Source organism: Streptomyces kronopolitis, from assembly GCF_014646275.1.
In the GTDB taxonomy this organism is placed as follows: Bacteria; Actinomycetota; Actinomycetes; order Streptomycetales; family Streptomycetaceae; genus Streptomyces; species Streptomyces kronopolitis.
The window spans coordinates 1-44,426 of sequence record NZ_BMND01000043.1; the positions used below are offsets into that span (position 1 = coordinate 1).

Annotated in this window: 36 protein-coding genes and 1 pseudogene; 13 read left to right on the top strand and 24 right to left on the bottom strand. The window is 69.9% G+C overall.

All coding sequences use genetic code 11. The annotated features are described in order from the left end of the window. Positions 1-321: 321 nt before the first annotated feature. The 3 genes from IEY78_RS29765 to thyX all read right to left on the bottom strand — a co-directional run bounded on the left by IEY78_RS29765 (position 322) and on the right by thyX (position 3,985). Positions 322-2,007, bottom strand: a complete 1,686-nt coding sequence (locus IEY78_RS29765) for a ribonuclease J (protein WP_189103542.1) — start codon at positions 2,005-2,007, stop codon at positions 322-324. A 113-nt stretch (positions 2,008-2,120) separates the two neighbouring features. Next, positions 2,121-3,020: a 4-hydroxy-tetrahydrodipicolinate synthase gene (gene dapA, locus IEY78_RS29770; protein ID WP_189103544.1), complete on the bottom strand. Its 900-nt coding sequence runs from the start codon at positions 3,018-3,020 to the stop codon at positions 2,121-2,123. Positions 3,021-3,217: 197 nt separating this feature from the next. Next, complete coding sequence (thyX, locus tag IEY78_RS29775) at positions 3,218-3,985, bottom strand: FAD-dependent thymidylate synthase (RefSeq protein ID WP_189103546.1); 768 nt, start codon at positions 3,983-3,985, stop codon at positions 3,218-3,220. A 233-nt stretch (positions 3,986-4,218) separates the two neighbouring features. Here thyX and IEY78_RS29780 point away from each other — a divergent pair, with 233 nt between their 5' ends. Both IEY78_RS29780 and IEY78_RS29785 read left to right on the top strand, forming a co-directional pair. Beyond that, complete coding sequence (locus IEY78_RS29780) at positions 4,219-4,458, top strand: hypothetical protein (protein ID WP_189103548.1); 240 nt, start codon at positions 4,219-4,221, stop codon at positions 4,456-4,458. 100 nt (positions 4,459-4,558) lie between these two features. After that, the gene (locus IEY78_RS29785) at positions 4,559-5,110 is read left to right on the top strand and encodes an SCO5741 family PH domain-containing membrane protein (RefSeq protein WP_189103550.1); all 552 of its coding nucleotides are present in this window, start codon (positions 4,559-4,561) and stop codon (positions 5,108-5,110) included. Positions 5,111-5,230: 120 nt separating this feature from the next. On the opposite strand, the gene IEY78_RS29790 is transcribed toward IEY78_RS29785, so the two are convergent. From IEY78_RS29790 to eccD, 6 genes are all read right to left on the bottom strand, one after another. Next, complete coding sequence (locus tag IEY78_RS29790; protein ID WP_189103552.1) at positions 5,231-5,686, bottom strand: hypothetical protein; 456 nt, start codon at positions 5,684-5,686, stop codon at positions 5,231-5,233. Between the two features lie 4 nt (positions 5,687-5,690). Then, complete coding sequence (gene dapB, locus IEY78_RS29795; RefSeq protein WP_189103554.1) at positions 5,691-6,443, bottom strand: 4-hydroxy-tetrahydrodipicolinate reductase; 753 nt, start codon at positions 6,441-6,443, stop codon at positions 5,691-5,693. Positions 6,444-6,469: 26 nt separating this feature from the next. After that, positions 6,470-7,849: a M16 family metallopeptidase gene (locus IEY78_RS29800; RefSeq protein WP_189103556.1), complete on the bottom strand. Its 1,380-nt coding sequence runs from the start codon at positions 7,847-7,849 to the stop codon at positions 6,470-6,472. Next, complete coding sequence (locus IEY78_RS29805) at positions 7,846-10,077, bottom strand: polyribonucleotide nucleotidyltransferase (RefSeq protein ID WP_189103558.1); 2,232 nt, start codon at positions 10,075-10,077, stop codon at positions 7,846-7,848. The genes IEY78_RS29800 and IEY78_RS29805 overlap by 4 nt, the downstream gene beginning before the upstream one ends. A gap of 294 nt (positions 10,078-10,371) precedes the next feature. Beyond that, the gene (gene rpsO, locus IEY78_RS29810) at positions 10,372-10,659 is read right to left on the bottom strand and encodes a 30S ribosomal protein S15 (RefSeq protein WP_189103560.1); all 288 of its coding nucleotides are present in this window, start codon (positions 10,657-10,659) and stop codon (positions 10,372-10,374) included. A 147-nt stretch (positions 10,660-10,806) separates the two neighbouring features. Further along, on the bottom strand, positions 10,807-12,270 hold the full coding sequence (gene eccD / locus IEY78_RS29815; protein WP_189103562.1) for a type VII secretion integral membrane protein EccD: 1,464 nt from the start codon (positions 12,268-12,270) through the stop codon (positions 10,807-10,809). A 258-nt stretch (positions 12,271-12,528) separates the two neighbouring features. On the opposite strand from eccD, the gene eccCa reads away from it, so the two are divergent. Next, positions 12,529-16,488 carry a type VII secretion protein EccCa gene (gene eccCa / locus IEY78_RS29820; protein WP_189103564.1) on the top strand — a complete coding sequence of 1,320 codons (3,960 nt, stop codon included), beginning with the start codon at positions 12,529-12,531 and terminating at the stop codon, positions 16,486-16,488. 65 nt (positions 16,489-16,553) lie between these two features. Here eccCa and IEY78_RS29825 read toward each other — a convergent pair whose 3' ends face one another. Continuing rightward, positions 16,554-17,264 (bottom strand): WXG100 family type VII secretion target, encoded by a 711-nt coding sequence (locus tag IEY78_RS29825; RefSeq protein WP_189103566.1) that lies wholly within the window; start codon positions 17,262-17,264, stop codon positions 16,554-16,556. Then, a complete protein-coding gene (locus IEY78_RS29830; protein ID WP_189103568.1) occupies positions 17,261-17,569 on the bottom strand; it encodes a hypothetical protein in 309 nt (102 codons plus the stop codon). The genes IEY78_RS29825 and IEY78_RS29830 overlap by 4 nt, the downstream gene beginning before the upstream one ends. Before the next feature lie 239 nt (positions 17,570-17,808). On the opposite strand from IEY78_RS29830, the gene IEY78_RS29835 reads away from it, so the two are divergent. From IEY78_RS29835 to IEY78_RS29845, 3 genes are all read left to right on the top strand, one after another. Then, on the top strand, positions 17,809-18,216 hold the full coding sequence (locus IEY78_RS29835; protein WP_189103571.1) for a hypothetical protein: 408 nt from the start codon (positions 17,809-17,811) through the stop codon (positions 18,214-18,216). Positions 18,217-18,636: 420 nt separating this feature from the next. Further along, positions 18,637-20,784, top strand: a complete 2,148-nt coding sequence (locus IEY78_RS29840; RefSeq protein WP_229700252.1) for an ATP-binding protein — start codon at positions 18,637-18,639, stop codon at positions 20,782-20,784. Beyond that, positions 20,784-22,130 carry an SUKH-4 family immunity protein gene (locus IEY78_RS29845; RefSeq protein WP_189103575.1) on the top strand — a complete coding sequence of 449 codons (1,347 nt, stop codon included), beginning with the start codon at positions 20,784-20,786 and terminating at the stop codon, positions 22,128-22,130. The genes IEY78_RS29840 and IEY78_RS29845 overlap by 1 nt, the downstream gene beginning before the upstream one ends. A gap of 390 nt (positions 22,131-22,520) precedes the next feature. Here the strand turns inward: IEY78_RS29845 and IEY78_RS29850 are convergent, their stop codons facing one another. Further along, on the bottom strand, positions 22,521-22,820 hold the full coding sequence (locus IEY78_RS29850; protein WP_189103577.1) for a hypothetical protein: 300 nt from the start codon (positions 22,818-22,820) through the stop codon (positions 22,521-22,523). A 252-nt stretch (positions 22,821-23,072) separates the two neighbouring features. On the opposite strand from IEY78_RS29850, the gene IEY78_RS29855 reads away from it, so the two are divergent. Together IEY78_RS29855 and IEY78_RS29860 are read left to right on the top strand one after the other, a co-directional pair. Further along, positions 23,073-23,402 carry a WXG100 family type VII secretion target gene (locus IEY78_RS29855; protein WP_189103579.1) on the top strand — a complete coding sequence of 110 codons (330 nt, stop codon included), beginning with the start codon at positions 23,073-23,075 and terminating at the stop codon, positions 23,400-23,402. A 140-nt stretch (positions 23,403-23,542) separates the two neighbouring features. Next, positions 23,543-24,547, top strand: coding sequence for a WXG100-like domain-containing protein (locus tag IEY78_RS29860; protein ID WP_229700253.1), 1,005 nt, complete (start codon positions 23,543-23,545; stop codon positions 24,545-24,547). Positions 24,548-24,702: 155 nt separating this feature from the next. Here IEY78_RS29860 and IEY78_RS29865 read toward each other — a convergent pair whose 3' ends face one another. From IEY78_RS29865 to IEY78_RS29900, 8 genes are all read right to left on the bottom strand, one after another. Then, positions 24,703-26,229 carry a S8 family serine peptidase gene (locus tag IEY78_RS29865; RefSeq protein ID WP_308426948.1) on the bottom strand — a complete coding sequence of 509 codons (1,527 nt, stop codon included), beginning with the start codon at positions 26,227-26,229 and terminating at the stop codon, positions 24,703-24,705. A 144-nt stretch (positions 26,230-26,373) separates the two neighbouring features. Next, on the bottom strand, positions 26,374-27,732 hold the full coding sequence (locus tag IEY78_RS29870) for a S8 family serine peptidase (RefSeq protein WP_189103583.1): 1,359 nt from the start codon (positions 27,730-27,732) through the stop codon (positions 26,374-26,376). 97 nt (positions 27,733-27,829) lie between these two features. Next, on the bottom strand, positions 27,830-29,506 hold the full coding sequence (locus IEY78_RS34925) for a WXG100 family type VII secretion target (protein WP_268240355.1): 1,677 nt from the start codon (positions 29,504-29,506) through the stop codon (positions 27,830-27,832). A 62-nt stretch (positions 29,507-29,568) separates the two neighbouring features. Next, entirely contained in the window at positions 29,569-29,880 is a 312-nt protein-coding gene (locus tag IEY78_RS29880; protein ID WP_189103585.1) for a hypothetical protein, read from the bottom strand. Between the two features lie 2 nt (positions 29,881-29,882). Further along, a complete protein-coding gene (mycP, locus tag IEY78_RS29885; protein WP_189103587.1) occupies positions 29,883-31,139 on the bottom strand; it encodes a type VII secretion-associated serine protease mycosin in 1,257 nt (418 codons plus the stop codon). 211 nt (positions 31,140-31,350) lie between these two features. Further along, on the bottom strand, positions 31,351-31,644 hold the full coding sequence (locus tag IEY78_RS29890) for a WXG100 family type VII secretion target (RefSeq protein WP_006602760.1): 294 nt from the start codon (positions 31,642-31,644) through the stop codon (positions 31,351-31,353). A gap of 122 nt (positions 31,645-31,766) precedes the next feature. Beyond that, complete coding sequence (locus IEY78_RS29895; RefSeq protein WP_189103604.1) at positions 31,767-32,090, bottom strand: WXG100 family type VII secretion target; 324 nt, start codon at positions 32,088-32,090, stop codon at positions 31,767-31,769. Between the two features lie 326 nt (positions 32,091-32,416). After that, positions 32,417-34,063 carry a type VII secretion protein EccB gene (locus tag IEY78_RS29900; RefSeq protein WP_189103588.1) on the bottom strand — a complete coding sequence of 549 codons (1,647 nt, stop codon included), beginning with the start codon at positions 34,061-34,063 and terminating at the stop codon, positions 32,417-32,419. Between the two features lie 341 nt (positions 34,064-34,404). Between IEY78_RS29900 and eccE the strand changes: the two genes are divergently transcribed. The 3 genes from eccE (at position 34,405) to IEY78_RS29915 (ending at position 39,586) form a co-directional block, all read left to right on the top strand. Then, a complete protein-coding gene (gene eccE / locus IEY78_RS29905) occupies positions 34,405-35,631 on the top strand; it encodes a type VII secretion protein EccE (protein WP_189103591.1) in 1,227 nt (408 codons plus the stop codon). Then, positions 35,631-36,470, top strand: coding sequence for a hypothetical protein (locus tag IEY78_RS29910; protein ID WP_189103593.1), 840 nt, complete (start codon positions 35,631-35,633; stop codon positions 36,468-36,470). Before eccE ends, IEY78_RS29910 begins: the two co-directional genes overlap by 1 nt. Positions 36,471-36,817: 347 nt before the next feature. After that, positions 36,818-39,586, top strand: coding sequence for an SCO5717 family growth-regulating ATPase (locus tag IEY78_RS29915; RefSeq protein WP_189103595.1), 2,769 nt, complete (start codon positions 36,818-36,820; stop codon positions 39,584-39,586). 93 nt (positions 39,587-39,679) lie between these two features. Here IEY78_RS29915 and IEY78_RS29920 read toward each other — a convergent pair whose 3' ends face one another. After that, positions 39,680-40,084, bottom strand: a complete 405-nt coding sequence (locus IEY78_RS29920) for a hypothetical protein (RefSeq protein WP_189103597.1) — start codon at positions 40,082-40,084, stop codon at positions 39,680-39,682. Between the two features lie 91 nt (positions 40,085-40,175). Here IEY78_RS29920 and IEY78_RS29925 point away from each other — a divergent pair, with 91 nt between their 5' ends. Next, complete coding sequence (locus IEY78_RS29925; RefSeq protein WP_189103599.1) at positions 40,176-40,493, top strand: hypothetical protein; 318 nt, start codon at positions 40,176-40,178, stop codon at positions 40,491-40,493. Positions 40,494-40,513: 20 nt separating this feature from the next. After that, entirely contained in the window at positions 40,514-41,254 is a 741-nt protein-coding gene (locus tag IEY78_RS29930) for a hypothetical protein (RefSeq protein WP_189103600.1), read from the top strand. Positions 41,255-41,307: 53 nt separating this feature from the next. Here IEY78_RS29930 and IEY78_RS29935 read toward each other — a convergent pair whose 3' ends face one another. The 3 genes and pseudogenes from IEY78_RS29935 to IEY78_RS29945 form a co-directional block, all read right to left on the bottom strand. After that, positions 41,308-41,898 (bottom strand): hypothetical protein, encoded by a 591-nt coding sequence (locus IEY78_RS29935; RefSeq protein WP_189103601.1) that lies wholly within the window; start codon positions 41,896-41,898, stop codon positions 41,308-41,310. Between the two features lie 25 nt (positions 41,899-41,923). Then, the gene (locus IEY78_RS29940) at positions 41,924-42,871 is read right to left on the bottom strand and encodes a bifunctional riboflavin kinase/FAD synthetase (protein ID WP_189103602.1); all 948 of its coding nucleotides are present in this window, start codon (positions 42,869-42,871) and stop codon (positions 41,924-41,926) included. A gap of 196 nt (positions 42,872-43,067) precedes the next feature. Further along, positions 43,068-44,426, bottom strand: a pseudogene (locus IEY78_RS29945) (hypothetical protein); the annotation flags it as partial.

Sequence of the window (44,426 nt, forward strand, 5' to 3'; positions counted from 1 at the left end):
TCCGTGTCCGGCGCCCTGTTGGAGCGGGCTCGGCCGTTCGGCTTTCGCTTTTCGGCCTTTCCGACTCTATCAGACTCGATTTCGTTCCGTTGCCGGTTCGAATTCGGTCCGAGTTTTCATCGGAGGGGGTTTGCCTTTCGGCTGATCCGACTTTATCAGATTGCTCTGGGTCGGAATTCCGCCCGGCTTGGTGAGGCGTCGTACGCACAGGCGTCCGGCGCTTCCCGTTCAGGCGGAGCCGTAAACGTACTGGAGCGGGGCGCCCGGATGCAAATCCGGGCGCCCCGCTCCCACTTGGGCACGTTTGTACGACCCTGTGTGTCAGACCTCGACGACCACGGGGAGGATCATCGGGCGCCGGCGGTAGTTGTCCGACACCCACTTGCCGACCGAGCGGCGGACCAGCTGCTGGAGCTGATGGGGCTCCGCGACGCCGTCCTGGGCCGCCTTGGCCAGCGCCTCATCGATCTTGGGGACTACGGCCGCGAAGGTCGCGTCGTCGATGCCGGAGCCGCGGGCCTGCAGATGCGGGCCGCCGACGATCTTGCCGGTGCTGCTGTCCACCACCACGAAGACCGAGATGATGCCCTCGTCGCCGAGGATGCGGCGGTCCTTCAGATGGGTCTCGGTGACATCGCCGACCGAGAGGCCGTCGACGTACACATAGCCCGCCTGGACCTTGCCGGTGATCTTGGCGACGCCCTTGACCAGATCGACCACGACGCCGTCCTCGGCGATGACGATCCGGTCCTTGGGTACGCCGGTCAGGGCGCCCAGCTCGGCGTTGGCGCGCAGATGGCGCCATTCGCCGTGCACCGGCATGAGGTTCTTCGGCTTGCAGATGTTGTAGAAGTACAGCAGCTCGCCGGCCGAGGCGTGGCCCGAGACGTGGACCTTGGCGTTGCCCTTGTGGACCACGTCCGCACCCCACCTGGTGAGGCCGTTGATCACGCGGTAGACCGCGTTCTCGTTGCCCGGGATGAGGGAGGACGCCAGGATCACGGTGTCGCCGGGGACGATCCGGATCTGGTGGTCGCGGTTGGCCATCCGGGAGAGGGCGGCCATCGGCTCGCCCTGGGAACCCGTGCAGACCAGCACGACCTCGTCATCGGGGAGGTCGTCGAGGGTCTTGACGTCGACGACCAGGCCGGCGGGGACCTTGAGGTAGCCCAGCTCCCGGGCGATGCCCATGTTGCGGACCATCGAGCGGCCGACGAAGGCGACCCGGCGGCCGTACTCGTGCGCCGCGTCGAGGATCTGCTGGATGCGGTGCACATGGCTGGCGAAGCTGGCGACGATGATGCGCTTCTGGGCGTTCGCGAACACCGTGCGCAGCACGTTGGAGATGTCCCGCTCGGGCGGGACGAAGCCCGGGACCTCGGCGTTCGTGGAGTCGGAGAGGAGCAGGTCGATGCCCTCCTCGCCGAGCCGCGCGAAGGCGGGGAGGTCGGTCAGGCGGCGGTCCAGCGGCAGCTGGTCCATCTTGAAGTCGCCGGTGTGCACGACCATGCCCGCGGGCGTGCGGATGGCGACGGCCAGGGCGTCCGGGATGGAGTGGTTGACCGCGACGAATTCGCAGTCGAAGGAGCCGATCCGCTCGGTGTGGCCTTCCTTCACCTCAAGGGTGTAGGGGCGGATGCGGTGCTCCTGGAGCTTGGCCTCGATCAGGGCGAGGGTCAGCTTGGAGCCGATGAGGGGGATGTCCGGCTTCTCCCGGAGGAGGTAGGGGACACCGCCGATGTGGTCCTCGTGGCCGTGCGTGAGCACGATGCCGTCGATGTCGTCGAGGCGATCCCTGATGGACGTGAAGTCCGGCAGGATCAGGTCGATTCCGGGCTGCTCCTCCTCGGGGAAGAGCACTCCGCAGTCGACGATCAGCAGCCGGCCGTCGTATTCGAAGACCGTCATGTTGCGGCCGATCTCGCCGAGGCCGCCGAGGGGCGTGACGCGCAGCCCGCCCTTGGGAAGCTTGGGCGGGGCGCCGAGCTCAGGATGCGGATGACTCAAAAGACTCTCCTCACCACACGCGCCACGCTGCCGTAGGGGCACGTGGCGCGCATGACATTCGTGCACTTGCTATAAGGCGGTTGTTGGTCCGTATTCAGTTGTGAAGTCTGTGATCAGAGCTGTACCCCGCCGGCGGCGAGATCGCGCGTGAGCTGTTCGGTCTCCTCCGGGGAGAGCTCGACGAGCGGCAGCCGCAGCGGGCCGGCGGGCAGGCCCTGCCGGGTGAGCGCCGCCTTCGTCGTGATGACGCCCTGGGTGCGGAACATGCCGGTGAAGACGGGGAGCAGCGCCTGGTGGATCTCGGTGGCCTTGGTGACGTCGCCGTTGAGGTGGGCGTCCAGGAGGGCGCGCAGCTCGGGGGTGACGACATGGCCGACCACGGAGACGAAGCCGATGGCGCCGACCGAGAGCAGCGGGAGGTTGAGCATGTCGTCGCCGCTGTACCAGGCGAGGTCGGTGCGGGCGATGGCCCAGCTGGCGCGGCCGAGGTCGCCCTTGGCGTCCTTGTTGGCGACGATCCGGGGGTGCTCGGCGAGCCGGACGAGGGTCTCGGTGTTGATCGGGACGCCGCTGCGTCCGGGGATGTCGTAGAGCATGACCGGCAGGTCGGTGGCGTCCGCGATGGCGGTGAAGTGCCGCAGCAGTCCCTCTTGCGGGGGCTTGCTGTAGTAGGGCGTCACCGCGAGCAGTCCGTGGGCTCCGGCTTCCTGGGCGCCGCGGGCCAGCTCCAGGCTGTGGCGGGTGTCGTTGGTGCCGGCTCCGGCGACGACGAAGGCGCGATCGCCGACCGCCTCGACCACGGCGCGGACCAGCTGGGCTTTCTCCGCATCGCTGGTGGTCGGGGACTCTCCGGTGGTGCCGTTGACGACGAGGCCGTCGTTACCTGCGTCCACCAGGTGGGCAGCCAGGCGCTGCGCGCCGTCGAGGTCGAGAGCGCCATCCGCCGTGAACGGCGTGACCATGGCGGTCAGCACCCGCCCGAAGGGGGTCTGCGGTGTGGAAGTCGGAGCCATGGGTCCCACGCTACTCGTAGCTCCCCACAGGATGCGCCTCTGGGGAGCAGGGATGTGGACACCGGCACTGCCTGCTCGGGGGTTCAAGCAGTGCCGGGTCCGTCTGTTCAGCGTAGATGAACTTCTCAAAATGCCGCAATCCGGACACCTTGCACCCCCGCCCCGCGGGGTCCGGCATCCGGCCCCCGGCCTGGGCCTTACGGGGCGATCCGGCCGTTCGCATTGAATGCGCCGTACGTGAGCGGCATGAGCGTGGCCCAGTGGGCCTCCATCTGCTCGCCGACCATTTCGATCTCCCGCTGCGGGAAGGAGGGGACCTTCGCCTGCTCGTGCTGGGTCCGCAGGCCGAGGAAGTGCATCAGCGAGCGCGCGTTGCAGGTGGCGTACATGGAGGAGAAGAGGCCGACGGGGAGCACGGCGCGGGCGACCTCGCGGGCCACGCCGGCGGCCAGCATCTCCTGGTACGCCTCGTACGCCCGGCGGTAGGAGTCCTCCATGACGCGGCCGGTCAGGTCGTACTGCTCCGGGGTGCCGTCGACGAACTCGTACTTCCCGGGGCGGCCCTGCTGGACGAGCTTGCGGGAGGCGCCGGGGACGTAGAAGACCGGGTCCAGCTGGCGGTAGCGGCCGGACTCCTCGTTGTACGACCAGCCGACGCGGTGGCGCATGAACTCGCGGAAGACGAAGATCGGCGCGCTGATGAAGAAGGTCATGGAGTTGTGCTCGAACGGGCTGCCGTGCCGGTCCCGCATGAGGTAGTTGATCAAGCCCTTGGAGCGCTCGGGGTCCTTCTGGAGCTCCTCCAGGGACTGCTCGCCGGCCGTGGAGACACGGGCCGCCCACAGCACGTCACTGTCCGCGGCGCTGTGCTTGACCAGCTCGACCGTCACCTCGCTCCGGAAGCTGACGGCTGCACTGCCGGGGCTCTCAGTGCTCTCGGCGCTCTCGGCGGGGGTCTGGGACACCGGCGGTTCCTTCCAATCGATCCTCGTGCGCGACCAGACTACGGCCCGCCGCTGACAGCCCGGGAAATGCCGCGTGACGCCGCGTTCACCGCAAAACGGACGGCGTTATAGCAGCGTGCGGAGCGGCAGTTGATATTTTTCACAGAAGTCCCTGAAAACGGGCACCATTCGGACCGCGCACGCGTCTAACCCTGTGACAGTGCCCACTTCGAGGTTCCTAGGAGAGCCCGCTCATGTTCCGCCGGCGAGAGCCCGTCCCGTTCGCCTTCGTTGCCGAGGCAGACCGGTTCCGCAGCAATGTCACTCCCCCGCCGCGTCAGCGCGCCTCCCGTGGGCAGCTGCTCGGCCAGTCTCTCATCACGCTGACAGTAGTGGGCGGCCTGGCCGGCGCCCTGCTGTTCGGCGTTCCCGCACTGCAGCAGGACAGTTCCACCTCGAGCCGGGTGCATCAGTCCGAAGCGTCGCACCGCTGATCGGTCCGGTGGAGTGTGCCACAAGTGGTTCCGCTCCGCCGGTCCCGATAACCTCACCGGTCACAGCTTCCGTCAGCGTGACCATGAATGAGGATCAGCCGTGCCCCTGCCCTTCTTGACGGCCGACCGCGACCTCGACCCACCTGCCGCGGATCACGCCGCGCTGCCGCACGACGAGCCCGATCACTGGCGCCGTCCCTACCGCCCCGGACCGTGGCGGGTGGGGACGGCGGCGGTGTTTTTGCTGCTCGCGTCGTTCGTCCTGCTCTCCGCGATGATCATCGCGCTGGCAGGTTCGCTGCCCGGCGCCGCGGTCTGCGTCCTGGTGGGGGCGCTGACGATCGCCTTCGCCCTGCGGCTGCTGCGCGTCGGCCTGTGGGTCAGCTCCCAGGGCCTGCGGCAGGTGAACCTCCTGCGGACGGCCACGGAGCCGTGGAGCGCCGTCGCCTCGGTGCGCACCCGCCAGCAGCCGGTGCGCTGGCTGGGACTGCCCCGGACGGTGCAGGGCCAGGCGCTGGTCGTCGAGCGGACCCAGGGTGATCCGCTGCGCACGCTGATCACGGACCACAACGGGGACTTCCTGTCCCGCCCGGAGGCGTTCGAGCAGGCCGCGGACGTGCTGGAGGCGTGGGCCGCGGAGTACCGCCGCTGACAGCCGGGGGCCCCGGGACCGGCCGGACGCGCCGCGGCGCTCCTCCGTGACCGGGGCCTTCCGTGATCGGGGCCTTCCGCCGTCGGACGCGCAGCCCGGACCGCCCGCCCGGACCGGGTCTCAGGCGGCCGGCACGGCCTTCCCGTCGTGCAGGGCGATCGCCCGCTGCATCGCCTTGCGGGCGCGCGGGGTGTCCCGGGCGTCGTGGTAGGCGACGGCGAGCCGGAACCACGTACGCCAGTCGCCGGGCGCCTCCTCCGTCTCGGCCTGCCGCCGGGTGAAGACCGCGTCGGCGGCGTCCCGGTCGATCCGGCCGCCGGGGGTGCGCTCCAGGTCGTCGGCCGGCAGCCCGCCCTCGGCCTCCAGCGCATGGGCCAGCCGGTGGGCGTCGCGGGCGAAGCGGGTGTTGTGCCGGAGGAACCAGGCGCCGATGAACGGCAGCACGAAGGCCACCGCGCCCATGCCCATGGCCGCCGGCTCACCGGTCAGCAGGAGGAGGACGCCCTCCAGCGCCACCACGCCGAACACGAGCACCAGCACAGTGGCGAGGAAGAAGTACGTGATCTTGCCGCCCATGCCGTCAGCCCAGGTCCAGGAAGTTCTCCAGGCCCACGGTCAGGCCCGGAGTGGTGACCACGCGGCGCACCCCGAGCAGGATGCCCGGCATGAAGCTGCTGTGGTGCAGGGAGTCGTGGCGGATGGTGAGGGTCTCGCCCTCGCCGCCGAACAGCACCTCCTGGTGCGCCAGCAGACCGCGCAGCCGCACCGAGTGCACGGGGACGCCGTCCACGTCCGCGCCGCGGGCGCCGTCCAGCGCGGTGGTGGTGGCGTCCGGCTGCGGGGCGCAGCCGGCCTCCTCGCGGGCCGCGGCGATCAGCTGTGCGGTGCGGGCGGCGGTGCCGGAGGGGGCGTCGGCCTTCTTCGGGTGGTGCAGCTCGACGACCTCGGCGGACTCGAAGAAGCGGGCCGCCTGCTGGGCGAAGCGCATGGTCAGCACCGCGCCGAGGGAGAAGTTCGGGGCGATGAGCACACCGGCCGACGGCGCGGCGGCGAGCGAGGTGCGCAGCTGCGCGAGCCGCTCATCGGTCCATCCGGTGGTGCCGACCACCGCGTGGATGCCGTGGCGGACGCAGAAGTCGAGGTTGCCCATGACCGCGCCGGGGTTGGTCAGCTCGACCACCACCTGGGCGCCGGTCTCGACCAGCTGTTCCAGCTTGTCGCCCCGGCCGAGCCCGGCGACCAGTTCCATGTCCTCGGCGGCCTCGACGGCCCGTACGGCCTCGGAGCCGATGCGCCCCTGGGCTCCCAGTACGGCCACGCGCAGCTTGCTCATCGTTTCCCGTCTCTCTCGTGGTGGTGCTAGGCGACGATGTCGTCCAGCCGGGCCGCCTGCCGGTCCTTCAGGGGGCCGATGACGGACAGTGAAGGCCGTGCGCCCAGGACGTCGCGGGCCACCTCGCGCACCTCGTCGGGGGTGACGGCCGCGATCCGGGCCAGCATCTCGTCGACCGACATCTGCTCGCCCCAGCACAGCTCGCTCTTGCCGAGGCGGTGCATCAGCGCGCCCGAGTCCTCCAGGCCGAGGACCGTGGATCCGCGCAGCTGGCCGATCGCGCGGCGGATCTCGTCGTCGGTGAGGCCGTGGGTGGCCACCTGGTCGAGTTCGTCCCGGCAGATCTTGAGGACGTCGTGCACCTGGTTGGGGCGGCAGCCGGCGTAGACGCCGAACAGGCCGCAGTCGGCGAAGCCGGAGGTGTAGGAGTACACGCTGTAGGCCAGTCCGCGCTTCTCGCGGACCTCCTGGAAGAGGCGGGAGCTCATCCCGCCGCCCAGGGCGGTGTTCAGCACGCCCATCGCCCAGCGCCGGTCGTCGGTGCGCGCCATGCCGGGCAGCCCGAGGATCACATGGGCCTGCTCGGTCTTGCGGTTCTGCAGGTTGACGCGGCCGGCGGTGCGCACGGAGCGGGAGCCGGCGCGCGGCGCGACGGGGACGGCGCCGGTGTTCTCCAGCGCCCCGGCCTGCTCGAAGGCGCGGCGGACCTGGCGGACGACCTTGGCGTGGTCGACGTTGCCGGCGGCCGTGACGACGAGGTGCGTGGGGTCGTAGTGCTTCTTGTAGAAGCGGCGGATGCGCTCGGGGGTGAGCGCGTTGACGGTGTCGACGGTGCCCAGCACGGGGCGGCCGAGGGGGGTGTCGCCGAGCATGGTGTGCGCGAACAGGTCGTGCACGCAGTCGCCCGGGTCGTCCTCGGTCATCGCGATCTCTTCGAGGATGACGCCGCGCTCGGCGTCCACGTCCTCGGCCTCGACCAGCGAGCCGGTGAGCATGTCGCACACGATGTCGATGGCGAGCGGCAGATCGGAGTCCAGCACCCGCGCGTAGTAGCAGGTGTATTCCTTCGCGGTGAAGGCGTTCATCTCGCCGCCGACCGCGTCGATGGCGGCGGAGATGTCCAGCGCGCTGCGCCGCTCGGTGCCCTTGAAGAGCAGGTGTTCCAGATAGTGCGTGGCGCCGTTGAGGGCGGGGGTCTCGTCACGGGAGCCGACGTGCGCCCAGATCCCGAAGGTGACGGAGCGGACCGACGGCAGGGTCTCGGTGACCACGCGCAGGCCGCCGGGCAGGGTGGTCCGGCGGACCGTGCCGGCGCCCGCGGTGCCCTTGAGAAGCGTTTGGGTACGGGCGACGGCCCGCCCCTCCGAAGAGGGGCGGGCCGTCGTCGTGTGCGTCCGCGACGTCACTTGTCGGTGTCGTCCTTCGAGTCGTCCTTGGCACCCTTGTCGGCGTCCTCTTCCTCGATCACGGGGATCAGGGAGAGCTTGCCGCGCTGGTCGATCTCGGCGATCTCGACCTGGACCTTGGCGCCGACCGCGACCACGTCCTCGACGTTCTCCACGCGCTTGCCACCGGCGAGCTTGCGGATCTGCGAGATGTGGAGCAGGCCGTCCTTGCCCGGGAGCAGGGAGACGAACGCACCGAAGGTGGTGGTCTTGACGACCGTGCCCAGGTAGCGCTCGCCGACCTCCGGCATGGTCGGGTTGGCGATGCCGTTGATCGTGGCGCGGGCGGCCTCGGCGGCCGGGCCGTCGGCGGCACCGATGTAGATGGTGCCGTCGTCCTCGATCGTGATGTCGGCGCCGGTGTCCTCCTGGATCTGGTTGATCATCTTGCCCTTGGGGCCGATGACCTCACCGATCTTGTCCACCGGGATCTTGACGGTGATGATCCGCGGGGCGTTCGGGGACATCTCGTCCGGGACGTCGATGGCCTCGTTCATGACGTCCAGGATGTGCAGACGCGCGTCACGGGCCTGCTTCAGCGCGGCGGCCAGGACCGAGGCGGGGATGCCGTCGAGCTTGGTGTCGAGCTGGAGCGCGGTCACGAACTGCTTGGTGCCGGCGACCTTGAAGTCCATGTCGCCGAAGGCGTCCTCCGCACCGAGGATGTCGGTGAGGGCGACGTAGTGCGTCTGGCCGTCGATCTCCTGGGAGATCAGGCCCATGGCGATACCGGCGACCGGGGCCTTGAGGGGCACACCGGCGTTCAGCAGCGACATGGTCGAGGCGCAGACCGAGCCCATGGACGTCGAGCCGTTGGAGCCCAGCGCCTCGGAGACCTGGCGGATCGCGTAGGGGAACTCCTCGCGGGTCGGCAGGACCGGCATGATGGCGCGCTCGGCGAGCGCGCCGTGGCCGATCTCGCGGCGCTTGGGGGCGCCCACGCGGCCGGTCTCACCGACGGAGTACGGCGGGAAGTTGTAGTTGTGCATGTAGCGCTTGCGGGTCACCGGGGAGAGGGTGTCCAGCTGCTGCTCCATGCGGAGCATGTTGAGGGTGGTGACGCCCAGGATCTGGGTCTCGCCACGCTCGAACAGCGCGGAGCCGTGCACCCGCGGGATCGCCTCGACCTCGGCGGCGAGCGTACGGATGTCCGTGACGCCGCGGCCGTCGATGCGCTTCTTCTCCTTGATCACGCGCTCGCGGACCAGGGTCTTGGTCAGCGAGCGGTAAGCGGCGGAGATCTCCTTCTCGCGGCCCTCGAACTCCGGCAGGAGCTTCTCGGCGGCGAGCGCCTTGACGCGGTCCAGCTCGGCCTCGCGCTCCAGCTTGCCCGCGATGGTCAGCGCCTGGCCGAGCTCGTCCTTGACGGCCTTGGTCAGCGCCTCGAGGACGTCGTCCTGGTAGTCCAGGAAGATCGGGAACTCGCCGACGGGCTTGGCGGCCTTGGCGGCGAGGTCCGACTGGGCCTTGCACAGGACCTTGATGAAGGGCTTGGCGGCTTCCAGACCGGCGGCGACGACCTCTTCGGTCGGGGCCTCGGCGCCGTCCTTGACCAGCTGGATGGTCTTCTCGGTGGCCTCGGCCTCGACCATCATGATCGCGACGTCGCCGTCCGGGAGGACGCGGCCGGCCACGACCATGTCGAAGACGGCGTCCTCGAGCTCGGTGTGGGTCGGGAAGCCCACCCACTGGCCGTTGATCAGTGCGACACGGGTGCCGCCGACCGGGCCGGAGAAGGGCAGGCCGGCCAGCTGCGTGGAGCAGGAGGCGGCGTTGATCGCGACCACGTCGTAGAGGTGGTCGGGGTTGAGCGCCATGACCGTCTCGACGATCTGGATCTCGTTGCGCAGGCCCTTCTTGAACGAGGGGCGCAGCGGGCGGTCGATCAGGCGGCAGGTGAGGATCGCGTCCTCGGAGGGCCGGCCCTCACGGCGGAAGAAGGAACCGGGGATCTTCCCGGCTGCGTACATCCGCTCCTCGACGTCGACGGTCAGCGGGAAGAAGTCCAGCTGGTCCTTCGGCGTCTTGGAAGCGGAGGTGGCCGACAGCACCATGGTGTCGTCGTCCAGGTACGCCACGGCGGAACCGGCGGCCTGCTTGGCCAGGCGGCCCGTCTCGAAGCGGATGGTGCGGGTGCCGAAGGAACCGTTGTCGATCACGGCTTCGGCGTAGTGGGTCTCGTTCTCCACCAGGGATATCTCCTCGTCAGCGTCCGCTGCCCGTGTGGCGGCGGACCGTCTTCGGTGGAGTGCCGGTGCGGGCCGGTCTTCGATCGAAGCACCCGGAGCGACGGACGCGGGGCGTCCGTGGATCGTCCGGGGGCCACTACCGAGGACCGGCGGCCAGGTGGCACTCCTACCGCGTTCAGTTTTGCGTACGGCACCAGACTACAAAGCTTCCGGCCACCATGAGAGGGCACGGGCGTCCGGCGCCTATGGCAAAGGGAGCGGCCCCCGGCGGGAACCGCTCCCTGTTACCACGTCTTACTTGGCGCCCGCCGCGCCGCGGCGGATGCCCAGGCGCTCGACCAGCGCACGGAAGCGCGTGATGTCCTTCTTCGCCAGGTACTGCAGCAGGCGGCGGCGCTGGCCGACCAGCAGCAGCAGACCACGGCGGGAGTGGTGGTCGTGCTTGTGCATCTTGAGGTGCTCGGTGAGGTCCGAGATGCGGCGGGAGAGCATCGCGACCTGAACCTCGGGGGAACCGGTGTCACCCTCCTTGGTGGCGAACTCGGCCATGATCTGCTTCTTCGTAGCGGCGTCGAGCGACACGCGGTACTCCTCTTGGTTGCGGTCCGTGAGCGCCCCTGGTTTGCCTCACAGGGAATCTTGGATGACTCGACCGGACCGTCACACAGCGTACCAGCTGAAAACGGCCCCCCGACCGGGTGGTCGGGGGGCCGGAAATCCGGGCGGCGGCTAGCTGCCGGTGAGGCCGCGCACCTTGCCGTAGACCTCCAGGACCGCCAGGCACAGCGGCACCAGGGAGAGCAGGAACAGTCCGTCGAAGATGTCGAAGATCCGGCCCCAGAAGGGGGTGACGCCCTTGCGCGGGACGATCAGGCCGACACCGACGAGCAGGGCGGCGCCCGCCGCGATGCTGCTGGAGAACCAGACGGTGCGGATGTTCAGCGGGCCGGAGTCCTGGAAGCGGAGCAGGTCGACGAAGATGTCCGACGGCGGGTTCAGCGCGATGCCCAGGATGAGCAGCACGATCGTCAGGATGCCGGCGATGGTCAGGCAGGCGACCTGCGCGGTGTAGTCGAAGAGCCGGGCGCGGAGCATGATCGTGATGCCGGCGGCCAGCGCCAGCAGCTGGGCCCACATGTTGTCGGAGAAGCCGAGGACGACACCGGCGGAGCCGACGACCAGGGCGGCGCAGCCGGCAACGAGGCCGAGCAGCAGCTCGTGGCCGCGCTTGGCCTGGTTGGCGATCTTGACGAAGTCGACGGACTCGGTCTCGCCGCCGTTGTCGTAGGAGCCCTTGGCGATCTGGTCGGGCGACTTGTAGCCGATGGGCAGCCGGGCGAAGCGGGCGGAGAGGCCGGGCAGCCAGGCGACGAGGGCGATCGACACGACGGCGGTGACGGCGGCGACCTCGCGGGGCGCGGCGTCGGTGAGGATCGCGGCGAAGACCGCGAGGGTGCCGATGGCGGCCAGGAACGCGGCGGCGACGAAGGGCGCGTCACCGCGCGGCAGCAGCACCACCAGCAGCACGGACGCGATCAGGACGACGACGCAGCCGACGAGGAGGTGCAGCCGGCCGGGCCCGGAGCCGTGGTCGACGGGGAAGATGCCCGAGCCGGCGAGCAGCAGGTGCGGCAGGGCGGCCAGGCCCAGCGCGATGGAGGAGCCGTGGTCGTCGTAGACCCGGGCGCGGACGCCGGCCAGCGCGACCAGGACGACGCCGACGACACCGGCGATGATGCCGGGCAGGCGGTGCATGTCGCGGTTCAGCGGGTTGGAGAACCACAGGGCGAACGCCATCATCACGAGCAGCAGGACGCCGGCGGACAGGCCGACGACATGCATGAGGTCGTCGCTCCAGCGGCTGCGGTTGCGCTTGACCGCGGAGGCGACGGCGTCGGAGACGTCGTCGAAGACCGGCAGCGGCAGCGATTCGGCGAACGGCTTCAGCAGGAGGAGGTCGCCGTCGAGGATCTGCTGCTGTGCGAGCGACTGGCCGGCGTCGAGCACCGTGCCGTCGCGGCGTACGAGGTGGTAGCCGGTCGGGGCGCCTTCGGCCTGGGACTGGCCGGAGAGCCGCAGGATCTCCGGATAGATGTCGACGAGTGCGACGTCTTCCGGCAGAGCCACATCGATCCGTGCATCCGGCGCGGCGACAGTGACCCGGCAAAAGCCGGTGCCAGTGCTCGTGCTCACCTGGCGGTTCTCCCTAATCCGTTGGGCGTTTTGTCGCGTCGCGCGCCCTATATATAGAGAGCCGTCACTTCGGGGCTGGGGCACGCTCGCGAGGCGTCAGCGTACCGTCCAATTCAGCGGTCGCCCCACCCACCCCGAGCCCTGACGGTTGACAGTAGGATCAACGCCTGGTTCGGGCCAAGCACTTGGCTCGGGGGGACCGTCGAATCCAACGGGGGCGGTCCGAGACTGCGAGATGCATGAAGGACTGATGCCTCGGTGAGCGTTGTCATCGTCAAGCGCCCGCCCCGCGCGCTGCCACCCGAAGTCCCCTCCGAGGAGGTGACACTCGAGGCACCTCCGGAGCTGCCCCGTGAGGGCGAATCAGAGAACATGCTGATGACCCTTATGCCCATGATGGGTATGGCGTCTTCGGCGGGATTCCTGTTCATGGGCAACCAGCCGTTCATGAAAATCATGGGCGGCTTTATGGTGGCGTCCACCCTGGCAATGGCGATCGTGCAGATCGTCAAGGCTCGCCAAGGGCCTTCCGGGCAAATGCTTCAAGAGCGCCAGGATTACCTCAAGTACCTGACGCAGAAGCGAAAAGAGGTGCGGCGCACCGCGCGAAAGCAGCGGGACGCGCAGCTGTTCACCCACCCCGATCCGAGCCAGCTGTGGTCGGTCGTGGCCGAGGGCAAGCGGGTCTGGGAGCGGCGGGCGACCGATCCGGACTTCGGGCAGGTGCGACTGGGCCTGGGGCCGCAGCAGTTGGCCACTCCCCTGCGGGCCCCCGAGACCGCGCCGGTCGACGAGCTGGAGCCGCTGACCGCGCATGCGATGAAGGAATTCCTCGACAAGCACGGCCATTTGGACAGCCTGCCGCTGGCGGTCTCGCTGCGGGCCTTCTACCACCTGACCGTCTCGGGTGACCCGGACACGGTCTACGGCGCCTCGCGTGCCGTCATCGCCCAGCTGTGCACCCTGCACTCGCCCGAGGACCTGGTGGTGGCGGTCGTCGCCGCGCCCGGTGCGCAGGCGGAGTGGGAGTGGACGAAGTGGCTGCCGCACGTGCAGGACAAGACCACCGACGGCGCCGGTTCGCGCCGGCTGGTCGTCGGTGACCTCGGGGAGATCGAGGAGCTGCTGGCGGAGGAGCTGGAGGGCCGCGGGCGGTTCAGCCCGCAGGGCACCCCGGTGACCGACACTCCGCACGTGGTGGTCGTGCTGGACGGCGGCGAGGTGCCGATGGACTCGGTGATCGCCGGGGCCGAGGGCCTCCAGGGCGTCACCATCCTGGAGGTCGTGCCGGGCGATCTGGACGAGATCCGCGGCGGGCTGGCCGTGCAGGTGTGGCCGGGCAGGCTGACCCTGGAGTCGGCCGGCGGCGCGGTCTACCACGGTGAGTGCGACACGCTGTCGATCCCCGAGGCGGAGGCGCTGGCCCGCCAGTTGGCCCCGCTGCGGGCGGGCTCCGGTGCGGACGGCGAGGAGCCGCTGCTGTCCGCGCTGGACTTCACCGACCTGCTGAACATCGGCGACGCCGGCTCGCTGGACGTCGCGCGGACCTGGCGGCCCCGGACGCTGGCAGAGCGGCTGCGGGTGCCGATCGGTGTCGACCGCGACGGCCAGCCGGTCATGCTGGACATCAAGGAAGCCTCGCAGCAGGGCATGGGCCCGCACGGCCTGTGTGTCGGTGCGACCGGTTCCGGCAAGTCCGAGGTGCTGCGCACCCTGGTGCTCGCCCTGGCGGTCACGCACTCCTCGGAGACCCTGAACTTCATCCTCGCGGACTTCAAGGGTGGCGCCACCTTCACGGGGATGTCGGAGATGCCGCACGTCGCGGCGGTCATCACCAACCTCGGTGAGGACGTCACCCTGATCGACCGCATGCGCGACTCGATCACCGGTGAACTCCAGCGCCGCCAGGAGCTGCTGCGCTCCGCCGGCAACTACGCCAACATCACCGACTACGAGAAGGCGCGTGCCGCGGGTGCCCCGCTGGACCCGCTGCCCTCGCTGGTGATGATCATCGACGAGTTCTCCGAGCTGCTCGCCGCCAAGCCGGACTTCATCGAGATGTTCATCCAGATCGGCCGGATCGGCCGTTCCATGGGTGTGCACATGCTGCTCGCCTCGCAGCGCCTGGAAGAGGGCAAGCTGCGCGGTCTGGACACCTTCCTGTCCTACCGGCTGGGTCTGCGGACGTTCTCCGCGGCCGAGTCGCGGACCGCGATCGGTGTGCCGGACGCCTACCACCTGCCGAACGTCCCCGGCTCCGGCATCCTGAAGTACGACACCGAGACGATGGTCCAGTTCAAGGCCGCGTATGTGTCGGGTACCTACCGCGGTCCGGGCGGCGGCGGCCGCGGCGGCGCCGGCGGCCGGACGATGCGGATGCCGGTGCCGTTCACCGCGGCCCCGGTCGTCGAGCAGATCGTCGAGGAGCCGGTCTCCGTGGAGGCGGCCGAGCCGGAGGTCGACGACGCGCTGGCCGACACCGTGCTGGATGTCATGGTGCAGCGGATGCAGGGCCAGGGCCCGCCGGCGCACCAGGTGTGGCTGCCCCCGCTGGAGGAGGCGCCCACGGTCAACCAGCTGCTGCCGGCGCTCGCGGTCACGCCCGAACGGGGCGTGCACGCCGCGGAGTACACCGCGCTCGGCAAGCTCGTGGTGCCGGTCGCGCTGGTGGACAAGCCGTTCGAGCAGCGGCGTGACGTGATGTACCTGGACTTCTCCGCCGGCGCCGGTCACGGCCTGGTCGTGGGTGGTCCGCAGTCCGGCAAGTCCACCCTCATCCGGTCCGCGATCGCCTCGTTCGCGCTCACCCACACCCCGGCGGAGGTGCAGTTCTACTGCCTCGACTTCGGTGGCGGCGGCATGCTGGCGATGGAGGGCCTGCCGCACGTCGGCGGGGTGGCCTCGCGCCTGGACGCGGAGAAGGTGCGCCGTACGGTCGCCGAGGTCGTCGGCATCCTCAACGAGCGCGAGGAGTTCTTCCGCGCGCACCACATCGACTCGATCGCGACCTACCGCCAGCGGCGGGCCGCGGGCGCCTTCCCCGACCAGAAGTGGGGGGACGTCTTCCTGATCATCGATGGCTGGGGCACGTTCAAGACGGACTACGAGCAGCTCGACCCGGTGATCCTGGACATCGCCGGCCGCGGTCTGGGCTTCGGTATCCACCTGATCCTGGCCGGCTCGCGCTACACCGAGGTGCGGCCCGCGCTGCGCGACCAGCTCCTCAACCGCGTCGAGCTGCGCCTGGGCGACCCGATGGAGTCGGAGTTCGACCGCAAGCGCGCGGAGAACGTCCCGATGGGCAAGCCGGGCCGCGGTATGTCCCCCGAGAAGCTCGACTTCCTGGCGGCGCTGCCGCGGCTGGACGGGATGAGCGACCCGGAGACCCTCAGCGAGGGCATGGCCAACCTGGTGGAGACGGTCAGCGAGCACTGGCAGGGCGCGCCCGCCCCCGAGGTGCGGATGCTGCCGACGATGCTGCGCGCCACCGACCTGCCCAAGGGCAACGACTACCCGGACCACGGGATCGCGATCGGTGTCGACGAGACCACGCTGTCGCCGGCGTTCATCGACTTCGAGACCGACCCGCTGCTGGTCATCTACGGCGAGAGCGAGTCGGGCAAGTCGTCGCTGCTGCGCCTGCTGGCCAAGCAGATCGCCGAGCGGTACCCGTCGGAGAAGGCGCTCATGGTGGTCTCCGACTACCGTCGCGCGCTGCTCGGCGAGATCCCCGAGAGCCACATGTACAAGTACTGTGCCGCGGGGCCGCAGTTGCAGGAGGTCATCACGGGGCTGGCCGGTTCGCTGGGCCGCCGGATGCCCGGGCCGGACGTCACGCCGGAGCAGCTGCGCAACCGCAGCTGGTACGACCTGCCGGACGCGTTCGTGATCGTGGACGACTACGACCTGGTGGCGACCAGCAGCGGCAACCCGCTGCAGCCGCTGCTGGAGTACCTCCCGTTCGCCCGTGACCTGGGTCTGCGCCTGATCATCGCGCGCAGCTCCTCGGGCGCCGGACGGTCGTCGTTCGAGCCGGTCATGCAGCGCACCAAGGAACTGGGTGCGCAGGGCCTGATCCTCTCGGCCGACCCGGCCGAGGGCCCGCTGATGGGCAGCGTCAAGGGCCAGAGCCTGACGCCGGGCCGGGCGACGTTCATCACCCGCAAGCGCGGTGCGCAGCTGGTCCAGACGGGCTGGCTGCCGGCGAGCAGCGGCTGACGCGGCACACACCACGGCGGTGGGGCGTTCCTCCTCGGAGGGGCGCCCCACCGCCGTTTCGTGGGTCAGCCGAAGGCGCCGTGCCGGTTCGTGTCGGGGCCGGGCGGGCCGTCGGCCGCGGTGGCGGGTGCACCCTTGGCATCCGTCTTGGCCTGGGGATCCCGTGCGTCGCCCGGGGACGGTTCGGCGCCGGGCGGTCGGCTGCGTACGCCCTTGGCGACGCCCTCGCCGCCGCGCGCCCTGGGCTCGCCGTCCCGCGCGGGGTCGAACGGGTCGGGGCCGAGCGGCGCGCTGGAGGTGTCCCACTGCTGCGTCACGACCGGGCCCTGGCCGCGGCCGCCCCCGCCCCGCTTGCCGAAGGCGCCGCCGAGTCCGTTGGCCAGCTGGCCGAGCGCCATGAAGCCGTAGGCGGTCTCGTTCCCGGACGAGGACGGCGCGGCGCCGGAACGGTCCACCGGCGGCGCGTCGTGGCCCGTGCCGTGCCCGCCGTGCCCGCCGTCCGCGCCGTCGTTGCCGTCGTTGTCGTCGGGGGGCGCGGCGGCGGTCTCCAGGTCGGCGGCGGCGAGTTCGAAGGCCGGCAGCGATTCGTCGACGGACCGCTTGAGGCGGTGCCACTCCCCGGCGAACGCCTCGCCGGCCGGACCGTGCCAGTTGGCCGCGGCGGCGGTGGCGACCTTCCGGTCCAGGTCGCGGACGAGGCCGTCGAGGTGCTCGGCCATCTCCCGCCAGCCGGCCGCCGCTTCGTGCAGGGCCTCGGGGTTGCGCCGCTCGCTCATGTGACGCTCCGGATCATCTCGTCCAGCTCTTCCTCGGCCGCCCGCCAGTGCGCGACGGTCTCCTTGATTCCTCCGCCGACCTCGCGGAGCCGCTGCTGGAGCTGGACGAGGGCGTGCTCGGCCTGCTCGTACAGCTCGCGGTGGGGCCGCGCCGCCTCGTCACCGCCGAAGCCCTCGCGCAGCGCCTCGGCGTCCGCCCGCCGTCTGAATGCGGCCAGCTGCCGGCCCAGTTCTTCCGCGCGCACCTCGAAGGCCGCACCGAGTGAGTGCAACTCCTCCGTACTGAGCCGGACTTCGTCGGACATGGTTTCTCCCCGAATGGAATGACAGCTGCCTGCCGGCATCGCCTCACAGGTCTAGCACACCCGCAATAGCCCCGAAGCCTTCCGCGAAGCGGTCACCGGCGGCGCGCGGAATGCATACGCAGCGATATGCGGCAATACCGGCAACACCCGCCTTGACGGCCTGTTCGCGGCCGTCATGAGACTCTGGACGCCGGTGCCGCGGTTGCGGTTGCTGTGCCATCACATTCAAGGGGGCAGAGATGAGCAATGAGCGGCAGATCCAGGACGAGGACCTGATGGACGTCGCCCAGGACCCGGAGCAGGCGCACCGGCTGCGCAAGGCGCTGAAGGTCCTGGCGGACAACCCCAATGTGGGCGGCAAACTCCAGGAGATGGCCCGGGAGGTGCTCTCCGGCCGCATCGGCATGAAGGACGCCATTGAGACGCCCGGGTACATGGACGCGCTGGGCGACCGGATGCAGCAGATCCGGCGGAACGCGGAGAACCAGACGATGGCCGAACGGGAGGCGTCACGCGAGAAGTTCGCGGCCTGGCAGAAGGAGCAGGAGGCCCAGGAGGACGCCGAGCGCGCGGAGCGCGACGGCCCTACGGGCGACATCGTGACCGCTCCCCGGCGCGGCGGCCGCGGCGGCGGGCACCGGGGCTGAGCGGAGCACCGCGCGCACGGCGCGCGGCGGGCCGGCCCGGCAGCACGCCCGGCCGGCCCTTTCTCTTTCCCTGCATTTTCCCCGCATTCCCCGCAATCGGTGCACCGCACCCGAGACGCCGAGACGACGGAAAGCGGACGACGGAAAGCGGACCGCCGCCGGAATAGCCGCACGGACCTGCTTTCTTTCCGCACAGGGTGATCCCCATTTCTCCACACCGGATCTCCCCACGCGGCCATCGGCCACCACCGAGGTGCCTTCCGCACCGCTCTCCTTCCGCAGCCGCACGCCCCACGTGTTCCGGTTCCGGAACGGCGCACCCCGAACGGTCCGGAGCATGCGGCCCGGAACATAAGATCGAGCCGGCAGGTGCAGGAATCCACAAAGGTGGATGCGGGATCGATGGGGGACGAGGGAGCCATGAGCGCCTCAGATGAACGATGCGCCGGGGCGGCCGGATACGCACCGCATCCGTACATCGGCGGGCGCACCGCCGTGCTCCGTGCGCTCGCGGCCTGGCGCATGCGGTGGCCGGGCGCCCCGCGGGTCATCGTCCTCACCGGCAGCCCGGGCAGCGGGCGCTCGCGCCTGCTCACCGGCTTCCTGATGATGTGCGACCCCGACGGCCGGAGGCAGCTGCCGCTGGACCACATGGACCCGGCGACCGTACCGCCGGACCTCCCGGCGCCCGCCGTGCCCGACCCGCGGGGGCGCACCGCGGCACAGCTCCTGCGGCTGCTCGCCGACCACTTCCGGCTGAACGCGGCCCGCGCCGAGGACATCTGCACCGAACTCGCCGCCCGTGAAGAGCCGGTGACGATTGTGGTGCCGGATGTCGACCGGGCCGGCCCGGTGCGCGCCGCGGACGAGCCGGCCCGCGTCGTCCGCGAGGTCCTCACGCCGCTCGCCACCACCGGCGGGGTGCAGCTGCTGGCCGATGTGCCGCGCGCGCTGGCCGCGGAGCTGGCCCGGGCGCTGCCGCCCGGCCAGGCGCGGATCATCGACCTCGACGACCCCGAGTGGGCCGACCACGCAGGCCTGGTGCGGCACGCCGAGACCGCGCTGGCGCTGGGTGCCGGGGTGCCGGAACTCCCCTTCGCCACCGACCCGTCGGCTCGCCGGACGCTCGCCGAGGCGATGGCGCAGCGCGCGGGCGGCAGCCGGCTGACCCTCCAACTCGCCGTGCAGTCGCTGTTCATGCGGCCCGAGGGCTTCGACCCGGCGGACCCGGCGATGCTCCCCTGCAGCGTCGGCGAGGCGCTGGACCTGCACGCCCGCCGGCTGGGCGCCGACCCGCTGACCCTGCGCCTGCTGCTGGCACCGCTCGCGTTCGCCGAGGGCGAGGGGCTGCCCGTCGGGCTGTGGGGCCCGCTGGCCGACGCCGTCGCGGGCCGGGACATGAGCGGCGACCTCGCCGACGGGATGCTGCTGGCCGCGCCGTTCCTCCAGCCGGTCGCGACGGCGGGGCGGGGCGGGGCGGACGGCGGGGAGCCGGACGGTACGAAGGGCGGGGAGGAGGCCGGGGGCGCCGCGGACGGCGGCCGTACGCTGCTCCGCCTGCTGCACCCGGGCATCGCCGAGGAGATCCGCGCCGGTCTGCCGGACGTCCGCGACGCCCAGACCAGGATCGCCATGGCGCTGCTGGAGGCAGTGCCGGAGCAGGACTGGTCCCGGGCCGACCCCTACGTCCGCGACCACCTCGCGGCACACACCCTCGACGCCGGGCTCCTGCCCCAACTCCTCACCGACCCGGGCCTGTTCGCCCACGCGGATCCGGTGGCGATGCGGGCCGCCATCGAGGCCGTGCCGCTGGAGCAGCTGGGCGCCCCGGCCCGGACGTATCTGCGCATCGCGCCGCTGCTCATCCGCACCCAGGCACCGGCCGCCGTGCGGGCCGCGTTCCTGGAGTCCGCGTTCGTCGAGGACGGGCTGGCCCCCTATGCCCAGGCGCTGCACGGGCTCGGGTTCGCCCTGCCCTGGCGCACCCTGTGGAGCGTGCCGCTGACCGGCGTCCGCGCGGTGACGGCCGGGACCCTCCCGCCGCCGGACGCCGAGGGCGCGGCGGCGGAGGCGGCCGCGGCACCGGACGGGATGATCGCCGCCGCCTCCCACCCCGTGGCCGCCCTCTTCGTCCCCGAGGGGACCCCTGGTTCCCACCCCGTGCCCGACCCGGACGGCACGACCACCATGGCCGATATGGACGGGGCCACCGGCGCGCTCCTCGTCCACGACCTGCTGCGCCCCGGGTACGTCGACGCCGACCCGGCTCGGCTGCGGCGCCCCTCCGAGGAGGCCCGGGCCGCGGCCCCCTTCGGGTTCAGCCGCGGCGCCGACTCCCTGCGGATCTGGGCGCGCGCGAGCCGTGAGGTGGTGGCCACGCTGCTCTCGGACACCCCGATCACCGGCGCCGACCTCTCCCCGGACGGCGTGCTCGTCGTCGCCACCGGGCGCGGTGTCACCGCCCGTCAGATCCTCGCCGCGCCGCCCGCGGCCGCTCCCACCGTGCCGGCCCAGCGCACCGGCCCCCCTGACTCCGCTGCTTCCGACGGCCTCGAAGGAGACCACTGATGATCACCCAGGCGCAGGCGCAGGCCACCGCCGCCCGCTGGCTCAACCCCGAGGGGCACCAGGGGCCGCCGCGTGAGGTGGCCATGGAGGAATTCGACCTCGGCTGGGTGGTGTGGGCCGTGCCGCCGCCCCCGGAGGTCGACCCGCAGACCGGGCAGCGGCGCCCGCCCGCCGAGATCGGCGCCGCGTGCGGTGTCGTCGACCGGGCGTCCGGCGAGCTGACGGTGTGGCCGTCGGTGCCGGTCGACGAGGTCGTCGGGATGTACCGGCAGAAGCACGGTACGAGTGCGGGTGCGGGTGCGGAGGGCGCTCCGGCGGCGGCTCCGGCCGAGCCGCCGGTCACCGGCCCCGGCAACACCGCCGTGGCGACCTACCCCGACCCGTCGACCGGCGAGGAGACCACCCTCGTCCGGGTCTCGGCGCCCGGCGCGCCCCCCGTCGAGTACCAGCTCCACGACGAGCTGCGGCGGCTGGGCGTGGACCCCGCGCACGTCCGCACGGTCCACACGGATCTGCGCTCGGCCCTGCTGCCCGGCGGCTACCCGGCCGACTTCGTGCTGCGCACCTTCCCGAACGCGGCCTTCTCCTGCACCGAGGGCTACGGCATGCGCCCCGAGGAGCGCGCGGAGGGCGTCGCCGGGCTGCGGCGGCTCGTCGAGGCGAGGCCCCGGACGGAGAGCCGGCAGGCACCGCCGCGTCCGCACCGGCTGCCGGTCCCGCAGAACGTCGCGGCTGCCCCCGGGATGCAGGACGTGGCCCTCGGCAAGCACCTCGTGGAGGTCTTCGGCCCCGAGGGGATCGAGCGCCCGAACCCCGAGGCCCTCGGCGCGACCCCGCTGCCCGAGTCCACCCGGAACACGCTGACCCTGGCCGGTCTGCCCGCCGCGGTGCCGTTCTTCTTCACCGCCGACCGGTCCCACACCCCGCCCGCCGGCGGCCTGTTCACCGACGTGGCGACCCATCTGCGCACCACGGGCACCCAGGCCCCGGAGCAGACCCTGACGACCCTTGCGGGGTACGTCCGGTTCGGCACGGACGGCCTCTACACGCTCGCCGTCCAGTGCGTCGCCCCGGAGAACAACCAGAGCCTCATCGGCACCGTCTGGGCCGTCCAGCCGTCCTCCGGCGGCGGCCGCTTCGTCAACCGCACCCTGTCCGCCTACCTCCGCTCCCTCACCCTGCTGACGACCACGCGCCGCCAGATGCAGGGCCTGGACCCGCACGCGGCAGGCACCGCGGTCGCCGCCTTCCAGGAGCAGATCGCCGCCCTCGACTCCTGGGCCCTGGACGACGAGGGCAACTGGTGGTCACTGATCATCGAGCAGATGTGGCATGGGTTGTTCTGAGGGCGGTTGTTCCGAGGGGCGGGAGGTTGAGGTTGGGGGGCGGCTCGGGGGACGGGGGAGATGGGGGACGGGCCGCCGGGGGGCCTGTGTAGGCGAAGGGGTGGAGGGCCGCACGGCTTGAAGGCCTGTCGGGCCTGAGCTGCCGAAGGGCCTGCAAGGTTGGAGGGGCTGGAGGGCCCGAGGGCTTGCACGGCTGATGGGCTGGAGGGCCCGGGAAGCCTGCAGGCCTGGAGCCCTGAAGGGCCTCCGCGGCCGAAGGGCCGGAGGGCCGGAGGGGGCCTGGAAGGCTGCAGGCGTCTGGCGAGCTGCATGGCGTAAGAGGGCACATGCGCGTCACAGGGCCGTCATGCCTCATGCCTCACGCCGACACAGGTCAGCAGCAAGACGCCATCAGGGCAACAGCAGCCAGTCCGCGGCCAGTGCGGCCGCCAGGCCGAGGCCCAGCATCCAGGTGCCGAGCCGGGTACGCCCGTGCCGACTGAGCTCGATCACCACGCCGCAGAGCACCAGCGCCGCCCCGTACACCCCGACCACCAGCACCGACGTACGCGACGCCAGGCGCACCACGAGCACCACCGCCATCGCGGCCATCAGCACCGAGGCCAGGACGATGCGTATCCGCCGCGCCTGACGTGGCGTCAACCCCACACGACTGTCGGTCAGGGGCTCTTCATTGCCGGGCATGTCCATGAAGCGGAATGCTACGGGACCGGCGCCCGCCCCCACCCGCCACTCCCCCGCCCGGCACCACCCCACCCACCAGCGACGCCCACCGCCGCACGAAACCCCAATTCGCGCCCCACAGCGAGTCGTTGGGCACCCATATCCGCACGCTCCCTCCACACCTCTCGCCTTGACATGCCTGGATCGAGATCACCTAGGGTGGATCACTAAGGACGCGACAGATATCTGCGCGAAACACACGGCATTACGGGGGTATGCGTGGCAGGCAAGGCATTCGACGTAGATCCGGATGTACTGCGCACGCAGGGCACCAACTTCGTCCACATCGGCGGCGATTTCTCCAAGGCGTCGAAGAAGCTCCAGGACGACCTGGAAGGCCTCGGCAGCCCGTGGGAGAACTGCGACTTCGGCGACATCTTCGAAACGATCTACACGCCGATCCGGGACGGCATGTTCGAATCGATGGACTCCTTGGGCGAGCGCCTCGAAGGCATCGGCGACAAGTTGCAGCAGATGGCCGGTTCATACACCACATCCGACGAACAGGGCATCCACACCATCAGCGCCGTAGGCCGCCCGGCCCTCTGAGGCCCACCCGCCGCACCCCACACCACACCCAGCGGCGGCTTTTCCCCTCCCATCTCCTTTCTCCTTCTCCCCATTGCGCTCGGCAATGGGATACCACCGCACGGGGGACGATCACTGTGTCATTGACGCTGCCAAGCGAGGTGGCTTGGGTCCTTGACCTGCTCGGCTACAACTGGCCGGACGCCGACGAGGACAAGCTCCACGAATGCGCCCAGGCCTGGCGCAACTTCGCCGAGGCGGTCAACCAGGCGGCATCTCAAGGCTCCACGGCAGCGGGCGAAGTAGTCTCCGCGAACTCCGGCGAGGCCGTCGAGGGCTTTTCCCAGGAATGGGGTTCCTTCTCCGGCGGCGGCGACAGCGGGGACAACTACCTCCGCGATGCCGCCGCCGCGGCGGAAGTCATCGCCGTCGCCTTCGACGCGGCGGCCATCGCCGTGCTCGCGGGAAAGATCGCCGTTATTGTCCAGCTCGTCATCCTGGCCGCGGAAATCATCGCGGCCCAGGCCGCCGCGCCCTTCACCCTCGGTCTCTCCGAAATCGGCGCCGCAGGCGGCACTCAGGCGACCCGCCTGGTGGTCCGCCAGATCCTCGACAAGATCAAGCGCGAGGTCATGGAAGCGGCCACCAAGGCCATGGAGCACGCCACCATGGACGCCATCAAGAAGATGGCGAAAAAGGCCGTCTCCAAGGAAGCCCGCAAGATCGCGACGGATTACGTCAAGAAGACGGTCAAGGAGACGGTCAAGGAAAAGGTCGTCGACCAGGCGAAGGAAATCGCCAAGGACAAGATCGTCGAAGAGGGCAAGAACAAGGCCAAAGAGGCCGCCACGGAGATGGCCCAGAACGTCGCCCAGCAGGGCATCGAGAGCCACTTCGGCGCCCGCGACGGCATCGACTGGGGCGAAACCGCCGACATCGGCAAGGACAAGGCCGGCGAATACGTCGACGGCCTCAAGGAAGGCGCCCAGGAATACAAGGACGGCGTCACCAGCCTGGCCGACCCCGGCACCTACCTCGACCACGCCAAGGACGACCTCACCACCCGGGGCCTCGACGCCGCCCAACGCCACACCGACCGCCACACCCGCGGCGCCACCACCCGCCACCAGGACGTCACAGACGAGGTCCGCTCAGTCTTCGGCTGACCCGCCAAGGCCCTCCGGCCGCACCATGAGCAGAGGGACCCTGCACGATGAGCTGAAGCTCGCCCACCCCTGCCCCCCATCCCAAACACTTCGGGGTCCGCAGGCTGAACCACCCTGCGGACCCCGAAGAATCACGCCTTCACACAGCCACTGCCTCACTGCCCGGGCGGCGGCACCTGATGAAACGGCCCCGGAACACCCTGCTGTTGCTGATACGGCCCCTGCTGTTGATACGGACCGGGGTGCGGGTAGGGCGCCGGGGGCTGATTCGGGGTGGGGTGCTGATAGGGCCCGGCCGGCGGGTACTGGCCGGGGGCCGGGTAGGGACCAGGGTTCGCGTAGGGCGCCGACTGCGGATACGGCCCGGATTGCTGCGCCACACCCCCAGGCCCACCAGGCCCCCCGAACCCGCCATACCCATCCGGCGGCGTCCCACTACCCCCACCCTTCTTCTGCCGAACCACCACAACAACAACGACCGCGACAACAACCAGCACGCCGAACGCAATACCGACAATGACGGGGACGCCAAGGCCGCTGCTCTTTTGCCCACTTGGCTGGTCACCAGAGGTGCCCGGTACACCAGGAGCCGACGCTTCACCGGTAGCAGTCCCCGGCTCGGCCGCCGGAGTCTTCAGCGGACCATTCTTGGAACCGGCGGGAATGTCCTCCGTCAACGCCCGCAAGGGTCGGATGAAGCCATACCCGTAGTGCGGGTCGGGGAGCGTCACCCCCTCCTGCCCGGGCGGCAGACCGGCCGTCTTGACCAGACGATTGGCGATCTGACCAGCGGTAAGGTCGGGGAACTTGGAACGCAGCAGTGCGGCGGCACCTGAGACATAGGCCGTGGAGTCAGAGGTGCCATTTGCCAGCCGATACGGCTTGGACGCCCCTGCAGATCTGATGAGAGTGCCAGGTGCAGTGAGCATGGTCTGCGGACCATAATTCGACTTGTGCCACACCTGACCTGACTTGTCGACTGCGCCAACAGCGACCAGCCCCGGGTACCTGGTCAGTTCGCCAAGCTTCCCTACACCCTCGTTCCCTGTGGCGACAGCAAGGAAAATGTCCTCCTTGACTGCATTGGAAAGAGCCTTCTTGTCTTCCACTGTCAGGGTGGACTGACCCAATGACATGTTGATCACAGACGCACCGCTGGCAACGGCGTAGTTAACCGCGTCTGCCAAACTGTCCCGTCCCGGATCTCCAAATTCGCTCTCCGACGGTATCCCTACCGGCAAGATCTTGGCGCCGGGGGCCAACCCTTTCACCCCTGCCGAGTAGCCGACACCATGGCCATGGGCAGCAATGAGAGCCGCCATCGCCGTGCCATGATCTTCGCTACGTTCGTGGTTGGCGGTGCCCCCCTTAGCGACATCCTTGCCCGGCAGGACATTGCCCTTCAGGTCAGCGTGATCGCCGTTAACTGGGTCATCGATCACCGCGACCGTGACACCTCTGCCGGTGGAAACCTTCCACACACTTTCAGCATCAAAGGACTTCAAAGGCCATTGATCACCCCTGATTTGATCCGCCTCAGCGGAGGGGGTGACGCTACAGAGCAGCGCCCCCGCCAGCACCACAGCGCCGCCCACATCACGCAGCGTCCGCGCAAAGCTCATTCGACATATCCCCCGCATGACAAGCTTGGGGTCCGCAGCCAATAACGCTGCGAACCCCAAGTCGTTTCCATCCATCGGTTGTTGCACTGACGCGCGAGCCTCGGCCACTCCGGCGAGGTGCTGGCCTCAGCGCCACCGCGGCTGCCGGATCAAGCCGTACTACGACTTCTCTCCCCTGCAGCCGCTGGCTTCCACAAAGGCCCTCTACCGGCCGGGCGGCTGAGTGGGCGGCGCCGGCGGATACGAGCCAGGAGCGCTCGGCTGCTGCTGGTACGGGCCGGGCTGCGCGTACGGTCCGGGCTGCTGGTAGGGACCAGGCTGCTGATAGGGGCCGGGCTGCTGAGGCGCGAACCCAGGGCCACCAAAGCCACCGGGACCGCCGTTGGGCGGCCCATTGCGGCCGTCCTTCTTCTGCCGCACAATGACGATGACGATCACCGCGACGACAACGAGGACACCAGCCGCAATACCCACGATGGCGCCCGTACCGAGGCCATCCCCCTTCTCACCGCTCGCCTGCTGGCCACCGCTGCCTGCGCTCGTGCCACCCACTCCTGCGGATGAATCCGCCTTGGGCATCTTCAGTGGGCCGCTCTTGGAGCCTGCAGGGATGTCCTTGGTCAGCGCGCTGTAGGGGCGAATGATGCCAAACCCGTAATGCGCATCGGGAAGGTGAATGCCTTCCTCGCTCTTCGGGAGGATTGCTGTCTTCACCAGGCGATTGGCAATCTGACCAGCAGTTAGGTCAGGAAATTTGGAACGCAGAAGTGCGGCCGCGCCTGAGACATAGGCCGTGGAATCAGAGGTGCCATCTGCCAGCCGATACTGTCCCGCAGTAGCAGAAGCGGACGTAATCTCTACGCCCGGCGCCGAAAGCATCAGCCGGCTACCAGAGTTTGACTTCGACCAAACCTTGCCGGTCTTGTCCACCGCTCCCACGGAAACGACACCTGGAACGGAGGCCAGGTCGCTGAGCTTGCTCTCTCCGTCGTTTCCTGCGCCAGCTACAACCAGGACATCTTTCTGGACAGCATAGGCTACGGCTTGCCTATCCGAGTCACTGATGCCAGCAGGGTTGATCGACAGGTTGATGACAGAGGCATGGTGATCGACTGCATACCTAATCCAGTCACTCAGACCACTATTGCCCATTCCGACTCCGACTTCTGGAGTCGCAACGGGAAGAATCTTCGCATCTGGCGCAAGCCCCATGACACCGTCAGCATTCCCAGTGCCGTGCCCATGCCCGGCAATGAGTGATGCCATGCCGGTTCCATGATCGCCCGTGCCCTTGCGGTCGCCGCGCCCCCCGTCAATGAAGCTCTTCCCCGCCAGCACGTTGCCGTTCAGGTCTGGGTGGCTGCCATTAATGGGGTCGTCGATTACGGCAACCGTGACGCCCTTCCCTGTTGACTCTTTCCAGATGCTCGCGGCGTCGAACGCCTTGAGTGGCCATTGATCATCCCTGTTCTGATCAGCCAAAGCAGTCGGGGCGGCGCCGAAGAGCAGCGCTCCCGCCACCACCGCGCCGCTCACCGCACGCAGCGTCCGCGTGAAGCTCATGCCGTACACCTCTCCGTAGCGAGGGTGGGGCCCGCAGCCCGAGGACTGCGGGCCCCATCTCGATTCCGCCGAGCACCCTATCTGGGCTGCGTGGCCCCTACTCGATGACCTTGGGCGCCACATTGCGCTCCGGCGTCCAGGTCTCTTCTTCTTCTACCAGGTAGTCGGGGCGCTCTCCGTTCTCGCCCTTCTTGTCCTTGCCCTTGGCGCCGTGCGCACCATGTGCACCGGCCATCCCTGCCGGACGGCGGCCGCCGCCTGCGCCGGCACCCTGCTGCGTGCCACCACGGCTGCGGTGCAAGCCGGAACCTCCCTGGCCCGCGGCTCCGAGCTTGCCGCCCTTGCCGCCGATGACACCGCCCTTCTGCCGAGCCAGCGCACCGCCCTTGCCGCCTGCGCCGGCGCCACCCTTGGCACCGGCCCCCTTGGCAGCGCCAGCAGCTCCACCTATGCCGGGCATGCCTGCACGGCCACCCCGTGCTCCCGCTCCGGCACCCGCACCACCGGCACGAGTTCCGGCACCCGCACCACCTGCGCGGGCTCCACCGGTAGCGCCAACGCCCCCGACCATGCCTGGCGCGCCCGAGCCACCCGTGCCTGCACCAGAGCCCGCACCGATGCTTCCAGCTCCCGCGCCCAAGCCACCGGTACCTACTCCGCCGCCGGCACCCGCACCGATCCCGCCGGCGCCGGCTCCACCGCCGCTCCCCAGACCTGGTCCTCCCGAGAGGCCGTCAAGTCCCGTTCCAATGTTCGGCGCAGGAGCCTTGGGTACACTGCCGATGCCGCCGTCGATTCCATGGGCACGCGGCGGCTCCATCGGCTGCGGCGTCGTGTACCCGCCGCCGCCCTTCATGCCCGGCGCCATTCCTGTGGGCGCGCCCATCTTCGGAGGGCACGGCATAGGACCAAAAGCCCCGATACCTGGGATCGCGCCGCCGCTATCGTCGCCGTCGTGGGCCGGCGGCTTGATGTGGCCGTCATCAATACGGGTTGAGCCGAGCGCCTTGACTCCGACCCGGTACGTCGTCCCCAGCTGCTCCATGTAATGAGCAGCCTGCAGCTGACGCTCCTTCCCCAGCGACAAGCTGTGGCGGTTCTTGTCCATGGCATCCCAGATGCTCATCTTGGGGTTCTGAAGGTCAACCTTCAGCTGCGAGTCATCGCGTCCGTCGCCGCCAACCATCCCGCCCACCAGGCCGCCGACCAGGCCACCAGCACCCGGCATGATGGTGTTGCCGATCGCTGCGCCCTTGCCGACGCCGGAGGTCGCCTTGTCTGCGAGCCAGTCCTCCTTGCTTTCCCAAGAACTCGGCTCCTTGACGTCATCGACGAACTTCTGAACCTCCTTCAGGTTCTCGCCGATCTGCCGCAGGACCTCACCAGTGTTGTGGGGGTACAGCGCAAGGTTCGCGAAGTTCTCGCTGATCTTTTGTGCCGAGGAGGCGAACTGGTCGGCAGAAGAACCGTGCCAGGTCTTCAGCACCTTCTCCACCGCATCATCGAAGTGCTTCTTGATGCCTCCGTCCCACCCTTCACCCACGAGTGAAACTCGGACGTCCCGCCAGCCTTTGGCCACGTTGCCAACCTCTGCGGGGTTGGCCCCCGACACCATCTGCTTGAGGTCGTTCAGTCCCTTCTCAGTGAACTGAGGACGGCTCGTGATGACGTCGTGCCCGACTTCTTGGGCCTCCCCCGACCCTGTTGCCGCCTTCTTGGGTGGCTCCGGCACCGGAACCTTCGCCGGCTTGAACTCACTGCCCTTCGACGCCATCTGCTGTCCCCCACTCCGTCATCGCACTTGCTCTGTCTGTCAACACAATTCGTCAGCCGACGTCACTTCAGGTTCATCGCGTTGTCGGCTTCGGCGTCCTGGTACGCACCCCTGACCTTGGACGACTTCTTCCCGAACGTGTCGATGAGCCCCTCGACCATGTGCATCATCTTCTCGATGTCGCCCTTCATCTTCGCGTGAGCGCCATAGAGTTCCCCCTCCTCCTTGAATCCCTCGCCCAGGGACCCCTTCGGAAGGTAAGTGCTGTTCGTGGCTGTGCTCTTCGAGTCGCCCATTTCCTTCAGGACATGGTTGAGCTCCTTGATGACCTGGTCCAAGGCATCCAGATCAACCCCGTACTGCCCATGAGCCATGATTAAGCCTCCCCGTGTGTTCGCAAACCAGTCTTTCGGCGCCAGTCGCGGAGTGCGATGGCGGAGCCAACTACCGTGCCGACGGCGAGGAGTCCGCCGCCGACGATGTAGATGGAATAGCGGGCGCGCCGGTCCTCGGGGCTTTCGCCGAGGGCGACGGCGACCGGGTGGATGTTGGAACCGTCAGCCACGTTGGAGGGCTTGTCCGGCTTGGGCTCTCCGGTGGGCGTCGTGTTGTCGTTCAGGGCCGCCACCGGGTCGACGACGCCCCAGCCGATGAAGTCGTCCCGGTTCGGGCGGGTGCGCTCGGCGGTCTTCTCCAGGTCCCAGATCAGCTGCTGCGGGGTCCAGCTGGGGTGCTTCGCCTTGAGCAGGGCCGCGGCTCCCGCGACATAGGGTGCCGCGAAGCTGGTGCCCTGGTCGACGCAGTTTCCGCCGTCGGGGACGGTGGAGACCATGTCGACGCCCGGCGCGGCGATCTGGACGAACGGTCCGGACTGGGAGAAGGGTGCCCGCTCGTTGTTGCGGTCCGAGGCGGCCACTGCGAGGACGTTGGGGTAGTCGTCCGAGTAGGCCGCGGGGTACATGTTCTTCTCCCCGCCGTCGGCGCCGCCGTTGCCGGCCGAGGCGACGATGAGGACCTTGTGCGCGTTGGCGTACTTGACCGCGTTCTCGAGGGTGGGCAGCAGGCGCGGGTTGGCGGAGGTGCCCTGCGAGATGTTGATGATGTCCATGTGCTCGTCCACGGCCTTCTTGATGGCGGTGGCGAGGCTGTCGGCGGTGCCGGGCTTTTCCTGCGAGGTCTGCTGGAAGGGGACGACGGTCGCCTCGGGCGCTATTCCGTAGAAGCCGGAGCCCTTGACGGGGCGGGCGGCGATGATGCCTGCCACTTTGGTGCCGTGGCCGACCTTGTCGTCGGTCGGCTTTCCCTTGACGAGGGTGATGCCGCCGCTGCCGATAGCGTCTTTGATCTGCGGGTTATCCGCGTCGATTCCGGTGTCGATGACGCCGACCCGGATTCCCTTTCCCTTTCCGTAGGCCCACATCTGATTGGTGAGTATGCGCTGCAGCGACCACGGGGTCTCTTTGATGTAGTCGGCGCCGAACTTGCACTCACCGCTGTTGAGCGGGACGTTCTCGTCCGCGACGGCCGGTGCGGCGGTGACGCTGGACAGGCCGACGATGCAGGCCGCCGTGACCAGGGCGCCCGTCGTGCGGCGACGGTGCCCGGCTCGATGACCGATGGCGCGAGATCCCACGGGTTGTCTGCTCTCCATGAGGGGCGGAAGGGAGGGAATGGGGAGGAATGAAGTGGGGAGGGAGTGGGGAGGTGAGGTGGAGGAATGCGGGCGGTCGTGTGGACGGCAGAAGGGCGAGCGCACTGAAGCAGCGCGCTCGCCCTCTTGGACCACTGTGCGAGCCTTCGGGGCTGCTCAGCCGATCGCTATCCGTTCGTGTGCCGACGCGAGGTCAGCCCGCCCAGATACCGGAGTTCTTGTGCTCGGTGGCCTGGTAGTTCTGGGCGGCCTGGTCGAGCGCCTTGGCGATGGCCTCGAGCGTCGAGTGCAGGGAGGCCGCGCGCTGGTCCCACTCGCGCTGGCGGGCCTGGTAGCCCTCCTGCGCCGCGCCTTCCCAGCTGGCGGCGATCTTCTTGACGCCCGCCTCGAGGTCGTCGAGCTGCTGGCGGATGTTGTTGGCAGTACCGCGCACGTCGGAACTGGCCTGGGAGATCGTCGCGAAATTAACGAGGATCTGGCCTGACATGGTGTCTCCTCAGGAGTTGATGATGCCTGGTCGATTCATGCCGCAGCGGGCCGGCGGGCGTACCCGACGAGCCCGTGCTGCGGCCGCTGAGCCACTGCGCCGCACGGAGCGGCGCGGCTCCGTCATCCGAACGGGGAAGCCGAGGCGGAGACGTGCGAAATCGACTGGGCCTGCTCCTCTTCAGAGGCGGAGTAGTTCTTCGTGGTCTCGTCGATCGCTTCCTTGATCTCACCCAGAAGCTGGTTGAGACGGTTGGCGTCCTCGTTCACCTGCGTCTGCAGCTGGTTGTACGAGGAGGCCGCAGCACCCTTCCACCCGGACGTGATGGTGTCGACGACCGTGTTCAGGCGCGAGATCTCGCCCTGGATCGACTGGTTGACCGAGGAGATCTTGCCGCTGAACGCGACCATCTCCTCCTCGGTGGTTGTGTACTGCTGACCAGCCATAGTCAACGTCCCCCATGAGACTTGTACGTCGTACCGCGCCGCACCGACGGAGCCGGCTTGCGTGGTGGGCATCTCCTGCTGACGCCTTCGCTCACTTTAACCACTCCACACGCCTGTTCCCAACTGGGGGAGGGCTCTTGTTGCGGGATCACAACATGCTCAACTCGCCCGTGTGGAAACCGCGTTCAGGGAATCGGGGCAGATGCGGTGCTTTCGGTCAGGACGGGAAATTCCGGCCGCACAGAAAGATCGCGGGGACAGAAGTCGCGATACGGCGGGAAGCCGGGCCGATAGTCCGTGAAGGGTATCGGCCCGGCCCCCTCGCGTCACGAAGCCTGCGGCTTGCGGGCGCTTTGCACGTCCAGCTTCGGGCCGGCAGAAAGGAGTTCGGACCAGGTCTTCAGGACGAGCGGCGGATGCGCGTCCTTGTAACCGAGGCGGAGTTGCGACTGGCCGCCCTCCTGGTTGGCCTTGCCGGCTTTCTGACCGTCGTTGTTCTCGGGAACGGAGTAGCGCAGACCGGTGTCGGTGACCAGGAACAGGCTGCCGAACTTCGCGGAAGGCGCGGCGGCCTGGCGGTACAGCAGTCCGTTTCCGGGCGTGACATAGGAACTCGCGCCGGGGGCGATCTTCGCGGGGTAGTCCTTGCCCACCCAGGTCTGCATGTCGGGCACGCCGTTCGGGAATCCGAGCCGCTTGTTCGCCTCACCCGGGTACTTGGTGCTGGTGCCCTTGTAGACGCTGCAGGAGACCCCGTTGTCCGTGGGGCTGATCAGGCCGCCGGTCTGCGAACCCTCCTTGAAGTTGTTCGCGGCGGAGACCGCCTCGGTGGGCCAGGGCATGTCGATGTCGGTGCCCTGGATCTTGCCCAGGTAGCTCTCCGCGCGCCCCTCGTCGTCCTGCTTGAGGGTCATGCTCGTGGTGGAGACCTCCACGGGCTTCAGCGCCGTGCCGTCCGGGTGCACGTCCTTGGCGTTCTGGCCCTCCAGGAGGAGGTTCGCCACGAAGTCGGACACCTTGTAGACGCCGTCGGCCTGGACGACGTACTTCTGCCGGCTGTCGCGCGCCTGCAGCACCGTGCCGATGGTCCGGGCGCTGTCCGGGACGCCCAGGGCGGCGGACTTGTGGCCGGCGCCGGAGATGCGGGGCATGGCGATCGGGACCGGGCTCGGGATCAGCGTGTCCATGAACTGCTGGGAGACCTTCTGCGGTTCGGCGGAGTCCCCGAAGATGATGCGCTGGAGGTCGCTGTTGGCCTTCGCCGGGCCCTGCTCCGGCGCCACCTTCCCGCCCAGGGTGGCGTCGAACTCGAAGGCCATGCCCTTCTCGTCGACCAGCCAGCGCTTCCCCTTGGGGTCCTCGATGTAGAGCGCCTGGTCGTTGTCGAGCTTGCCCTTGCCCTCGACGAGTTCCTTGTCCTTGCCGCCGAGGACGAACACTGTCTGCTGCGGCTTGCTGTTCTCGCCGCTCCCCGGACGGTCGCACACCGCCCAGGTCTTGGGCTTGTCCACCTCGTCCTTGCCGGGAAGGCGGTCGGGCGCATAAGGAATTCCGACGGCCGGGCCGTGCGGCAGCTTTCCGTCGAGTTCGGAATCCTTGACCTGGACGACCTGGAACTTATCGGGGTCGAGAAGAAGTCGGGCCGAGGCGAGGTTCAGGACGGGGTGCAGAAGCTTGTGGCTCTTTCCGCTGGAGTCCGTGTTCGGCAGCACGACATAACGCGTGGTGGAGTCGGATCCGACAATGACATTGGAACCGACGGTGTCCCAGCCCTGCGGGGCAACAGGCCGGAGAATGCCGCAGGCACCGAATCCCACCAGCACCACGACGCCCATCACGATGCTCGGCACCACCGCCTTCAGCGGCTTGGGGGCACTCTCGATCGAACCGTTCGGCAGCGGCTTCAGAAATGCCGCATTCGTGCGCTTTCGAGCAAACGAATACGCATTCAGCTCGTCCCGACGTGATGCCATTGTTGCTTTCTCTCCCCGCCTGTTGGATCCACCGCGACCGCCCCCGGCACTCACGCCGTAGCGCCCTCTACTATGCCGTGTGTCGATCGACCCGTACGGTACGGGTGCCACCTTCCGACGCACCAGTCAGTGGCCGGCGATAGGCCTAGAGCCACACCACCAGTAGAGGAGCAGGCCGGGGGATGTCCAGCGCCACCAGGGCCCGACGCCGCAATGGGCGACAACAGCAGCAACAGCCTTCTGCTGCACCGCAATCCGCGGGAAATGCTGACCAAAACGGCACAGCTCAGGGCAATAGAGAAAATGGCGGTCCGGGCTCCGCGGCCCGCCCGGCCGGTCCGGTGGCACCGCGGCTGCGCCAACAGGCCGGGACGATCGGCGGCGTCCGCGTACAGCAGCTGGCCATCATCGAACTCGCCGTGGCACTGGTGCTGGTGGGCTGGACGATCCATCCGGCCGCGCTGACCGTGGCGATCGTGATCGCGGCGGTGCTCATCGTCTTCGCGCTCGGCCGGCGGCGGCGCATTCCGCTGCCGGAGTGGATCACCACCGTGCGCGCGATGAAGCGCCGCGGCAAGAACAGCGCCGCCGCGCTCGCCGCCACACAGGGCGCCGACCCGGCCTTCGCCCCGGTCGTCGAGTGCGAACCGGCGCTGCAGACCTACGAGTTCACCACCGAGTCCGACCAGCGGGCCATCGGCTTCGTCGGTGACGGCACGTTCCTGACCGCCCTGGTCCAGGTGGACGCCCGGGACGAGCCGCTGCGGCCGCAGCGCGGCAGCCACATGCTGCCGCTCGACGTGCTGCACACCGCGCTCGACATCGAGGACATCCACCTGGAGTCGGTGCAGTTCGTCCAGTACACCCAGCCCGCGCCGGCCCCGCATCTGCCCGAACAGGCCGTCGCGGCCCGCTCGTACGCGCCCCTCCAGGCGCAGACGCAGACCCCGGCCCTGCAGCTGACCTGGATCGCGCTGAAGCTCGACCCCGAGCTGTGCGCGGAGGCGATCGAGGCCCGCGGTGGCGGGATGGAGGGCGCCAAGCGTTCGCTGCTGCGCGCCGCCGACCAGCTCGTCAGCCGGCTGACCGCGCACGGGGTGCGCGCGCGGGTGCTCGACGAGCGCGAGGTGGTGGCCGCGATCGGCACCGCGGTGTGCGTCAGCCCGCGGGCGGCCAACGGCGCGATGGGGCGTGAGGGCCGGGCGGCCCGCCGCACCCAGGAGACGACCCGGGCCATGCGCTGCGACGACCGCTGGCACTCCACGTACTGGATCGGGCGGTGGCCCCAACTGGGCGAGGGCGGTGTCCCGTTGGCGGCCGTCACCCAGCTGCTGACCAGCACCCGGGCGATGGCCAGCACCTTCGCGCTGACCGCCACGCACGGCGGCGGGCGCGCCCCGGCGATCTCGGGCTACGTCCGTCTTTCCACCCGCAGCGAGGACGAACTCACCGCTGCACAGAGCGAGTTGGAGCACCGTTCCGGTTCCGTGAAGGTCGGCCTCGTCCGGCTCGACCGGGAACAGCTGCCCGGCCTGCTGGCCACGCTCCCCCTCGGAGGTACCCGCTGATGGCCTCTCCCACGTATCAGCCCCGTGCCAACACCAACGGCAACGGCTGGCGCAATCCCGTCGGGGGCACCGACGGCAGCCGCCGGCCCTCGCACCAGCCGCGTCAGGAGGAGGAGCAGGCGGGCCCGGGCGGCCCGAAGCTGCTGCCCGGCTACGGCCTGCGCGGCCCGCGGCGCAGCCCGCACGTCCTGACGCCCGAGTCGCTCGCCTCGCTGACCCTGCCGGTCGGCGACGACGGCGTGATCATCGGCATCGACCCGCAGAACCAGCCCGCCGTGCTGAGCCTGCTGCGTCCGGCGCCGCTGGAGATCGTCCTGGTCGGCAGCGTGTGGATGGCGCAGGTGCTGGCGCTGCGCACGGTCGCCACCGGAGCCCGGGTCGCGGTCGAGACGGCGCGGCCCCCGGCCTGGGCGCAGATGGCGCAGGCCGCGGGCGGCGGACAGCAGTGTGTGTCGGTCCACGACGTACGCCAGATCGCACCCCAGGGCCCGTCGGTGTCAAGCCCCGTTCTGGTCATCCGGGACATGGGCGCGCGGCCGCCGCGCAATCAGCTCGCCCCAGGCCCCTGGCAGTCGGTGCTGACCGTGCTGCCGTTCCTCGGGCCGCGCTCGCCGCAGATGCTCGGCCGCGCCGATCTGGTCGGTCTGCAGCGGCTCTCGCCCGAGGAGGCGGAGGTTGTGACGCGAATCATGCGGCTTCCGGAGCAGGTCGGCGCGGTGCTGCCGACGCTCAGCGACAACGCCATGCTGTGGTGCTCGCGCGACGGCCACCAGTTCGTCATGACCCAGCCCACGGACGCGGAGACCCAGCTGCTCGGCGGGCCGCGCCGCATGGACTGAGCAACTGACGGGTGCCGCGGGCGGGTTGTCCGCGGCGCCCGTCGGTCCGTGCACGACCGCATCCACGGCCGTGCGCGGACACGGAGACGGGCGCATCCTCGGGTGCGCCCGTCCGTCGTGCCGAAAGGGCACGAAGACGACATGACATCGACTGCCACTGCGCGCCGACTCTTGATTAGGCTGTGCGGGAGAGCCGCAGGAGCACAGCCCGACGGCAGTCGATACGGGGATGGACAGCTAGTCTGGGCGCAACCCCGGGTGGTGTGTTCCGACTTCCGCTACATCCGATCGATCCGCCTGTATCCGGTCCTGCCGTTCAGGTGCGTTGCAGTACACCAGGAGGCACAGTGAACGAGCAGGAGGCTTTCCGTCCGGACGGAAACGATCCTGACGACGACCAGTCCGAGTTCGACCTGACCGGTGAGTTCAAGATCGACTTCGCCGCGCCGGCCTGGTATGCGAGCAACGACACCAGTGGTGGTGGCGCGGGTGCTGCGGCCTCCCCCGCGGCTCCTCCTGCGTCTTCGTCCACCCCTGCGCCCCCCGGGCCGCCGACGGGCCAGCCGCTGCCCGGGCCCGCTCAGGCCGCGCCCCCCGGCTTCCCGACGCTCCGCCCGCAGGACGCGGGCACCGAGACACCGGCCGCCACCACTCCCCCGGCCGTGCCGGAGGCCCCCGCGGATCCCGCCCCGGCCGCGGACGCCGGTGCCACCGGCGGCAATCGGCGCGCCGGCACCGGCGGCGACCCGTCGGCCGCGCTCTGGGACGACGACGAGGACGACGCGGCCGACGACACCGAATCCCGGGGCGCCGACGTGTCCGCGCCTGAGCCCGCGCCCGCCGACCCGGCCCCGCGTCCCGAGGCCACGGCCACTGCCGCCGCCGCTATCGGCGAGGACGGCGTTCCGGGCCCCGAGGCCGCCGCCGTTCCGCAGCCCCCCATGCAGCCCGCACCCGACGTGCCCGGCCCCGATGCCGCCGCGCAGGGCGCCGGGCCCACCGCGGGCCAGCAGCCCGAACAGGGTCAGCAGGCTCACCAGCCGGATCAGGGCCAGCAGCAGCCGCAACAGGGCGTGCCGCACCAGGGAGTTCCTCAGCAGGGCGCTCCTCAGCAGGGCATGCCCCCGCACGCCGTTCCGCAGCAGGGTGTGCCGCAGCAGGCCCCGCCGCAGATGCCCCCGCAGGCCGTGCCCCAGCAGGGGGTTCCTCCGCAGGGCGCACCGTGGGGCGCCGCCGCCGACGGCAGCCAGCAGGGCGTTCCCGGGCAGGGCGCACTGCCGCCGCTGCCGCCGGAGTTCCAGCCCGCCGACCCGCGTGCCCAGGCCCAGGCCGCCCAGCAGGCACAGCAGCCCCAGCAGGGCCAGCCGCAGGCCCCCGTGCAGCACCCGCAGGCCGGCCACCCGCAGGGCCAGCAGGGGCAGTACGGTGGCTACCCGCAACAGCAGCAGGGCGGGTACGGCTACCCGCAGCCCGCCTACGGCTACCCCCAGCAGGGCCAGCAGCCGCAGCACCCCCAGGCGGCCGCGCAGCAGCCCGCGTACGGCTATCCACAGACCGGCGCGCAGGGCTACCCGCAGCAGGGCCAGCAGGCGCAGCAGGCCTACGCCCAACAGCAGGCCGCTCAGCAGGCCCAGGCCGCTCAGGCTCAGGCGGCCCAGGCGCAGGCCGCTCAGGCACAGCAGGCTCAACAGGCCGCCCAGGCACAGCAAGCCCAGCAGGCTCAGCAGCAGGGGCAGCAGGGGGCCCAGCAGGGCCAGCAGCCCCCCTACCAGCCGCTCCCGGGGCAGCAGGCCGGCGACCCGAACGCGGCGGCGAACTACGCCTCGTACTCGCAGCCGGGCCAGCAGCAGCCGCAGCAGCGGGCCGCCCCCGGCGCGCCGCTCGGCTACAGCGCCGCGGTGGAGCTGACCTCCGACCGGCTGCTGCGCAACCAGCCCAAGAAGCGCAAGCCGGGCGCCAACGCCCAGCCGTCCAAGTTCAAGCTGGGCGCGAAGAAGGAAGAGGCGGAGCGGCAGCGCAAGCTGGAACTGATCCGTACGCCGGTGATGTCCTGCTACCGGATCGCGGTGATCAGCCTCAAGGGCGGCGTCGGCAAGACCACGACCACCACGGCCCTCGGCTCCACCCTCGCCTCCGAGCGGCAGGACAAGATCCTGGCGATCGACGCCAACCCGGACGCCGGCACGCTCGGCCGCCGGGTGCGCCGCGAGACCGGTGCGACCATCCGCGACCTGGTGCACGCGATCCCGCATCTGCACAGCTACATGGACATCCGCCGGTTCACCTCGCAGGCCCCCTCGGGCCTGGAGATCCTCGCCAACGACGTGGACCCCGCGGTCTCGACGACGTTCAACGACGAGGACTACCGGCGGGCGATCGACATCCTCGGCCGGCAGTACCCGATCATCCTCACCGACTCGGGTACCGGTCTGCTCTACAGCGCGATGCGCGGAGTGCTCGACCTCGCCGACCAGTTGATCATCATCTCGACCCCGTCCGTGGACGGTGCGAGCAGTGCGAGCACCACCCTGGACTGGCTGTCCGCGCACGGCTACGCCGATCTGGTGCAGCGCGGCATCACGGTCATCTCCGGGGTCCGCGAGACCGGCAAGATGATCAAGATCGATGACATCGTGTCGCACTTCGAGACCCGTTGCCGCGGGGTGGTGGTCGTCCCCTTCGACGAGCATCTCGCCGCCGGCGCGGAGGTCGACCTCGACATGATGCGGCCCAAGACGCGCGAGGCGTACTTCCACCTCTCCGCTCTGGTGGCCGAGGACTTCGCCCGGGCACAGCAGGCCCAGGGCATGTACCCGCAGCAGCAGATGGGCGACCCGTACGCCGCACAGCAGATGGGCAACGACCCCTACGCCCAACAGCAGTACGGCCAGCAGGCCCAGCAGCCCCAGCCGGGTCAGCAACCCCAACAGCCGCAGCCGGGCCAGCAGGGCCAGCCACCGGCCGGCTACCCGCCCCAGCAGGGCGGCTGGACCCAGCAGCCCACCCAGCCGCCGGCCCACTGGCAGCAGCAACAGCCCGCCCCCGACGCCCCGCAGCCCGACCAGCAGGGCGGCGGCCTCGGCCCGGGCTGGCAACAGCAACCGCCTCCGCAGTGAGGCAGATGTAAACCAGTAAGGGCGGGGCCCCACCGGTTGGTGGGGCCCCGCCCTTACTGGTTCAGCTGTGCGGCGTCCACCCGGCCAGGCGGTCTAGGGCCGCCAGTCACCGCTGTGCTTGCCGGGACCGGAGCGTGAAGCACCACCCCGCCCGAGCATCCGGCCCCGTTCCGACTGCTCCTGATCGATCTCCGCCTGGTAGGCGTCGAGTTGACGCTGCCCCTCGGCCTCGGCCTCACCCCGCTCCGCCGCGCTCATCCCGTCAATGGCCCGCATGCCCGCCCGCGCCTTCTCCTGCAGCGCTTCGCGGTACGCACCGACCTGCAGGGCCTCCCGAAGACCGACCCGACCCGACAGAACCTCCCGGGCCATTTCCTGGAGCGCACCGTTGCCGCTTTGACCGGCCAGCCGTTGCATGGATGTGCGCAGGGCACGCGCTCGGGCCTGGTCCTTGGCCAGCGCCATGAACTCCTCGTCACCCACTTCGTTCTCCGGCATTCCGGCTCGCCTCCACATTCGATCTTCTGACGGTACGGCGATACAGTATCCGACTGCCGCACAAGGGAATTGGGAACAAGGGGGCGCAGGAATGACGTTCGATGTTCGTCCAGAAGACCTGGAAGGTTTTGGACGACTGGTGGGGCGCGCAGCACAAGACGCGGAACAGGGCAAAGAGTACATTCACAAATTCGGCGACATGGGAACGTTCAGTGGCCAGGGCCTGATTTTGTGGATGACGGATCTGCACCCGCAGGCAATGGATTCCGTCGACAGCGTGCTCAAGCGAATGAGCAGCCTTCTCGACGCCAGCGCCAAGGAGCTGCACAGGTCTGCCGGGTTCTATCGGCAGACCGATCATGACCAGGCGGCCAAGATGGACGGCACATATCCGGCAAGCAAGCGCTGACCGGCAGGAAAGGATTTGCCATGTCATTCGCAGACATTGCCGACCCGGTCAGCCGGCTGAAGGCCCCCGGAGAGCCCGAAGAGCTCTCCAAGGGGCTCGTGGGCGAAACCGTCAGTACGGTCAGCGACTGGCTCAGCCCCAGCTATTGGGCGCTCGAGACGGTCAAGTTCATCTTCGGCATCGACCCGCTGGAAGAGGTCCTCAAGTGGTTCGAGGGCGACTGGGAGTCGTATGCCAAGTGCGCCGAGGTGTGGTCCAACACCGGGAAGATGGCGAAGGATCTGGCGGCGAACATCCAGTCAGGCAACAAGGCACTGGACGCTTCCTGGGACGGCAATGCAGCCGACGCCGCCTATGTGTACTTCGATGAGCTGGCCAAGAAGATCGCATCTCTCGAGAGCGATCTGAACGAGCTGGAGCGCTACTACAAGGACGTGGCTCTGGCGGTCTCTCAGGGGGTGGACCTCGTCAAGGGGCTGCTGACCGAGATGGCAGACCAGTTGATCATCGCCGAGGTCGAAATCGCCGCGGGCACCGCTCTCGCCGAAACAGGCGTAGGCGCCGTCGTCGGCTATGCGGCCGCGGCCCTGGAGATCGCCAAGGTCATCAAAACCTGGGGAAAGGTCACCGAGGCATACAGCGCCGCGGACAAGACCGTCAAAATCGCGGTCACGGCTTCCGGCGCCATTGTCGGGCGACTCGGCGCCGCCCTGCATCATTTTCCCGATCCGGGCGTGAGCTACGACAATCCGGCCGTGTGAGGAAGGGCGCCGAGTGCTCGCGACGATCGTCGAGCCTCTGCGCCCGTACTGCCTTACTGCGACTGCATCCAGGTGAACAGCATGCACACCGCCGCGCCCCCGATTCCGACCAGGAAGAGCCATTTGCGCGCTTCCCCCGCTCGGGTGCCGGAGACCGAACGGTTGATCATGAGCATCTGGGCGCCGCCACGCGGGAACATCCCGGTCGCGGCGAACGGCAGGCCGATGGCGGCAACCACCCAACCGCAGAAGAACAGTGCGATCCAACGGGAGACTTCACCGGGACCGGTCCGCAGATACTCATTGCCCGACTGCTGGACCGGGATCTTGTCGCCCGGCTTCCGGTCCGCCCGGACCGTCGCCGTATCGTCCGTGCTCCGGCCGTCGCCGGAACGGAAGGTGCCCTCGCACCACGTGGTCTCACTGCGGTGGCCCGTCGTGCCGGAATGCTCGACACGGCAGCTCTTGACCGTCAGGGTGCCGTGCGTCCCGGCAATTCCGCCGGCATGCGCGGCGTTGGAGAACGCCATGCCGAACATGACCAGTGCGACGACGAAGAACAGCGCACCGAGCGCCCGGCCGCCGATTCCGGGCCGAGGCAGTTCCGGTGCCGTCACCGACGGCGCCAATTGCCCGAGTTCCATGGTCCCCCCTTCCTCTGAATCGCGGTCAGATCGCCTCCGCGATCAGCCCCCGTGCCAGTTTCACGTCCACGGCCATGCGTTCCAGGAGGGCGTCGAGGGTGTCGAACTTCTCCTGGCCGCGAAGGTAGGCGAGGAAGTCCACGGCGACGTGCAGGCCGTAGAGGTCCAGGCCGACGCGGTCGATGGCGTACGCCTCGACGGTGCGGGTCTTGCCGTCGAACTGCGGGTTGGTGCCGACCGAGACGGCGGCCGGCATGGCCTCGCCCTCGACCTGCAGCAGGCCCGCGTAGACGCCGTCGGCGGGGATCGCGGTGTGCGGCAGGGTCTCCACATTGGCCGTCGGGAAGCCCAGTTCGCGGCCGCGCTGGGCGCCGCGGACGACCACGCCCTCGACGCGGTGCGGCCGTCCCAGGACCTCCCGCGCCCCGGCGACATCGCCGTCGGCGACCAGTCGGCGGGTGAGGGTGGAGGAGAAGGCCTCGCCGCCGCCCGCCGCGCCGCGCTCGTAGAGGTCGATGACCTCGACGGTGTAGTCGTAGGTGGTGCCCAGTTCGGTCAGGGTGGCGACATTGCCCTTCGCCTTGTGCCCGAAGCGGAAGTTGGGGCCCTCGACGACGACCTGGGCGTGCAGCTTGTCGACCAGTACCTTGGCCACGAAGTCGGCCGGCTCCAGCGTCGAGAACTCCTTGGTGAACGGCAGGACCAGCACCGCGTCCACCCCCAGCCCCGCCATCAGCTCCGCGCGCCGGTGGTGCGGCGCCAGCAGCGGCGGGTGGGTGCCGGGGCGCACGACCTCGCTGGGGTGCGGGTCGAAGGTCACGACCACCGCGGGAATCCCCAGCTCACGGGCGCGCGCGACGGCCTTGCCGATGATCAGTTGGTGGCCGCGGTGCACTCCGTCGTACGAGCCGATGGTGACGACGCTGCGCCCCCAGCCCTCGGGGATGTCCTCCAAGCCACGCCAGCGCTGCACTCTGCCCGCTCCTCGCCCGAACCCTGTCCGTCCCGTGCGCCAATTCGGCATGGCGCAGGTCTAAGACTGCCATGCCGTGGGTGGTGCTCCGCGCGAAGGGGGGTTCCGGGCGGCCCCGCGGACCGGAACCGCCGCAGGCCACGGGCCTCACCGGCCGCGCTGCGCAGGCCGCTCCGCCCGGGCCGGGCCGCCGCGGTCAGCTGGGGCACCCGGTGAGCGTGACACGGGCACCGGGGCCCACCACCGCCGCCCACTCCCCCGGCTCGTCCGCCACCCAGTCCTGCATCCGCCGGGCGAAGCCGGGCACCCGCCCGCCCAGTTCCACCAGCCGCCGGTCCAGGCGGGCCGCGCCCTGCGGGGTGCGCACCAGCAGCGTTGCGGTGCGGTGCACCAGCTCCCGGGTGCGGTCCGCCGGCCGCCGCTCCGCGCCCTCGGCGGCCGCCCGGAGCAGCGCCTCCAGCACCCGGGTGTCCGGCCCCGCGCCGCCGTGTCCGCCGCGCGCCGTGGGGACCGCCGGGAGGGCCGCCTCCTGGGCCAGCAGCACGTCGAGCAGTTCGCGGCGCAGCGGGGCCGAGGCGCCGGAGCCGGCGCCGGCCACCACGGCCGCGAGGGCGCAGCGGACCGTCACGGGGCCTCCGGTCAGCAGTTCCACGGCGAGCGGGCGCAGCGCGGCGCGGGCGGCCGGTCCCCGTTCGAGGCGGTGGTCGAGGAACTCCGCGACCGGCCGTGCCACGCGCTCGGGGCAGTGCCGGGCGCAGTCGCGGACGAGGTCGGCGATGCGCGCGGCGAGGTCCGGTGCGTCGATGCGGGCGAGCATGCGCAGCAGCGCGTCGGCCACCGGCGGGCCGTCGCCGCCGACCAGCCGGGCCCGGAAGGCGTCCAGCACCACCTTGGGGTGCTCGGGGAGGGCGGCCGTGAACGTCGCGGGCGGCAGCTGCGGGTCGCCCGCGACGAAGCGGGTCAGCGCGCGGTCCAGGAAGCGGGCGCGGGTGGCCGGATCGCCCACCAGCAGGGCGAGCGCGGAGCCGTGGTGGGCGGCGTCGGCGCGCCGGGCGAGGAGGCACAGCGCGGCATAGCGCAGCAGGGCGCGGTCGGCCGTGGCGGTGGCGTGCGGGGCGGCCCGCAGGCCGTACGAGGCGGCCGCGGCCCGGCGCTCGGGGCGTTCGTCGTGCGCCCAGCGGTCCACGGCCCGGCACACCGCCGCCGGCTCGTCCTCGGCGAGGGCGTCCATCAGCTCGTCGCCCCGGGGGTGCGCGGCGGCCACCAGGGCCTCCAGGAGCGCGTCGAGCGCCTGCCGGCGGTGGGTGTGCAGCAGGGCCTGCGCGGCGGCGGCGACGGTGATCTCCCGGGGCAGTGCGCGCGGGGCCGGGCCGGCGCCGTCCGCGGCGGGACGGTGGAGCGGGCGGGTGTCGTCGAACCAGGCGCACAGCAGCGGCTGGATGCCCTCCGGGTCCGTACGGAGCAGGGCGGCCGCGGCGTCGAGGAACCGCAGGCGGGCGCCGGTCCCGGCGGACGGCTGGTCCGCGGGGTGCGGGCGCTGGCCGCCGACCCGGAC

What these genes read in the sequence shown, in the direction of transcription:
- dapA (WP_189103544.1), bottom strand. Translation starts at nt 3,020, where the DNA reads ATGGCTCCGACTTCCACACCGCAGACCCCCTTCGGGCGGGTGCTGACC.
- IEY78_RS29780 (WP_189103548.1), top strand. Translation starts at nt 4,219, where the DNA reads ATGTTCCGCCGGCGAGAGCCCGTCCCGTTCGCCTTCGTTGCCGAGGCA.
- IEY78_RS29790 (WP_189103552.1), bottom strand. Translation starts at nt 5,686, where the DNA reads ATGGGCGGCAAGATCACGTACTTCTTCCTCGCCACTGTGCTGGTGCTC.
- dapB (WP_189103554.1), bottom strand. Translation starts at nt 6,443, where the DNA reads ATGAGCAAGCTGCGCGTGGCCGTACTGGGAGCCCAGGGGCGCATCGGC.
- IEY78_RS29825 (WP_189103566.1), bottom strand. Translation starts at nt 17,264, where the DNA reads ATGAGCGAGCGGCGCAACCCCGAGGCCCTGCACGAAGCGGCGGCCGGC.
- IEY78_RS29830 (WP_189103568.1), bottom strand. Translation starts at nt 17,569, where the DNA reads ATGTCCGACGAAGTCCGGCTCAGTACGGAGGAGTTGCACTCACTCGGT.
- IEY78_RS29835 (WP_189103571.1), top strand. Translation starts at nt 17,809, where the DNA reads ATGAGCAATGAGCGGCAGATCCAGGACGAGGACCTGATGGACGTCGCC.
- IEY78_RS29840 (WP_229700252.1), top strand. Translation starts at nt 18,637, where the DNA reads ATGAGCGCCTCAGATGAACGATGCGCCGGGGCGGCCGGATACGCACCG.
- IEY78_RS29845 (WP_189103575.1), top strand. Translation starts at nt 20,784, where the DNA reads ATGATCACCCAGGCGCAGGCGCAGGCCACCGCCGCCCGCTGGCTCAAC.
- IEY78_RS29850 (WP_189103577.1), bottom strand. Translation starts at nt 22,820, where the DNA reads ATGGACATGCCCGGCAATGAAGAGCCCCTGACCGACAGTCGTGTGGGG.
- IEY78_RS29870 (WP_189103583.1), bottom strand. Translation starts at nt 27,732, where the DNA reads ATGAGCTTCACGCGGACGCTGCGTGCGGTGAGCGGCGCGGTGGTGGCG.
- IEY78_RS34925 (WP_268240355.1), bottom strand. Translation starts at nt 29,506, where the DNA reads ATGGCGTCGAAGGGCAGTGAGTTCAAGCCGGCGAAGGTTCCGGTGCCG.
- IEY78_RS29880 (WP_189103585.1), bottom strand. Translation starts at nt 29,880, where the DNA reads ATGGCTCATGGGCAGTACGGGGTTGATCTGGATGCCTTGGACCAGGTC.
- IEY78_RS29890 (WP_006602760.1), bottom strand. Translation starts at nt 31,644, where the DNA reads ATGTCAGGCCAGATCCTCGTTAATTTCGCGACGATCTCCCAGGCCAGT.
- IEY78_RS29895 (WP_189103604.1), bottom strand. Translation starts at nt 32,090, where the DNA reads ATGGCTGGTCAGCAGTACACAACCACCGAGGAGGAGATGGTCGCGTTC.
- IEY78_RS29900 (WP_189103588.1), bottom strand. Translation starts at nt 34,063, where the DNA reads ATGGCATCACGTCGGGACGAGCTGAATGCGTATTCGTTTGCTCGAAAG.
- IEY78_RS29910 (WP_189103593.1), top strand. Translation starts at nt 35,631, where the DNA reads ATGGCCTCTCCCACGTATCAGCCCCGTGCCAACACCAACGGCAACGGC.
- IEY78_RS29920 (WP_189103597.1), bottom strand. Translation starts at nt 40,084, where the DNA reads ATGCCGGAGAACGAAGTGGGTGACGAGGAGTTCATGGCGCTGGCCAAG.
- IEY78_RS29925 (WP_189103599.1), top strand. Translation starts at nt 40,176, where the DNA reads ATGACGTTCGATGTTCGTCCAGAAGACCTGGAAGGTTTTGGACGACTG.
- IEY78_RS29930 (WP_189103600.1), top strand. Translation starts at nt 40,514, where the DNA reads ATGTCATTCGCAGACATTGCCGACCCGGTCAGCCGGCTGAAGGCCCCC.
- IEY78_RS29935 (WP_189103601.1), bottom strand. Translation starts at nt 41,898, where the DNA reads ATGGAACTCGGGCAATTGGCGCCGTCGGTGACGGCACCGGAACTGCCT.